Annotated in this window: 56 protein-coding genes and 2 pseudogenes (2 of these 58 cut by a window edge); 31 read left to right on the forward strand and 27 right to left on the reverse strand. The window is 69.7% G+C overall.

Translation table 11 applies throughout. From position 1 onward, the window contains the following. Positions 1-67 carry the end of a TetR/AcrR family transcriptional regulator gene (locus tag OG588_RS25340; protein ID WP_393033504.1) on the forward strand. The gene continues 524 nt to the left of window position 1, outside the view, so only the last 67 of its 591 coding nucleotides appear in the window; the start codon falls outside the window, past its left edge; it ends in the stop codon at positions 65-67. Positions 68-89: 22 nt separating this feature from the next. On the opposite strand, the gene OG588_RS25345 is transcribed toward OG588_RS25340, so the two are convergent. Further along, entirely contained in the window at positions 90-590 is a 501-nt protein-coding gene (locus OG588_RS25345; RefSeq protein ID WP_393033501.1) for an Lrp/AsnC family transcriptional regulator, read from the reverse strand. A gap of 174 nt (positions 591-764) precedes the next feature. Between OG588_RS25345 and pdhA (OG588_RS25350) the strand changes: the two genes are divergently transcribed. The 7 genes from pdhA (OG588_RS25350) to OG588_RS25380 all read left to right on the forward strand — a co-directional run bounded on the left by pdhA (OG588_RS25350) (position 765) and on the right by OG588_RS25380 (position 8,983). Further along, positions 765-1,898 carry a pyruvate dehydrogenase (acetyl-transferring) E1 component subunit alpha gene (gene pdhA / locus OG588_RS25350; protein WP_405949281.1) on the forward strand — a complete coding sequence of 378 codons (1,134 nt, stop codon included), beginning with the start codon at positions 765-767 and terminating at the stop codon, positions 1,896-1,898. After that, complete coding sequence (locus tag OG588_RS25355; protein WP_405949282.1) at positions 1,898-2,902, forward strand: alpha-ketoacid dehydrogenase subunit beta; 1,005 nt, start codon at positions 1,898-1,900, stop codon at positions 2,900-2,902. The genes pdhA (OG588_RS25350) and OG588_RS25355 overlap by 1 nt, the downstream gene beginning before the upstream one ends. Further along, on the forward strand, positions 2,902-4,293 hold the full coding sequence (locus tag OG588_RS25360) for a dihydrolipoamide acetyltransferase family protein (protein WP_405949283.1): 1,392 nt from the start codon (positions 2,902-2,904) through the stop codon (positions 4,291-4,293). The genes OG588_RS25355 and OG588_RS25360 overlap by 1 nt, the downstream gene beginning before the upstream one ends. Positions 4,294-4,470: 177 nt before the next feature. Next, positions 4,471-5,463: an NTP transferase domain-containing protein gene (locus OG588_RS25365; protein WP_405953206.1), complete on the forward strand. Its 993-nt coding sequence runs from the start codon at positions 4,471-4,473 to the stop codon at positions 5,461-5,463. Then, a complete protein-coding gene (locus OG588_RS25370) occupies positions 5,460-6,839 on the forward strand; it encodes a molybdopterin molybdotransferase MoeA (RefSeq protein WP_405949284.1) in 1,380 nt (459 codons plus the stop codon). The genes OG588_RS25365 and OG588_RS25370 overlap by 4 nt, the downstream gene beginning before the upstream one ends. After that, positions 6,836-7,930, forward strand: coding sequence for a potassium channel family protein (locus tag OG588_RS25375; RefSeq protein WP_405949285.1), 1,095 nt, complete (start codon positions 6,836-6,838; stop codon positions 7,928-7,930). The genes OG588_RS25370 and OG588_RS25375 overlap by 4 nt, the downstream gene beginning before the upstream one ends. 72 nt (positions 7,931-8,002) lie before the next feature. Further along, positions 8,003-8,983: an NAD(P)H-quinone oxidoreductase gene (locus OG588_RS25380; protein WP_405949286.1), complete on the forward strand. Its 981-nt coding sequence runs from the start codon at positions 8,003-8,005 to the stop codon at positions 8,981-8,983. Between the two features lie 12 nt (positions 8,984-8,995). Here the strand turns inward: OG588_RS25380 and OG588_RS25385 are convergent, their stop codons facing one another. Then, positions 8,996-9,664 carry a hypothetical protein gene (locus OG588_RS25385; RefSeq protein ID WP_405949287.1) on the reverse strand — a complete coding sequence of 223 codons (669 nt, stop codon included), beginning with the start codon at positions 9,662-9,664 and terminating at the stop codon, positions 8,996-8,998. A 161-nt stretch (positions 9,665-9,825) separates the two neighbouring features. Here OG588_RS25385 and OG588_RS25390 point away from each other — a divergent pair, with 161 nt between their 5' ends. Next, positions 9,826-10,365 (forward strand): bacterial proteasome activator family protein, encoded by a 540-nt coding sequence (locus OG588_RS25390; protein WP_019055210.1) that lies wholly within the window; start codon positions 9,826-9,828, stop codon positions 10,363-10,365. Between the two features lie 101 nt (positions 10,366-10,466). Here OG588_RS25390 and OG588_RS25395 read toward each other — a convergent pair whose 3' ends face one another. Beyond that, on the reverse strand, positions 10,467-12,095 hold the full coding sequence (locus tag OG588_RS25395) for a protein kinase domain-containing protein (RefSeq protein ID WP_405949288.1): 1,629 nt from the start codon (positions 12,093-12,095) through the stop codon (positions 10,467-10,469). A 318-nt stretch (positions 12,096-12,413) separates the two neighbouring features. Between OG588_RS25395 and OG588_RS25400 the strand changes: the two genes are divergently transcribed. Next, positions 12,414-13,985: a protein kinase domain-containing protein gene (locus tag OG588_RS25400; RefSeq protein ID WP_405953207.1), complete on the forward strand. Its 1,572-nt coding sequence runs from the start codon at positions 12,414-12,416 to the stop codon at positions 13,983-13,985. A 109-nt stretch (positions 13,986-14,094) separates the two neighbouring features. Here OG588_RS25400 and OG588_RS25405 read toward each other — a convergent pair whose 3' ends face one another. The 3 genes from OG588_RS25405 to OG588_RS25415 all read right to left on the reverse strand — a co-directional run bounded on the left by OG588_RS25405 (position 14,095) and on the right by OG588_RS25415 (position 16,374). Next, on the reverse strand, positions 14,095-15,099 hold the full coding sequence (locus tag OG588_RS25405) for a phosphotransferase (protein ID WP_405949289.1): 1,005 nt from the start codon (positions 15,097-15,099) through the stop codon (positions 14,095-14,097). Between the two features lie 113 nt (positions 15,100-15,212). After that, on the reverse strand, positions 15,213-15,650 hold the full coding sequence (locus tag OG588_RS25410) for a pyridoxamine 5'-phosphate oxidase family protein (protein WP_405949290.1): 438 nt from the start codon (positions 15,648-15,650) through the stop codon (positions 15,213-15,215). Between the two features lie 49 nt (positions 15,651-15,699). Then, a complete protein-coding gene (locus OG588_RS25415; RefSeq protein WP_405949291.1) occupies positions 15,700-16,374 on the reverse strand; it encodes a response regulator in 675 nt (224 codons plus the stop codon). Positions 16,375-16,695: 321 nt separating this feature from the next. Here OG588_RS25415 and pdhA (OG588_RS25420) point away from each other — a divergent pair, with 321 nt between their 5' ends. Genes pdhA (OG588_RS25420) through OG588_RS25430 form a run of 3 tightly spaced genes read left to right on the forward strand, consistent with a single transcriptional unit; the run spans position 16,696 to position 20,325 of the window. Beyond that, entirely contained in the window at positions 16,696-17,853 is a 1,158-nt protein-coding gene (gene pdhA / locus OG588_RS25420) for a pyruvate dehydrogenase (acetyl-transferring) E1 component subunit alpha (protein WP_405949292.1), read from the forward strand. 1 nt (position 17,854) lies between these two features. Continuing rightward, positions 17,855-18,886 carry an alpha-ketoacid dehydrogenase subunit beta gene (locus OG588_RS25425; RefSeq protein WP_405949293.1) on the forward strand — a complete coding sequence of 344 codons (1,032 nt, stop codon included), beginning with the start codon at positions 17,855-17,857 and terminating at the stop codon, positions 18,884-18,886. An 11-nt stretch (positions 18,887-18,897) separates the two neighbouring features. Next, a complete protein-coding gene (locus tag OG588_RS25430; RefSeq protein ID WP_405949294.1) occupies positions 18,898-20,325 on the forward strand; it encodes a dihydrolipoamide acetyltransferase family protein in 1,428 nt (475 codons plus the stop codon). A gap of 70 nt (positions 20,326-20,395) precedes the next feature. On the opposite strand, the gene OG588_RS25435 is transcribed toward OG588_RS25430, so the two are convergent. From OG588_RS25435 to OG588_RS25450, 4 genes and pseudogenes are all read right to left on the reverse strand, one after another. After that, positions 20,396-20,944 carry a hypothetical protein gene (locus tag OG588_RS25435; protein ID WP_405949295.1) on the reverse strand — a complete coding sequence of 183 codons (549 nt, stop codon included), beginning with the start codon at positions 20,942-20,944 and terminating at the stop codon, positions 20,396-20,398. A gap of 37 nt (positions 20,945-20,981) precedes the next feature. Beyond that, a complete protein-coding gene (locus OG588_RS25440) occupies positions 20,982-21,167 on the reverse strand; it encodes a hypothetical protein (protein WP_405949296.1) in 186 nt (61 codons plus the stop codon). Between the two features lie 222 nt (positions 21,168-21,389). Beyond that, positions 21,390-21,697 (reverse strand): annotated as a pseudogene (locus OG588_RS25445) (RNase A-like domain-containing protein). Beyond that, the gene (locus tag OG588_RS25450; protein WP_405949297.1) at positions 21,694-22,014 is read right to left on the reverse strand and encodes a hypothetical protein; all 321 of its coding nucleotides are present in this window, start codon (positions 22,012-22,014) and stop codon (positions 21,694-21,696) included. The pseudogene OG588_RS25445 and the gene OG588_RS25450 overlap by 4 nt, the downstream one beginning before the upstream one ends. Before the next feature lie 94 nt (positions 22,015-22,108). Between OG588_RS25450 and OG588_RS25455 the strand changes: the two are divergent. After that, a pseudogene (locus OG588_RS25455) lies at positions 22,109-22,850 on the forward strand (transposase family protein). Between the two features lie 216 nt (positions 22,851-23,066). Here OG588_RS25455 and OG588_RS25460 read toward each other — a convergent pair. From OG588_RS25460 to OG588_RS25470, 3 genes are all read right to left on the reverse strand, one after another. Continuing rightward, positions 23,067-23,780, reverse strand: a complete 714-nt coding sequence (locus OG588_RS25460) for a hypothetical protein (RefSeq protein WP_405949298.1) — start codon at positions 23,778-23,780, stop codon at positions 23,067-23,069. 514 nt (positions 23,781-24,294) lie between these two features. Continuing rightward, positions 24,295-24,828, reverse strand: coding sequence for a transposase family protein (locus OG588_RS25465; protein ID WP_405953208.1), 534 nt, complete (start codon positions 24,826-24,828; stop codon positions 24,295-24,297). Between the two features lie 6 nt (positions 24,829-24,834). Further along, positions 24,835-25,200 carry a transposase family protein gene (locus OG588_RS25470; RefSeq protein ID WP_405949299.1) on the reverse strand — a complete coding sequence of 122 codons (366 nt, stop codon included), beginning with the start codon at positions 25,198-25,200 and terminating at the stop codon, positions 24,835-24,837. 91 nt (positions 25,201-25,291) lie between these two features. On the opposite strand from OG588_RS25470, the gene OG588_RS25475 reads away from it, so the two are divergent. Beyond that, positions 25,292-26,401 carry a DUF6183 family protein gene (locus OG588_RS25475; RefSeq protein WP_405949300.1) on the forward strand — a complete coding sequence of 370 codons (1,110 nt, stop codon included), beginning with the start codon at positions 25,292-25,294 and terminating at the stop codon, positions 26,399-26,401. Between the two features lie 21 nt (positions 26,402-26,422). On the opposite strand, the gene OG588_RS25480 is transcribed toward OG588_RS25475, so the two are convergent. After that, complete coding sequence (locus OG588_RS25480; protein ID WP_405949301.1) at positions 26,423-26,860, reverse strand: ATP-binding protein; 438 nt, start codon at positions 26,858-26,860, stop codon at positions 26,423-26,425. Positions 26,861-27,063: 203 nt separating this feature from the next. Between OG588_RS25480 and OG588_RS25485 the strand changes: the two genes are divergently transcribed. Then, positions 27,064-27,945, forward strand: coding sequence for a helix-turn-helix domain-containing protein (locus OG588_RS25485; protein WP_405949302.1), 882 nt, complete (start codon positions 27,064-27,066; stop codon positions 27,943-27,945). Positions 27,946-27,950: 5 nt separating this feature from the next. Next, positions 27,951-28,136 (forward strand): DUF397 domain-containing protein, encoded by a 186-nt coding sequence (locus OG588_RS25490; RefSeq protein ID WP_405949303.1) that lies wholly within the window; start codon positions 27,951-27,953, stop codon positions 28,134-28,136. On the opposite strand, the gene OG588_RS25495 is transcribed toward OG588_RS25490, so the two are convergent. Next, positions 28,133-28,873, reverse strand: a complete 741-nt coding sequence (locus OG588_RS25495) for a hypothetical protein (RefSeq protein WP_405949304.1) — start codon at positions 28,871-28,873, stop codon at positions 28,133-28,135. The genes OG588_RS25490 and OG588_RS25495 overlap by 4 nt on opposite strands. A gap of 128 nt (positions 28,874-29,001) precedes the next feature. Beyond that, positions 29,002-29,913, reverse strand: coding sequence for a D-alanyl-D-alanine carboxypeptidase family protein (locus tag OG588_RS25500; RefSeq protein WP_405949305.1), 912 nt, complete (start codon positions 29,911-29,913; stop codon positions 29,002-29,004). Positions 29,914-30,213: 300 nt separating this feature from the next. Here OG588_RS25500 and OG588_RS25505 point away from each other — a divergent pair, with 300 nt between their 5' ends. Beyond that, positions 30,214-30,909, forward strand: a complete 696-nt coding sequence (locus OG588_RS25505) for a GntR family transcriptional regulator (protein ID WP_405949306.1) — start codon at positions 30,214-30,216, stop codon at positions 30,907-30,909. Between the two features lie 35 nt (positions 30,910-30,944). Further along, the gene (locus OG588_RS25510) at positions 30,945-32,231 is read left to right on the forward strand and encodes an MFS transporter (protein WP_019055228.1); all 1,287 of its coding nucleotides are present in this window, start codon (positions 30,945-30,947) and stop codon (positions 32,229-32,231) included. A gap of 52 nt (positions 32,232-32,283) precedes the next feature. Here the strand turns inward: OG588_RS25510 and OG588_RS25515 are convergent, their stop codons facing one another. Beyond that, a complete protein-coding gene (locus OG588_RS25515) occupies positions 32,284-33,126 on the reverse strand; it encodes an SAM-dependent methyltransferase (protein WP_405949307.1) in 843 nt (280 codons plus the stop codon). A gap of 83 nt (positions 33,127-33,209) precedes the next feature. Next, the gene (locus OG588_RS25520; protein WP_405949308.1) at positions 33,210-34,034 is read right to left on the reverse strand and encodes a maleylpyruvate isomerase family mycothiol-dependent enzyme; all 825 of its coding nucleotides are present in this window, start codon (positions 34,032-34,034) and stop codon (positions 33,210-33,212) included. Between the two features lie 179 nt (positions 34,035-34,213). Here OG588_RS25520 and OG588_RS25525 point away from each other — a divergent pair, with 179 nt between their 5' ends. Next, positions 34,214-35,038 carry a carbon-nitrogen family hydrolase gene (locus tag OG588_RS25525; RefSeq protein ID WP_405949309.1) on the forward strand — a complete coding sequence of 275 codons (825 nt, stop codon included), beginning with the start codon at positions 34,214-34,216 and terminating at the stop codon, positions 35,036-35,038. After that, a complete protein-coding gene (locus OG588_RS25530; protein ID WP_405949310.1) occupies positions 35,035-35,589 on the forward strand; it encodes a hypothetical protein in 555 nt (184 codons plus the stop codon). Before OG588_RS25525 ends, OG588_RS25530 begins: the two co-directional genes overlap by 4 nt. Here OG588_RS25530 and OG588_RS25535 read toward each other — a convergent pair. Next, on the reverse strand, positions 35,586-36,077 hold the full coding sequence (locus OG588_RS25535; RefSeq protein WP_405949311.1) for an LURP-one-related/scramblase family protein: 492 nt from the start codon (positions 36,075-36,077) through the stop codon (positions 35,586-35,588). The two genes, OG588_RS25530 and OG588_RS25535, sit on opposite strands and share 4 nt — an antisense overlap. Continuing rightward, the gene (locus OG588_RS25540; protein ID WP_405949312.1) at positions 36,074-37,084 is read right to left on the reverse strand and encodes a GlxA family transcriptional regulator; all 1,011 of its coding nucleotides are present in this window, start codon (positions 37,082-37,084) and stop codon (positions 36,074-36,076) included. Before OG588_RS25540 ends, OG588_RS25535 begins: the two co-directional genes overlap by 4 nt. 53 nt (positions 37,085-37,137) lie before the next feature. Between OG588_RS25540 and OG588_RS25545 the strand changes: the two genes are divergently transcribed. Together OG588_RS25545 and OG588_RS25550 are read left to right on the forward strand one after the other, a co-directional pair. Further along, entirely contained in the window at positions 37,138-37,551 is a 414-nt protein-coding gene (locus tag OG588_RS25545) for a cupin domain-containing protein (protein ID WP_405949313.1), read from the forward strand. A 29-nt stretch (positions 37,552-37,580) separates the two neighbouring features. Beyond that, complete coding sequence (locus OG588_RS25550) at positions 37,581-39,437, forward strand: thioredoxin-like domain-containing protein (protein WP_405949314.1); 1,857 nt, start codon at positions 37,581-37,583, stop codon at positions 39,435-39,437. Between the two features lie 23 nt (positions 39,438-39,460). Here OG588_RS25550 and OG588_RS25555 read toward each other — a convergent pair whose 3' ends face one another. From OG588_RS25555 to OG588_RS25575, 5 genes are all read right to left on the reverse strand, one after another. After that, positions 39,461-39,625 (reverse strand): hypothetical protein, encoded by a 165-nt coding sequence (locus OG588_RS25555; RefSeq protein WP_019055237.1) that lies wholly within the window; start codon positions 39,623-39,625, stop codon positions 39,461-39,463. Between the two features lie 40 nt (positions 39,626-39,665). Next, positions 39,666-40,724, reverse strand: coding sequence for a glycosyltransferase (locus tag OG588_RS25560; protein ID WP_405949315.1), 1,059 nt, complete (start codon positions 40,722-40,724; stop codon positions 39,666-39,668). Positions 40,725-40,964: 240 nt separating this feature from the next. After that, on the reverse strand, positions 40,965-41,192 hold the full coding sequence (locus OG588_RS25565; protein WP_405949316.1) for a DUF6458 family protein: 228 nt from the start codon (positions 41,190-41,192) through the stop codon (positions 40,965-40,967). A gap of 87 nt (positions 41,193-41,279) precedes the next feature. Then, positions 41,280-42,575, reverse strand: coding sequence for a M18 family aminopeptidase (locus OG588_RS25570; RefSeq protein ID WP_405949317.1), 1,296 nt, complete (start codon positions 42,573-42,575; stop codon positions 41,280-41,282). A 164-nt stretch (positions 42,576-42,739) separates the two neighbouring features. Continuing rightward, a complete protein-coding gene (locus tag OG588_RS25575) occupies positions 42,740-44,581 on the reverse strand; it encodes an acyl-CoA dehydrogenase (protein ID WP_405949318.1) in 1,842 nt (613 codons plus the stop codon). A gap of 152 nt (positions 44,582-44,733) precedes the next feature. Here OG588_RS25575 and OG588_RS25580 point away from each other — a divergent pair, with 152 nt between their 5' ends. From OG588_RS25580 to OG588_RS25595, 4 genes are all read left to right on the forward strand, one after another. After that, entirely contained in the window at positions 44,734-45,207 is a 474-nt protein-coding gene (locus OG588_RS25580; protein WP_019073480.1) for an SseB family protein, read from the forward strand. A 142-nt stretch (positions 45,208-45,349) separates the two neighbouring features. Continuing rightward, entirely contained in the window at positions 45,350-46,321 is a 972-nt protein-coding gene (locus OG588_RS25585) for a pirin family protein (RefSeq protein ID WP_405949319.1), read from the forward strand. A gap of 329 nt (positions 46,322-46,650) precedes the next feature. Further along, on the forward strand, positions 46,651-47,457 hold the full coding sequence (locus OG588_RS25590; protein WP_405949320.1) for an aminoglycoside phosphotransferase: 807 nt from the start codon (positions 46,651-46,653) through the stop codon (positions 47,455-47,457). Between the two features lie 286 nt (positions 47,458-47,743). After that, positions 47,744-48,184: a VOC family protein gene (locus OG588_RS25595; protein ID WP_398845769.1), complete on the forward strand. Its 441-nt coding sequence runs from the start codon at positions 47,744-47,746 to the stop codon at positions 48,182-48,184. Between the two features lie 23 nt (positions 48,185-48,207). On the opposite strand, the gene OG588_RS25600 is transcribed toward OG588_RS25595, so the two are convergent. Continuing rightward, positions 48,208-49,359, reverse strand: a complete 1,152-nt coding sequence (locus tag OG588_RS25600) for an MFS transporter (protein WP_405953209.1) — start codon at positions 49,357-49,359, stop codon at positions 48,208-48,210. 127 nt (positions 49,360-49,486) lie between these two features. Between OG588_RS25600 and OG588_RS25605 the strand changes: the two genes are divergently transcribed. The 3 genes from OG588_RS25605 to OG588_RS25615 all read left to right on the forward strand — a co-directional run bounded on the left by OG588_RS25605 (position 49,487) and on the right by OG588_RS25615 (position 51,948). Next, entirely contained in the window at positions 49,487-50,305 is an 819-nt protein-coding gene (locus tag OG588_RS25605; RefSeq protein WP_405949321.1) for an AraC family transcriptional regulator, read from the forward strand. Positions 50,306-50,387: 82 nt separating this feature from the next. After that, positions 50,388-50,780, forward strand: coding sequence for a peptidase inhibitor family I36 protein (locus OG588_RS25610; protein WP_405949322.1), 393 nt, complete (start codon positions 50,388-50,390; stop codon positions 50,778-50,780). 73 nt (positions 50,781-50,853) lie between these two features. Next, complete coding sequence (locus OG588_RS25615; protein WP_405949323.1) at positions 50,854-51,948, forward strand: AI-2E family transporter; 1,095 nt, start codon at positions 50,854-50,856, stop codon at positions 51,946-51,948. Here the strand turns inward: OG588_RS25615 and OG588_RS25620 are convergent. Next, a complete protein-coding gene (locus OG588_RS25620; protein WP_405949324.1) occupies positions 51,870-54,062 on the reverse strand; it encodes a SpoIIE family protein phosphatase in 2,193 nt (730 codons plus the stop codon). The two genes, OG588_RS25615 and OG588_RS25620, sit on opposite strands and share 79 nt — an antisense overlap. A 165-nt stretch (positions 54,063-54,227) precedes the next feature. Here OG588_RS25620 and aspS point away from each other — a divergent pair, with 165 nt between their 5' ends. Then, positions 54,228-55,905, forward strand: partial view of an aspartate--tRNA ligase gene (gene aspS, locus OG588_RS25625; RefSeq protein WP_327402698.1) — the 5' portion only. Its footprint extends 86 nt past the window's final position; 1,678 of the gene's 1,764 nt are visible here — the first part of the coding sequence; it begins with the start codon at positions 54,228-54,230; its stop codon lies off the right edge, out of view.

Genomic DNA, 55,905 nt, shown 5'->3' on the forward strand with positions numbered 1-55,905 from the left:
GGGCGAGCGCGAAGTGACCGACGCGGTGGCCCAGTTGGTCTTCTCCGGACTGCGCAACCAGGCCTAGGCCGCGGACCCGACCCGGCGGGTCAGCTCTGGGGCTCCAGGTCCTCCTCCTCGAAGACCAGCAGGGTGCGCGTGCTGAGCACCTCGGGGATCGCCTGGAGCCGGTCGAGGACCAGCTCGCGCAGCGACCGGTTGTCCAGGGTGTGCACCAGCAGCAGGACGTCGAAGTCCCCGCCCACCTGCGCGATGTGCGAGGCCCCCGGGAGCAGTCGCAGCTGTTCGCGGACCGTGCGCCAGGAGTTCTGCACGATCTTCAGGGTGATGTACGCGGACGTGCCCTGACCCGCGCGTTCGTGGTCGACCCGGGCGCCGAAGCCGCGGATGACGCCGTCCTCGATGAGCCGGTTGATACGCGCGTAGGCGTTGGCGCGCGAGACGTGCACCCGTTCGGCGACCGACCTTATCGACGCGCGGCCGTCCGCCTGGAGCATCCGCAGGATGTCCTGATCGATGGCGTCGAGCGGGCGCGCGGGCGGCAGGGCGTTGCCCGCCTCCGGGCCTTCGGCCATTTGTTCAGGTGCCATGTCCCCCCGCCTCCCTACCATGGACGTACTGCGTTCATTTCAGGTTGTGGAGAACCGTTTGTCCACAGCCTGGAGGTGCCTGTAGCCAAAATGTGCCGACAACCGAACAATCGGTAGGGAGGCGCGGCACGTCCGACGCGCCTCTCCGAGCCACTCCCCCGAGGAGGTGCCGTCATGACGGTCATGGAGCAGCGGGGCGCGTACCGGCCCACACCGCCGCCCGCCTGGCAGCCGCGCACGGACCCCGCGCCGCTGCTGCCCGACGCCGCGCCGTACCGCGTGCTCGGCACCGAGGCGGCCGCGCAGGCCGACCCCGGGCTGCTGCGCCGGCTGTACGCCGAGCTGGTGCGCGGCCGCCGGTTCAACGCGCAGGCCACCGCCCTCACCAAGCAGGGCCGGCTCGCCGTGTACCCCTCCACCACCGGCCAGGAGGCCTGCGAGGTCGCCGCCGCGCTGGTCCTCCAGGAGCAGGACTGGCTCTTCCCCAGCTACCGCGACACCCTCGCCGCCGTCGCCCGCGGCCTCGACCCCGTGCAGGCCCTCACCCTGCTGCGCGGCGACTGGCACACCGGCTACGACCCGCGCGAGCACCGCATCGCCCCCCTGACCACCCCCCTCGCCACCCAACTCCCGCACGCCGTCGGCCTCGCCCACGCGGCCCGGCTCAAGGGCGACGACGTGGTCGCGCTCGCCCTGGTCGGCGACGGCGGCACCAGCGAGGGCGACTTCCACGAGGCGCTGAACTTCGCCGCCGTCTGGCAGGCCCCGGTCGTCTTCCTCGTCCAGAACAACGGCTTCGCGATCTCCGTCCCGCTCGCCAAGCAGACCGCGGCCCCCTCCCTGGCCCACAAGGCCGTCGGCTACGGCATGCCCGGCCGCCTGGTCGACGGCAACGACGCGGTCGCGGTGCACGAGGTCCTCGCCGACGCCGTACGGCACGCGCGCGAGGGCGGCGGTCCCACGCTCGTCGAGGCCATCACGTACCGCATCGACGCCCACACCAACGCCGACGACGCGACCCGCTACCGGGGCGACGCCGAGGTCGAGGCCTGGCGCGCCCACGACCCCATCGCCCTCCTGGAGCACGAACTCACCGAGCGCGGACTCATCGACGAGGACGGCATCCAGGCAGCGCGCGACGCCGCCGAGACCATGGCCGCCGAGCTGCGCGCGCACATGAACCAGGACCCGGTGCTCGACCCCATGGACCTGTTCGCCGACGTGTATGCCGAGCTCACCCCCCAACTGCGCGAACAGCGCGAGCAGTTGGCGGCGGAGCTCGCGGCCGAGCGGGAGGGGACGCACTGATGACCACCGTCGCCCTCAAACCGGCCACCATGGCGCAGGCCCTCACGCGCGCGCTCCGCGACGCCATGGCCGCCGACCCCACTGTGCACGTCATGGGCGAGGACGTCGGCCCCCTCGGCGGCGTCTTCCGGGTCACCGACGGACTCGCCAAGGAGTTCGGCGAGGACCGCTGCACAGACACCCCCATCGCCGAGGCGGGCATCCTCGGCACGGCCGTCGGCATGGCGATGTACGGCCTGCGCCCGGTCGTGGAGATGCAGTTCGACGCCTTCGCCTACCCGGCGTTCGAGCAACTGATCAGCCACGTCTCCCGCATGCGCAACCGCACCCGCGGCGCCATGCCCCTCCCGATCACCATCCGCGTCCCCTACGGCGGCGGCATCGGCGGCGTCGAGCACCACAGCGACTCCTCCGAGGCCTACTACATGGCGACCCCGGGCCTGCACGTCGTCACCCCCGCGACCGTCGCCGACGCCTACGGCCTGCTGCGCGCCTCCATCGCCTCCGACGACCCCGTCGTCTTCCTGGAACCCAAGCGCCTGTACTGGTCGAAGGACACCTGGAACCCCGACGAGCCGACCCCCGTCGACCCGATCGGCCGCGCGGTCGTCCGCCGCCCCGGCCGCAGCGCCACGCTCATCACCTACGGCCCGTCCCTGCCCGTCTGCCTGGAAGCCGCCGAGGCGGCCCGGGCCGAGGGCTGGGACCTCGAAGTCGTCGACCTGCGCTCCCTGGTCCCGTTCGACGACGAGACGGTCTGCGCGTCCGTACGGCGCACCGGCCGCGCCCTCGTCGTCCACGAGTCGGGCGGCTACGGCGGCCCGGGCGGCGAGATCGCGGCCCGCGTCACCGAGCGCTGCTTCCACCACCTGGAGGCGCCGGTGCTGCGTGTCGCCGGGTTCGACATCCCGTATCCGCCGCCGATGCTGGAGCGGCACCATCTGCCGGGCGTCGACCGGATCCTGGACGCCGTGGGTCGGCTCCAGTGGGAGGCGGACAACTGATGGCTCAGGTACTGGAGTTCAAGCTCCCCGACCTCGGCGAGGGCCTCACCGAGGCGGAGATCGTGCGCTGGCTGGTCGAGGTCGGCGACGTCGTCGCCATCGACCAGCCGGTCGTCGAGGTCGAGACGGCCAAGGCGATGGTCGAGGTGCCGTGTCCCTACGGCGGTGTCGTCACCGCCCGCTTCGGCGAGGAGGGCACGGAACTGCCCGTGGGCTCCCCGCTGTTGACGGTCGCGGTGGGCTCACCCACCGCCGACACCGACACCGACACCGACACCGACACCGACACCGACACCGACACCGGCGCCGAGACCGAGGGTTCCGGGAACGTGCTGGTGGGCTACGGCACGGGGGCGCCTCCGGCGCGGCGGCGGAGAGTACGGCGGATGGCGGCGGATGTCGTGACGTCGGTGGCGGACGCCCCCGCCGCTACTCCTGCCCCTGCCGCTGAGACCCGCGGTCGCGACGACGGTCCCGTACCCGTGATCTCTCCCCTCGTGCGACGACTCGCGCGTGAGAACGGCCTGGAACTGCGGCAGTTGACGGGTTCCGGACGGGACGGGCTGATCCTCCGGGCGGACGTCGAGCAGGCGCTCCGCGCGGCGGCGACCCTGGAGGCGACCACACAGGAAGCGACTCTTCTCCCCCCGGCCACGCTCCCCACGACCACGACCACGGCCACGACCACGACCGACATCGACGGAGTCACCCGCACCCCCCTCCGCGGCATCCGCGGCGCTGTGGCCGACAAGCTCTCGCGCAGTCGCCGGGAGATCCCCGACGCGACCTGTTGGGTGGACGCCGACGCGACGGAGTTGATGCGCACCCGCGCGGCCATGAACGCCGCCGGTGGCCCCAAGATCTCCGTACTGGCGCTCCTCGCCAGGATCTGCACGGCCGCGCTGACCCGGTTCCCCGAGCTCAACTCCAGCGTGGACATGGACGCGAGGGAGGTCATCAGGTTCGACCGGGTCCACCTCGGCTTCGCCGCGCAGACCGAGCGCGGGCTGGTCGTGCCCGTCGTGAGGGACGCGCACGTGCGCGGCACGGAGGCGCTGAGCGCGGAGTTCGCCCGGCTCACCGAGGCTGCCCGGACCGGGGCACTCACGCCCGCCGATCTCACCGGCGGCACCTTCACGCTGAACAACTACGGGGTGTTCGGCGTCGACGGTTCCACGCCGATCATCAACCACCCCGAGGCGGCCATGCTCGGGGTCGGCCGTATCGTCCCCAAACCCTGGGTGCACGAGGGCGAGTTGGCGGTACGGCAGGTCGTCCAGCTCTCGCTCACCTTCGACCACCGGGTGTGCGACGGCGGCACAGCGGGCGGTTTCCTGCGGTATGTGGCGGACTGTGTGGAACAGCCGGCAGTACTGCTGCGCAACCTGTGATCACGGCGGCGCGGGCGAGTTCCCTGTGATCAGGGCGGGACGCATACTCGGGGGGTGACCGCGTACGAGCCCTCCGACGCCCCCGGCGCTGCCACCGGCTCCGCGCGGAGTGCGGGCGGCTCCGCCTCGGGTGCCGCTGTCGCCGTGCTCGGTCCGTCCGGTGCCGACCCCGACGCGCTGCCCGGTGCCGACCCCGACATCCCGCCCGAAACCTCCCCCGACATCCCTCACGACGCCATCGTCCTCGCCGGAGGCGCCGCCCGGCGGCTCGGCGGTGTCGACAAGCCCGGCCTGCGCGTGGGCGGCCGCGCCCTGCTCGACCGGGTGCTCGGCGCCTGTGCCGACGCCGGGACCACGGTCGTCGTGGCCGACCCGAGGCCCACCGCCCGGACGGTGCGCTGGGCGCGTGAGGAACCGCCCGGCGCGGGTCCGGTCGCCGCGCTCGACGCCGGCCTGCGGCACACCACCGCCGAGGTCGTCGTGGTCCTCTCGGCCGACCTCCCGTTTCTCGAAGTGGCCACCGTGCGGCGGCTGTTGACCGTCCTGTGGAGCAGCGGCGCGGAAGGGGTGCTGCTCACCGACGCCGACGGGCGGGACCAGCCGCTGGTGGGCGCGTACCGCGCGTCGGCGCTCCGCCGAGAGCTGACCGCACTCACCACCGAGCACGGCGGCCTCACCGGGCTGCCCCTGCGCCGGCTGACCGGCGCGCTCGAACTCACCCGCGTCCCCGACCGCGTCGCGTCCTTCGACTGCGACACCTGGGACGACCTCGCCACCGCCAGGGCACGCATCAGGGAGCATGGGCACGTGTTGGATGAATGGATTTCCGCAGTCAAGGACGAACTGGGCATCGACCTGGACGTCGACACCGGCATCCTGCTCGACCTCGCCCGCGACGCCGCCCACGGAGTGGCCAGGCCCGCCGCACCGCTGACCACCTTCCTGGTCGGTTACGCGGCGGCGCAGGGCAAGGGCGGCCCGGAGGCGGTCGCCGAGGCGGCCCGCAAGGCCGTGGCCCTCGCGCTGCGCTGGGCCGACGAGGACACCCCGGAAGCCCCGTCCGACGCCAAGGCCGACACAAAGGCCGATGCCCCGTCCGACGCCGCATCCGCTGCCAAGGCCGACGCCGACGCCCCCGCGTCCGCCCCCGGTCCGGACACCGCCGGATGACCGCGCGCGGTATTCACGCCGGCGAGCACGCCCAGGACGCCGAGGATCTCGACGTCGAGGAGGTCCTCGCCCTCGTGAACGAAGGCAGCACCGGCTCCGGCGACCCCGCCCTGCCCTCACCGCAGGGCACACCTCAGACCCCCGGGACCCTTCGCAAGCCCGACACCGACCAGCACAAGGCCACCCCCTGGCCCGAGGCCCGCGCCATCGCCGGCCGCGCCGCCCGCACCGGCACCCGCCGCGCCCCCGTCTCCGTGACCCTCGACTCCGCGCTCGGCCTGGTCCTGGCCGCGCCGCTCGTCGCCCTGAGCGACCTGCCCTCGTTCGACACCTCGGCGATGGACGGCTGGGCGGTCGCGGGCCCCGGCCCCTGGGCCGTACGGGAGGACGGGGTGCTCGCCGGGCACGCGGAGTCGGAGCCGCTCAGCGACGGCGAGGCCGTGCGGATCGCGACCGGTGCCCGGGTCCCCGCCGACGCCACCGCCGTCATCCGCAGCGAACACGGCCGCACCGACGACAAGGGCCGCCTCCATGCGGCCCGGGACGTCGGGCACGGTCAGGACATCCGCCCGCGCGGCCAGGAGTGCCGCAGCGGCGACCAACTGCTGCCCGGCGGCACCCTGGTGACCCCGGCGGTGCTCGGCCTCGCCGCGGCCGCCGGGTACGACACGCTCACCGTCGTACCCCGCCCCCGGGTCGAAGTCCTCATCCTGGGCGACGAGTTGCTGACCGAGGGATTGCCCCGGGACGGGTTCATCCGGGACGCCCTCGGCCCGATGCTGCCGTCCTGGCTGCGCGCGCTCGGCGCCGAGGTCACCGCCGTCCGCCGCCTCCGCGACGACGAGAAAGTCCTGCACAAGGCCATCACGGGCAGCACCGCCGACCTCATCGTCACCACCGGCGGCACCGCCTCCGGCCCGGTCGACCACGTCCATCCCACCCTGCGCCGTATCGGCGCCGAGCTCCTCGTGGACGGCGTCAAGGTCCGCCCCGGCCACCCCATGCTGCTGGCCCGCCTCAAGGACGACCAGCACCTCGTCGGCCTGCCCGGCAACCCACTTGCCGCGATCTCCGGCCTGCTCACCCTCGCCGAACCGCTGCTGCGGACCCTGTCGGAACACCCCGCCCCGGAGCCGTACGCGCTGCCCCTCCAGGACGCGGTGCACGGGCATCCGTACGACACCCGGCTCATCCCCGCCGTGCTGCGCGGCGACTCTGCCGTGCCGCTGCACTACAACGGCCCGGCCATGCTGCGCGGGATCGCGGGCGCCGACGCGCTCGCGGTCGTACCGCCGGGTGGTGCGCGGCAGGGGCAGCAGGCGGAGCTCATCGATCTGCCCTGGGCGGCCGCCGGGATCGGGGTGTGTTTCACGTGAAACAATCGGGCCATGATGCGATCGCCCGCCAGGCGGACGAACATCTCGTGACCCATCGGGTGGAACTCCCGAGGAAAGTGGTCGAGCACCCCTTCCAGCAGGTCGCGAAGCGGCTCTCCATCGCGCTGTTCCTGCTCGTCGCGACCGCGTTGATCGTCTATGCCGATCACGAGGGCTACAACGACAACTCGGACGGCTCGGTCGACTTCCTCGACGCCTTCTACTACGCGACGGTCACCCTCTCGACCACCGGCTACGGCGACATCACCCCGGTCAGCGACGGCGCCCGGCTCACCAACATCCTTGTCGTCACGCCGCTACGCGTGTTCTTCCTGATCGTCCTCGTCGGCACCACCCTTGAGGTCCTCACCGAACGCACCCGGGAGGAATGGCGCTTGAACCGCTGGAGGTCCACCTTGCGGGATCACACCGTCGTCATCGGTTTCGGGACGAAGGGGCGGTCCGCGATCCAGACCGTGTGCGCGACCGGGCTGAAGAAGGAACAGGTCGTCGTGGTCGACCCCAGCGGCAAGGCGATCGAGGCGGCGAGCAGCGAGGGATACGTCGGTGTCGTCGGGGACGCCACCCGCAGCGAGGTCCTGAAGCGTGCCGAGGTGCACAAGGCCCGGCAGATCATCATCGCCACCCAGCGCGACGACACGGCCGTGCTGGTGACCCTCACGGCCCGGCAGCTCAACCGCGGCGCGAAGATCGTCGCCGCGGTCCGCGAGGAGGAGAACGCGCCGCTGCTCAAGCAGTCCGGCGCCGACGCCGTCATCACCAGCGCCAGCGCGGCCGGCCGCCTCCTCGGCCTGTCCGTGCTCAGCCCCGCCGCCGGCATGGTCATGGAGGACCTCATCCAGCAGGGCAGCGGCCTCGACATGACCGAACGCCCGGTCATAAAGGCCGAGGTCGGCAAGTCGCCGCGTGACACGGACGACCTGGTGGTGAGCGTCGTCCGCGGACACCGGGTGCTCGGCTACGACGATCCGGCCATCGGGACGCTTCAACTGACCGACCGGCTCATCACCATCGTGCGGGTCTCGCCGGGTTCGCAGATTGCGCCGGACACCCGGCCGTTGCCGCAGTGACCCACCTTCGCGTGTAGTCGCCGTGACCCGCCTTCGGTGGTCGGTCGTATGACGAGGAGTAGCGTCGGGCTCATGCATGCGATCACGATTTCCGAACCTGGTGGGCCCGAGGCGCTGGTGTGGGGCGAGGTCCCCGATCCGGTCGCCGGTGAGGGCGAGGTACTGGTCGAGGTGGTGGCCAGCGCGGTCAACCGGGCCGACATCATGCAGCGCCAGGGCTTCTACAACCCGCCGCCCGGCGCCTCCCCCTACCTCGGCCTCGAATGCTCCGGCCGGATCACCGAGATCGGCCCCGGGGTCTCCGGCTGGTCGGTCGGCGACGAGGTGTGTGCGCTGCTCGCGGGTGGCGGTTACGCCGAGAAGGTCGCCGTTCCGGCCGGGCAGCTGCTGCCGGTGCCCGCCGGCCTCGACCTGAAGCAGGCCGCGGCGCTGCCCGAGGTGGTCTGCACGGTCTGGTCGAACGTCTTCATGGTCGCCCACCTCCGCCCCACCGAGACGCTCCTCGTGCACGGCGGTTCCAGCGGCATCGGCACCATGGCGATCCAGCTCGCCAAGGCCGTCGGCGCGACGGTCGCCGTCACCGCCGGCAGCAAGGAAAAGCTCGACTACTGCGCCGAGTTGGGCGCCGACATCCTCATCAACTACCGCGAGCAGGACTTCGTCGCCGAGATCGAGCGGGCCACCGGCGGCGCGGGCGCCGACGTCATCCTCGACAACATGGGCGCCAAGTACCTGGACCGCAACGTCCAGGCCCTCGCCGTCAACGGACGGCTCGCGATCATCGGGATGCAGGGCGGCATCAAGGCCGAGCTGAACATCGCGGCCCTTCTCGGCAAGCGGGCCGCGATCAGCGCGACCTCGTTGCGGGCCCGCCCGCTCGGCGAGAAGGCGGCCATCGTCGCCGCCGTACGCGAACACGTGTGGCCGTTGATCGAGGGCGGTCGCATCCGGCCGGTCGTCGACCGGGAACTGCCGATGAGCGAGGCCGGGACCGCGCACCAGGTGCTGGAGGACAGCGGGCACATCGGAAAGGTGCTGCTCGTCGCGCCGTAGACCCGGCAGCTCCTAGCTACGGCGCACCCGGAGGGCGATGAAGGCGAGGCCCAGGCCGAGCCCGATGAGGATCAGGCCGCTGCCCAGCGGCAGGATCCGCAGCACGGGCTCGGTGGGGTCCTCGGCGTGGGTGACGGTGTGGTGCAGGGGCTGGAGGGGCGGGGAGGTCGGCACGGGGTCGGCCTCCTGAGCGGACGGGGAGTCGGCGGGCGTAGGGCTGCCGGGGTTGTCCGACTGGCTCCCGTCGTCGTCACCGTCCGCTGTCGGCCCAGCTGTGTCATCGCCCTCGCCCGCATCTCCGCCTTCGTCCTCGTCGGTGGTCGGCTCCGCGGCGGTACGTCCCGGCCGTTCCCGCCCTTCGCCCGCGAGGTTTCCGGCCCTGGAGGGATCGGGGGAGGCATGGGCGGCGTCGGGACCCGCAGCAGGTCTCAAGGCGGACGCGGAGGCGGAGTCGGCAGCGGAAGCCGTAGCCGAGGCGAATGGGGATGCGGGCCCTGCGACCGCGACCCGACCACCCCCGGCACCACCGGCGCCCGCACCGCTCCCCGCCTCCACCCCGCGCGCCGGAACAGCCTCGTACGCCAGAACAGCCCCGTACGCCGGAGCACCCCCGCACGGATTCACCATCGCGCCCGTGCCCAGCACGAGCAGCAGTCCGGTTGTACGCAGCCATGGAGTCACGTCCGTGACCCCCTCCCGAGCCGAGGCGGCAAGATCGACGCACTCAGCGTCACACCGGGTGGACGCTCCGGCACTCCGGGTTCGGCCAACCGGAAACGGTGGATCACCCTTCGAGGGGGGCACCCAGGTGGTGAGGTGTACGAGTGCGAGAGAATGGCGGCATGGAGATGCCGAGGAACGAAAGGTCACCGGAGAAGCCTCAGATCCTGGTCGTGGGACAGGACGGGATGGCGCTCGGTGGCACCGGGGACGAGGACTCCCGCGAGATCCCGGTGACGGAGATGGTGGAACAGCCGGCCAAGGTCATGCGGATCGGCAGCATGATCAAGCAGCTTCTCGAGGAGGTGCGTGCGGCTCCCCTCGACGAAGCCAGCCGGGCTCGGCTCAAGCAGATCCACCGCAGCTCCGTGAAGGAGCTGGAGGACGGTCTGGCGCCCGAGCTGGTGGAGGAGCTGGAGCGGCTGTCGCTGCCGTTCACGGACGACGTGACGCCGAGCGACGCGGAACTGCGCATCTCGCAGGCCCAGTTGGTGGGCTGGCTGGAGGGGCTCTTCCACGGGATCCAGACCACGCTGTTCGCCCAGCAGATGGCCGCACGGGCACAGCTGGAGCAGATGCGCCGGGCCCTGCCGCCGGGCGTCGGCGACGGCGCCGAGGAGGGGCAGCCGGGCGGCGGCCGCGTGGGCGGCCCCTACCTGTAGGAACCCCGACCCGCACACGAGTCCGTACCGACACGACGACAAAGGGCCCGGCAGCCGATGCTGCCGGGCCCTTCCACATCACCAGGGAGTGCTCTCCGACGTCAGGACGGGTTGCCCGTCGACACGTTCAGCTGGATCTGGGGCATGTTCTTGGGGTCCACGTCCGTGCCGGCCGCCGGGAACTGCTCCATGACCGTGCCCTGTCCGTAGGTGTTCTCGTCCTCGGACCTGACCTTCACCTTCCAGCCCGCGGCCTGCAGGCAGGACTTGACCGAGCTGATGTATTTGAACTGGAAGTCCGGGATCTGGATCTTGGCGGGGTCGTTGTACGACTCCTGGGGCTCCTTGCAGGCGGTCGTCGCGATCGTCTTCGTCTGGTCGCCGTCGCGGTGCCCCTCGACCGCGGTCACCGAGGTGCTCGCGCTCGCGCTGCTGTCGCTGCCCTTCGCGTCGTCATCGCCGCCGTTGTTCATCGACAGGGCGACGATCAGCGCGCCGACCGCGACGACGGCGACGACCGCGGAGCCGATGATCACCGGCTTGTTGTTCTTCCCGCCGCCTCCCCCGGAAGCCGGCGTCGGATGCTGCGGGGTCAGGTTGTACGGCGGCGGGGTCGAGATGCCCTGCTGCCCGAACCCGACCGAGGGCTGCGGCTGGTAGCCCGCCTGCTGCGGATAGCCGTAGGCCGGGGCGGGCGCGGGCGTGCCGCCGTAGGGGTTCGGCTGGTACGGCGTGTGTACGGGGCCGGTGGGGGCCGGGGTCGCCTGGTCGACCGGCGGGAAGACCGCGGAGCCGACGCCCGCGCCGCTCTGCGAGGGCGTGCCCGGCACGATGCTCGGGGCCGCCGCGTGCAGCGAGGCCGCGACCCGCAGGCACTCGTCGCGCATGGTCTCGGCGCTGGGGAAACGCTCGTTCGGGTTCTTCTTCAGCGCGCGGGCGATCAGCGCGTCCACGGCCGGCGGCAGCGAACGGTTGATCGAGGAGGGCGCGACCGGCTCCTCCTGCACATGCGCGTACGCGATGGCCAGCGGCGAGTCCGCGTCGAACGGCAGCCGCCCGGTGACCAGTTGGAACAGCATGATGCCGACCGAGTACAGGTCGGAGCGGGCGTCCACGCCCCGGCCGAGCGCCTGCTCCGGCGAGAGGTACTGCGGGGTGCCGACGACCATGCCGGTCTGTGTCATCGAGGTGACACCGGACTGCATGGCACGCGCGATGCCGAAGTCCATGACCTTGACGACCCCGCGCTTGGTCATCATCACGTTGCCCGGCTTGATGTCCCGGTGGACCAGGCCCATCTCGTGGCTGATGTCGAGGGCGGCCAGCACGTCCGCGGTGATCTTCAGTGCCTTGTCGGTGGGCATCGCGCCGAACTGCCGTACGTCCTCGTCGAGTACGGAGCCGAGCGGGCGGCCCTCGACGTACTCCATGACGATGTACGGCATCGTCGTGCCGTCGAGGGCGTCCTCGCCGGTGTCGAAGACCGAGACGATGTTGGTGTGGGTGAGCTTGGCCACGGCCTGGGCCTCGCGGCGGAAGCGCTCGCGGAAGGCCTGTTCCCGGCCGAGTTCGGTGTGCAGTGTCTTGATCGCGACCTGGCGGTCGAGCACCGAGTCGTACGCCAGGTGCACCGAGGCCATGCCGCCCTCGCCGAGCAGGTCGCGCAGTTGGTAGCGGCCACCTGCGAGCGCGCGCCCCGCATACCGGCCCTGTGCGCCGTCCTGGCTCATGTCCCGTGTCCCCCATCGGCGCCGGCTCAGTGATCGAATGCGTCATTCCCGGCCAAGTCTGCCGGAGGGCACTGACACGTCAAGCGCGGTGCCCGATCCGTGACCGTACGCGAAAGAAGAGTCGTGGAAGCGTTACAGGTGCTGTACCGGCGGTACACAGAATTTGCACGACGGCCCGTGATACCGATTTGATGGCCGGTCCGTCTCCGGACGATTCCGGCACTGATCCCGGAACGGCGGCTTGCGCCGAGCCTGTAGCGTGGCCGACGGAGACCGTAACAACACCGCGCGCACCGCGGGCAGAAACGACGGCGAGGACTGATGGCACAGCAGCACGCTCAGGGCCCGTCCGACCCCGAGGCGGCTGGCGGCGGAATGTCGGACGCACCGGAGCTGTGGGGTAACGGCGGACTGGTCGGCGACGGCCGGTACCGGCTCACCCACAGACTGGGCCGGGGCGGTATGGCCGAGGTTTTCGCGGCCGAGGACGTACGGCTCGGACGCACGGTCGCGGTCAAGCTGCTCCGTTCCGACCTGGCCGAGGACCCGACCTCGAAGGCCCGCTTCACACGCGAGGCCCAGTCGGTGGCCGGCCTCAACCACCACGCGATCGTCGCCGTGTACGACTCCGGCGAGGACTACGTGGGCGGCATGTCGGTGCCGTACATCGTCATGGAGATCGTCGAGGGCCGCACGATCCGCGACCTCCTCCTCAACGCCGAGGCGCCCGGGCCCGAGCAGGCCCTGATCATCGTCTCCGGGGTGCTTGAGGCGCTCGCCTACTCGCACCAGCACGGCATCGTGCACCGCGACATCAAGCCCGCGAACGTGATCATCACGCACAACGGCGCCGTCAAGGTCATGGACTTCGGCATCGCGCGTGCCCTGCACGGGGCGTCCACGACGATGACGCAGACCGGCATGGTCATGGGCACGCCCCAGTACCTCTCCCCGGAGCAGGCGCTCGGCAAGGCCGTCGACCACCGCTCCGACCTGTACGCGACGGGCTGCCTCCTCTACGAACTCCTCGCGCTGCGGCCCCCGTTCACCGGCGAGACACCCCTGTCGGTGGTCTACCAGCACGTCCAGGACATCCCGGTCCCGCCGTCCCACACCTCGAACGGCGTCTGCCCGCCGGAGCTCGACGGCCTCGTCATGCGCTCCCTCGCCAAGGACCCGGACGACCGTTTCCAGACGGCCGAGGAGATGCGCGGACTCGTCCAGTACGGGCTCCAGATGCTCTACGACCAGGGCGGCCACACCGGCACCTGGAACACCGGGCCCGTGACTGTCGCGAACGGGCAGGGCACCCCTCCGGGGGGCTTCGCCGGTACGACCGTGATGCCCCAGGGCGACTCCTCCGGCACCACGCAGATCCCGCAGCCGATCCTGCCGGGCGGTTACGGCAACGGCGACGACGGCGGTTTCGAGGGGCACGGCAACCACGGCAACGGCCGCGGCAAGCTGTGGATCCTCGCCGTGCTCGCGGTGATCGCCATCGCGGCGGGTGTGGCGCTGGCGCTCAACACCACCGGCAACGGCAGCGGCGGTTCGGGCACCACCCAGTCGCCGACCACCTCGCAGTCCGCGACCGACGACACGGCCACCGAGACGCCGAGCGACGACACGACCGCCTCGCCGTCCGACACGGACACGGACGACAGCGGCACGAGCTCCGGTTCGCAGTACACGCCGACGCCGACGCCGTCGTACACCCCGACCGAGACGGCCACCGAGCGGCCTTCGAGCACCCCGTCCGCGACGGCCTCCGAGGAGCCGTCGGACACCCCGACCGAGACGACCTCGGCGGACCCGACGGACACGGGCGGCACCGGTGACGACGGGGGTGACGACGGCGGCACCGTCGCGGGCGCCCTGGGCAGCGGCTGACCCGCCCTGGATCACCGGCACTGAAGCACTCACGCGCGCGTGCACCCCGTAAACAGGGGTCCACGCGCGCGTGCCGTTTATCGGTGTCCCGGTATTCCGGTGCCTGTCTCTAGGGGGAGCCCTCCGCGAACGCCTCGCACACCGCGTCGTACTCCCGCGTCCACCACACGGCGAGCGCCGACGCGGCCGGGAACTGGGGGTCCGCGCGGGTGTCGCCGCGTTCGTAGTGCCAGCGCAGCATCCAGAAGTCGTTGAGCCGCTCCCACCACACCCGGTGCACCGCGGCGGCGAGTTCGGAGGGCGTGGCGCGCGCGGAACGCCGGTACGCGTGGGCGTACGCCCGCACCTTGGGCAGGTCCAAGGCTCCGTCAGGCCGTACGAAGAAGATCGCGGCGGCGCGTACGGCCTCCTCCGCGCGGGGCTGGACGCCGAGCCGGTCCCAGTCGACGATCGCGGCGGGGGCGTCGCCCTTGTAGAGCAGGTTGAACGGGTGGAAGTCCCCGTGCGTCCACCCCACGGAGGCACCGCGCGGCGGGCGTCGGTCCGCGTGCCGTTCCAGCAGCTCCCGGCGTTCCAGCAGCCGGTGGCGGGCCAGTTCGTCGAAGGCGTCGGCGGGCCGGTGCCGGCGGACGTGCCCGAGGAGGTCGTCGATGAGGGCGAAGGTGTCGGCGGGGTCGGCTCCCGGCGCGCACTCCTCCCGGCGCCCCGGCATGACCCGCTCCAGGCTCGCGTGGACGACCCCCAGGAGCGCGCCGAGGCGCCCGCACTGGACGGTGGTCAACTGGCCGCCGTGGCGGTGCCTGCCGTCGATCCAGGGGTGCAGGGCGTAGGCGTGACCGCCGACGACGGCGACCGTACGGCCGTCGCGGGCGGGCAGCGGGGGTGCCACGGGGACGCCGAGGTCGGCCAGCCGCCGGGTCGCGGTGTGCTGGCGGGCGATCGCCGCCGGGTCCGCGGTCTCGGGGTCGAAGTGGTGCTTGAGGAAGTAGCGGCCCTGGGTCGTGCGGAGCCGGTAGCCGCGGTTCAGCAGGCCCTGCTCGACGGGTTCGCAGGTGACGGCGGACCCGGCGGCGTACTGGCGGAGGAGGGCGCCCAGCGGGGGCGCGTGGGGCACGGGGGGTGGTACACGTAAGGGCGGCACGCGGCCGATGCTAGGGCACGGGACGGGCCCGTGAGCTGCTGTTTGTCACAGAAAGTCACCGATCGGTCCGTGGTGGTCGCTTTCGGTCACAGGGTGGGCCCGAAGTGGCGTTCCAGGCCGCCGTCCGTCGTGTGCACGGTGCTCAACTGCGGCTCGATGCGCAGATAGACCGGCTCGTACGGCTCACCGTCCACCGTGCCCGGAGCGGGGCCGAAACGTTCGACCTGGTCGGCCGTCGGATCGTAGCTCTCGCACGCGCCCACGACCTGCACGGACCACAGGCCCTCGCCCGCCCCGGCCGAGCCCAGATTGTCGGCCCCGTAGGCGACGACGCTGCCCACGCACGCGTGGTGGTAGCCGTGGCTCCTGGGCATACGCAGCAGCAGCCGCCCGTCCTGGACGATGTGGCTGGCGAAGGCCAGGAAGGGCAGCGCCCGCAGAGTGGTGGCGACCCGGCCGTGGTCGGTGCGCGCGAGCAGATCGACGGCGAGCTGTTCGTCGCCGGGCTGTGCGTCGAGGGGCATAGGAACACTGTCGGCCGGACCGCATGCCCAGGGGAGGGGTCTTTGGTCCCTAATGACGCTGCTGCTCGACCTGTTTCTGTGCTTGTTTCCGCGCCACATAGGCCGCCGCCTGCGAGCGCCGCTCCATACCGAGTTTGGAAAGCAGACTCGACACGTAGTTCTTGATGGTCTTCTCCGCGAGGTGCAGCCGCTCGCCGATCCCCCGGTTGGTGAGCCCCTCCCCGATCAGATCGAGGATCCTGCGCTCCTGGTCGGTGAGGGAGTCGAACTTCTCGTCCTGCTGCGGGCCGCCGTTGCGCAGCCGCTCCAGCACCCGGGCGGTCGCCACCGGGTCCAGCAGCGACTTGCCGGCCGCCACGTCCCGTACGGCGGACAGCAGTTCGGCGCCCCGGATGGCCTTCAGGACATACCCGGAGGCACCCGCCATGATCGCGTCGAATAGAGCCTCGTCGTCCGAGAAGGAGGTCAGCATCAGACACTTCACGGAGTCGTCCAGGGCGCGGATCTCACGGCACACCTCGACCCCGCTGCCGTCCGGGAGCCGTACGTCCAGAATCGCCACATCGGGGTGCGTGGCCGGAATCCGCGCCAGCGCCTCGGCCGCCGTACCGGCCTCGCCGACCACCTCGATGTCGTCCTCGACCGAGAGCATCTCGTGGACGCCACGCCGGACCACTTCATGGTCGTCGAGGAGAAATACGCTGATTTTTCCGTCTCCGGGCACGCGGTAAGTCTCACATACGGGCTCTTCCCGTGCCCGAGGTGAGCGGGATAACGTGCCGTTGTTCCGGCCCCCTGCAAGGCTGTGACCAGGACTTGTTCCCGACTTTCGCGATTTACTTGGAAATCCAAGCAAAATCGCAGGTCAGGAGGGGTTTCACAGAATTGTGGAGCACTGGGTAACGTGCCTGTTGCAGGGCGCTCGCCGGGGCACCTGTCACGCCTGTTCCCGACGAACCGCACCCACCCTGTGCGTCCGTGGGGCGCAGGTGAGCCGCACTGGCACCCGGCGAACCCGGGGAGCCGGACCGACGGAGGAGCACACGTGACCGTGGAGAGCACTGCCCCGCGCAAGCCGCGACGCAGCGCCGGAAGCAAGGCCAAGGGCGCCGACCCGGACCTCGTCCAGCTGCTGACGCCCGAGGGCAAGCGAGTCAAGAACAGCAAGACCGCCCCGTACGACAAGTACGTCGCCGGCATCACCTCCGAAGAGCTCCGCGGCCTGTACCGCGACATGGTGCTCACGCGCCGCTTCGACGCCGAGGCCACCGCCCTGCAGCGCCAGGGCGAGCTGGGCCTGTGGGCCTCGCTGCTCGGCCAGGAGGCGGCCCAGATCGGCTCCGGGCGGGCCACCCGCGAGGACGATTACGTCTTCCCGACCTACCGCGAGCACGGCGTCGCCTGGTGCCGCGGGGTCGACCCGACCAACCTGCTGGGCATGTTCCGGGGCGTCAACCACGGCGGCTGGGACCCGAACACCAACAACTTCCACCTGTACACGATCGTCATCGGCTCCCAGACGCTGCACGCCACGGGCTACGCGATGGGCGTGACCATGGACGGCGCCGACAGCGCCGTGATCGCGTACTTCGGGGACGGCGCCTCCAGCCAGGGCGACGTCGCCGAGTCGTTCACCTTCTCCGCGGTCTACAACGCCCCGGTCGTGTTCTTCTGCCAGAACAACCAGTGGGCCATCTCCGAGCCCACTGAGAAGCAGACCCGCGTCCCGCTCTACCAGCGCGCACAGGGCTACGGCTTCCCGGGCGTCCGCGTCGACGGCAACGACGTCCTGGCCTGTCTCGCCGTCACCAAGTGGGCGCTGGAGCGGGCCCGCAACGGCGAGGGCCCGACGCTCGTCGAGGCGTACACCTACCGCATGGGCGCGCACACCACCTCCGACGACCCGACCAAGTACCGGGCCGATGAGGAGCGCGAGTCGTGGGAGGCGAAGGACCCGATCCTGCGCCTGCGCCGGTACCTGGAGGCCGCAAACCACGCGAATGAGGGATTTTTCGCGGAACTGGAGACGGAGAGCGAGGCGTTGGGCAGGCGAGTGCGCGAAGCGGTCCGTGCCATGCCGGACCCGGACCGGTTCGCCATCTTCGAGCACGTGTACGCGGACGGGCACGCGCTCGTCGACGAGGAGAGGGCCCAGTTCGCCGCCTACCAGGCGTCGTTCGCGGACGAAGAGGGGGGTAAGTGACATGGCGGCACAGACTGCGACACAGACCGCGACAACCAAGAACCTGCCGCTGGCCAAGGCGATCAACGAATCGCTGCGCGCCGCTCTGGAGTCCGACCCCAAGGTCCTCATCATGGGCGAGGACGTCGGCAAGCTCGGCGGCGTCTTCCGCGTCACGGACGGCCTCCAGAAGGACTTCGGCGAGCGCAGGGTGGTCGACACCCCGCTCGCGGAGTCGGGCATCGTAGGCGCCGCCATCGGCCTCGCCCTCCGCGGCTACCGCCCGGTCGTGGAGATCCAGTTCGACGGCTTCGTCTTCCCGGCCTACGACCAGATCGTCACCCAGCTCGCCAAGATGCACGCCCGCTCCCTCGGCAAGGTCAAGCTCCCGGTCGTCATCCGTATCCCCTACGGCGGCGGCATCGGCGCGGTGGAACACCACTCGGAGTCCCCCGAGGCCCTGTTCGCGCACGTGCCGGGCCTGAAGATCGTCAGCCCGTCGAACTCGTCGGACGCCTACTGGATGATGCAGCAGGCCATCCAGAGCGACGACCCGGTGATCTTCTTCGAGCCGAAACGCCGCTACTGGGACAAGGGCGAGGTCGCTGTGCTCAATAGCGGCTCCGCCGCGGGCGAGTCGATCCCCGCCCCCCTCCACAAGGCCCGCGTGGTCCGCGAGGGCACGGACCTCACCCTCGCCGCCTACGGCCCGATGGTGAAGCTCTGCCAGGAGGTCGCCGACGCGGCCGCCGAGGAGGGCAGGTCGCTGGAGATCCTGGACCTGCGCTCGGTGTCCCCGCTGGACTTCGACGCGATCCAGACCTCGGTGGAGAAGACCCGCCGCCTGGTCGTGGTCCACGAGGCACCGGTGTTCTTCGGCTCCGGCGCCGAGATCGCGGCCCGCATCACGGAGCGCTGCTTCTACCACCTGGAGGCCCCGGTGTTGCGCGTGGGCGGCTATCACGCCCCCTACCCGCCGGCCCGCCTGGAGGAGGAGTACCTGCCGAGCCTGGACCGGGTGCTCGACGCCGTCGACCGCGCTCTGGCGTACTGAGGAGAGGGGTCGTGACGACGATGACTGAAGTGGAAGCGTCCGTACGCGAGTTCAAGATGCCGGACGTGGGCGAGGGTCTCACCGAGGCCGAGATCCTCAAGTGGTACGTCCAGGTCGGCGACACCGTCACCGACGGCCAGGTCGTCTGCGAGGTGGAGACGGCGAAGGCGGCGGTGGAACTGCCCATCCCGTACGACGGGGTGGTGCGTGAGTTGAGGTTCCCCGAGGGGACGACGGTGGACGTGGGCACGTCCATCATCGCGGTGGATGTGTCGGGGGGCGGCGCCGCTCCCGCGGAGACCCCGGCCGAGGCTGTGACTGAGGCTGCCGTCGAGCCCCCGGCGCAGGAGGCGAAGCCGGCGGCTCCGGCCCGTACGCCGGTCCTGGTGGGCTATGGCGTCTCCACGTCCGCCACGAAGCGCCGCCCCCGCAAGGGCGTGGAGATCCCGGCGCAGGAGGTGGTGTCGGCGACGGCGGCGGTCCAGACGGAGCTGAACGGCCACGCGACAGCCGCGGTTGTGGAATCCCGCCCCCTCGCCAAGCCGCCGGTGCGGAAGCTGGCGAAGGACCTGGGGGTCGACCTGGCGACGGTGACGCCGTCGGGCCCGGACGGCGTGATCACGCGCGAGGACGTGCACGCGGCGGTGGCTCCGGCGCGGGCGCAGGCGCAGGTGTCCGAGCGGGTCGCGCCTTCGGCGCCTTCCGTGCCGTCTCTGCCTTCCGCGACGTACGACTCGACCCGGGAGACTCGTGTCCCGGTGAAGGGCGTCCGTAAGGCGACGGCGGCGGCGATGGTCGGTTCGGCGTTCACGGCGCCGCATGTCACGGAGTTCGTGACGGTGGACGTGACGCGGACGATGAAGCTGGTGGAGGAGCTCAAGCAGGACAAGGAGATGCAGGGCCTACGGGTGAACCCGTTGCTCCTGATCGCCAAGGCCCTGCTGGTGGCCATCAAGCGGAACCCGGACATCAACGCGTCCTGGGACGAGGCCGCGCAGGAGATCGTCCTCAAGCACTACGTCAACCTCGGCATCGCGGCGGCGACCCCGCGCGGCCTGATCGTGCCGAACATCAAGGACGCCCACGCGAAGACGTTGCCGCAACTGGCGGAGTCGCTGGGCGAGTTGGTGTCGACGGCCAGGGACGGCAAGACGTCCCCGGCGGCGATGCAGGGCGGCACGGTCACCATCACCAACGTCGGCGTCTTCGGCATCGACACGGGTACGCCGATCCTCAACCCGGGCGAGTCCGCGATCCTCGCGGTCGGCACGATCAAGCTCCAACCCTGGGTCCACAAGGGCAAGGTGAAGCCGCGTCAGGTGACGACACTGGCGTTGTCCTTCGATCACCGGTTGGTGGACGGGGAGTTGGGGTCGAAGGTGCTGGCGGATGTGGCGGCGATTCTGGAGCAGCCGAAGCGGTTGATCACCTGGGGGTGACGGGGTTGGGAGGCTGCGGGTCCCGTTTCTTTCAGGGTCCGCAGCCCTTCCGTCCGTCAGTCAGTGGGCGTCAACGGGCATCGAAGGACCAGAAGACGCCGACCTCTTCGGGGGAGACGACGACAACGCCGAAGTCTCCGTCGTAGGAACTCACCGGCATCCAACCGGTGACTCCGGTGGTGAGGTCGGGTGACGGTGAGGTCTGTGCGGCGCTGATGTTGGTGTAGCAGGAGACGTCGCGGTCTCCATACCGGCCGAGCAGGGTCCGGGCGTCGGCGGTCGCGTCCACCGCGGCGTCCTCGGGGCCGATCCGCTGCCACTCGTACGTCATGATCACCAGAAGGCGGGCGGCGGTCTCGATCGTGACCGGGTGCATTCGCCCGGCGAGCAGCTCCGGGGACAGGGGGAGGAACGGGAAGGGCAGGCCGTTGAGCTCCAGCTCCCCGTTCGTCCTGTCGTAGTCGAGGGTGATCCAGCCGCGCGGGTCGTCGACCGTCCGGTTCATCACGGCCAGCGCGTCGCTCTGCCAGTCGGCCCGCGTCCTCGGGCCGGTCGCCGCGAAGGCGTAGACGTCGTCGAGGAGGCGGAGGACGGCGGCTTCCCATGCGGGCTGGTTCACGGATTCGCCTTCCCTGGCGGTCTGTTCGTCGGCTGGATCAGTCCTCGCCGACCTGGATGAGTATGGCGAAGTGGTGGCCGTCGGTGCCGATGACGAACCCTTCGAAGGTGCAGCCCGCGATGTCGGCGCCGCCGCCCCCGTCAGCGCTGGACCACCACTCGGCGTCCGGCCCCATGAGCGCCACGACGTTGCTCGCCACGGCGTCGGCCCTGGTCCGCTCCATGAAGGCGTGGTCACGCCATACGAGGCAATGCGAGGCGAGACGGCCCATCAGGGTTGCGGCGGTCTCTCCGTCGACGGGCTCCAACGCCTCTTCGACCTGCTCGACGGGAGTGGGCTCGCCGGTGGCCAGTTCCTGTCAGTGTTTGCGATGCAACTGCCGTACGAGAGTGTGCACTTCGGCGGCGAGGATCCCGTTGGGGATCAGCCTCTACGGATCGGGTCGCTACAGGTAGACGGGGAACGTGGCGTGGACGGCGAAGCCGTGTGGTCGGGCTTCGTCCCGCTTCAGGATCACGCGGGCTCCGCGGACGTCCACGAGGTCTCGCCCGGCCAGCATCATCGCCTGGAGCAGGACCCGGCCGACCGGTTCGGGGCGGGACGGCCAGGACGCCTCGATCGCCAGGCGGGGCGGGTGGACTGGGCGAGTCAGCGGTGGATTGATTGCTCGTTGGCGGTGACGGTCTGTTGGGTGGCCCAGTGGGCGGTTTCGCGGTCGGGGCAGGTGGCGGTGCGGGTCGGATGCGCGGTCATGAGCGCTCTCGCTGCATGTGTTCGTTGATGGTGTCGATGACTTCCTGAAGACGGCTGTGGGTGGCCCAGGAAAGTCGCGATTTCAGGGCATCCGGACCTGGAAAAAGGACGAGAGCGCGCTGTGCCTCCGTGGTGTAGGAAGCGGCACGTTCATAGCAGTAAGGGTGTTCGCTCGTCACTGAGGAGCGCACCGCATCTGCGAATTCCAGCTCCCCCTCGTCCATGAGGATTGCGTCGAGTCCGAACAGGCGAGGAAATGTCTGAACCGCGAAGCGATATTCTTTTTTGAACTCGTTGAGTTTCTTCGAGTTGGCCACCGATCAGGTGACGGTCCACGAAGCGCAACGAGCGAGGCCCCCGAGCTGTTGATCGAGATGTCTGACGTCTCAACCACGCTGCTCGGGGGCCTCGTTGGTCATCTGTCCTGCCGCACTCGACCTGCCCATGCGCTCGTGGAGTCGGTGACCCTGCTCGTCGTCACCCGTGAGCGGGACCGGCGCTGCAAGTTGCGCCCGTCCCGGCGCGCGATGGTGGCACTGGTGTACCTGCGCGAACACACCACCCTGGCGAAGATCGCTGCCGGGTTCGGAATCAGCGAGTCCACCGCCCACGCCTATACCAGCGCGGTCGTCCGCCTGCTCGCCGAACGCGCGCCGGGTCTGCCGAAGGTCCTGCGCGAAGCCGATGTGGACCTTGTCCTGCTGGACGGCACGCTCGCCGAGTGTGACCGGGCGGGCGACGGACGGGCCGACTACCCACACAAGCACCGCCGGCACAGGGTGAACGTGCAGGTGGACACCGATCCGGCGGCCGGCTGCTGTGGCTCTCACCCGCACTGCCGGGCCGCACGCACGACCTGACCGCTGCCCGCACCCACCAGATCATCCGCATCTGCGAACGCCAGGGTGTCCCCGTCCTGGCCGACCTCGCCTACCAGGACGGCGGCCTCTGGGTGACCACGGGCATCAAACGCAGGCCCCTGCAGGAACTCACCCTCACCGAGGAAACCCTCAACCGGGCCCTGGCCGCGGCACGGGCACCGGTTGAACGCGGCGTCGCACGCCTGAAATCCTGGCGCATCTTCCGCCGATCCCGATGCAGTCCATACCGCATGATGTCAATCGCCAAAGCTGTCCTCACCGGCGTTCCGTGAGCGTCTTTGTCAATTGCGAGGCTGAACATTTTGTGATCCGCCGGATGAGATTCGATGGCAGGGCTTCTCATTGCGCTACAGTCCCGGCGTCGACCCCGGCTCTCATTGCGGCACGGCGAGCAAAAAGGAAAATGTGCGATGGGCGGGAGGTGAATGCGCACCGAAATCACACCAGGTGACGATCAAGGACCTATCGCGTCAACCAAAACGGGGACGTCAACGCGCTGACTTAGGGGTGCGCCACCCTGTGACGGTGCCGACCACCGCGCCCGTCGCCACGCAAAACATGGCAGTGGCAAACGTCGTCACGCCGACTGTGTCGCCATCCAACCCACCGATGCTCAGCGCGATCCCGAGGACGATCGCGCAGGCGCCACCTGCTGCGCAGCCAAAGAGCAGTCCGCCTCCGAAGCCAAGGATGGCGCCGACAACACTCCTCGGCCTCGCAGGCTGCGCTTTCGGGGGCGAGGCGGCCTGTCGCACAGGCGTAGGTGAGACGGGGGCGGCCGGTCGAACCGGGGGCGGCGTGTAAGACGTGGCTGTCCACGGAACTCTCTCCAGCAACGTGGACACTGCGGCGAACGGCTTACCCGGGCCGACAGAGACGAGATAGCCAGCCGACACGTGGTGCAATGCTTGGGAGTGCTCGTGGACGGAGCGGCCGTTCGTGCCGGAATGGTTGTTCCAGGTCTCGGTGAACGAGAAGAAGCGTCCGTCGGTCGCGAGAACTAACTCGATGGTGCAGCGGAATTCTTCCCAATTGTTGAGACCGTGATATTCATCCTTCGTATGGTCTGCCATCTGCTTGACAAGCCAACCCTCGACCGTTGTGCCGTCGTCGGCCTTGTACGGACGGGGCCTGATGCCCTTTTCCACGAGCGTGCCCACCGTACGACGAGCCAGGTCGAGCAGTTCCTCGTAAGCGTCCATCGGGCCGCCGCTCTCCGAAGCCTCAGCCCTCGTCGCCGCAGCCCTGACAAGGAGTGCGAGGGACCTTCGTGGCGAAACATTTGCCGCACTTCACAGTTTCAGCCATGCCTACCGCCCAACTTCCTGCACGGGAGTCTTAAAATCCTGCCGAGCATAGCGCCGACAAGTGGAAACAAAGAAGAAAAACCTAGAGTTCAGCTTCAAATAGGCCTGCTAACTGTAGGTCCCGCGGCGCGCTGAGCACCAGCGGTGGGTGCTCAGCAACGACGGACTACGGGGCCGAATGTTCGCGATGAGCAGGGCTTTTCGCCAGTCCACTCGAACCGCCTCGAACGGCCTCGAACGACTGCGTGCCTGCCTCCGCAACGAGCCGCCTCGACAACGGGCATGCGCTCCATGAGGCAGGCTGTCCACCGCACTGAGCGTAGAAATCCTCCGCCGCTTCGCGCCCCTGACTAACGAGCTCGTGCGTGGTTGGCGTTGGTGTGTCGAGGATCGCGGTTTGTCTCAAGGTTCACTTTCGCGGATCGGCGGAGAGCGTGGCGGTCTGCTGGTGCGAGATGAGCCCGGCGACGGCTTGGATGATGTCGGTCATGTGCCCGTGGCGGCCGTGGAGCCGGGCGAGGGCCCGCCGGTTCTTGAGGTGCGCGATGCCGTGCCCGACCCGGATGCGGCGTGAGGAGTGGACTTTGCGCTGGCGCTCATGCATCTCCTCATGCCAGTCCGGGGCGTTCTTCTTGAACTTGCGGTGCGGTGGTGTCACTGCACGCCCGCCTGTCTGAGCGCCCAGTCCCTGGTAGCCGGCGTCGGCAGGAATCTCCATGGCCGGTCCGTTGGCCAGGAGCTTGACCAGGCCCAACTGCCGGGCATGAGTGATGTCCGCGCAGCTCGCCGGTTCGGCCGGGCTGCAGAACAGCAGCCGCCCGGCAGTGTCTGTGACGACCATGGACTTCACGGCGTTCTGCTTGTTCTTGCCGGAGATGAACTTCTTCCCGTTCTTGTGTCCGGCAGCCGGGCGGCGGACCCGGATCTCGGTGCCGTCGATGATTCCGGTCTACCCGCTTGCCGTGAGATGGTCGACAACTTTGGCGAGCGTACGCAGTCGGACGTCGGGGGCGACGGTGCAGCCGCGCATCGCCAACAGCGGCCGTATTTCACCGATTGCGCGCGTGATGGTGGAGCCGTCGACTCCGAACCAGCAGGCCGACACATCATGGGTGGCGCCATGGTGAAGGTGGACGAGGGTGGCTGACGGTCGGTCGATGAGGACCAGCTTGTGGTTCGCCCCGGTACCGACGGCGCGGCGACGGGGACGCGATGCGAGACCAGCCTGGTGTCGCTCGTGCCACAACGGGCCGATCTCGGCGACGAGTTCGGCGGTCACTCCGGGCGTCAGCCCCGTGATCCGCCGGCTTCGCATGATTGCTGCACGTGTTTGGTGCCCACCACGCCAACCATGATCAACGATAGGACCTGCACAGACAAGGGAAAATCCCACAGGAGGGCGGCACATGACGAGTGGGCGCGAGGCGGGGACGGGCGGCGAGCGGTACTCGTGGGAGACGATCGGGGCATGGGCCGAGGACGGCGACGCGGAGCGGATCGGGGCGCTCGGTGAAGGTCTCGCCGTACAGCGGCGGGAGGCCCATGACCGGCTCCGCGCCCTCGACCGCGATCTCGGGCTCGTGCTCCGGGTCCTGGCGCTCACGCCCGGGAGACGGTTCCTGGAGCAGTTGTTGGCCCTGTTGGTCCGGGCGCGGGAGGCGTACGTCGGGGAGGAACGCAGTTCGCGTCGGATCGCCTCCCTGATAGCCGAGGCGCAGCCCTTGGACGACGCGTTGTACGTCCTCTGGGAGGGCGGCAGGGAACACGACGAACTGCGCGCCTGCCTCTTCCACGAGTTGCTGCTGCGCGGTGTGAACCCCGAGAGGCTGATGCCACGCCACACACCCCGCCCCGAGCCCTCATGGCACGACCTCGCGTGGCTGCCCGACCGGCTCGCGGACATGGAGTACGGCGCGGTCCCCAGCGGGGGCTGCGGAAGCGCCGACATTCCCTACGACGGCCTGGTGTCGCCGGTGTGGGTCGACGCGGCCGTCCGTCGCGCGGCCACGGGGCGTCAGCTGCACGAGTGGGCGTCGGCCGAACTGCTCCGGCTGATCGGTGAGCCGCCGCGAGTCGGAGGCTGGTGCAACTACGAGGCCCGTGTGTTCGTTTCGGACCGGTCGATCTCCCGCGCGGACGTGCCGGGAGTCGTGACGACACTGCCGATGGACTGTGTGCGGGGGCTTGCCGAGCACGACCGGTTCGAGGTGGAGGCGTACTCGCTCGACAAGGTCTGGGAAACGCTGTACGCGACCGCTGCGAACGGTGGGGTGTACCACTCCGGTGCGGGCGGCGCCCACGGGCGGCTGGCCGCGTGGCGATCCATCGCCGGGCTGTGCGGCGCGGGTGCCACCACGACGGCGGCGGCGGTCGAGCACCGGGCCCGTGCGTGTGTGTGGTTCCGGTTCGAGGCGGACTCCGAGTGGTTCTTCAACGAGATCTACGACTACGGCATCGCGGCCCTCACTCCTGACGGCCGTCACCTGGCAGTCCTCGCCGCGACGGACACCGACTGACGGGGGTGAGGTGTGGGGTGTCTACGGGAGGTTCAGCTCCGCCCAGACGGTCTTGCCCACGGTGAGCTGCTCCACGGCCCAACGGGCGGCCAGCGTACGGACGATGAGGAGGCCGCGGCCGAACTGGTCGTCGGGGGTGGAGGTTTGGGGGTACGGGAGCCGCTCGCCCCTCGGGTCGGTGACCGCGACGCGCAGGGCGTTGCCGGTGAGGGACGTCTCCACGCGGAACAGGCGGTCCCGGAGGCACCCGTGCAGTAAGGCGTTCGTGCACAACTCGCTTGCCAGTAGCGCCGCGTCGCCGGCGGAGTGGGGGTGCCCCCAGGTGGCGGTGAGGTGGGCGACGTGTCTGCGGGCGCGGGGGATGTTGATCGGGTACGGGGTGTAGGTGACGGCGTCGTAGTGGTCGTAGCGGCGGTGGTCGTGGGGGTTGGGGAGTCCGGGAGGACAGGAGTCGGTCACCGGGGCGCACCTCCTTGTGCGGTGTGGGGTCAGCGTGGCGCCTTCCGCCAACTGGTGTCGTTGAGTGGGCGGTTGAGTACTGAAGGTAGCGTCCCTGAGGGTGAGCCAGCAACAAGGTTGGACAGAAAGGTTGCTGTCCTCGGAGTTGTGGTTGATTACCTCGGGTCCCAGACTGGGGCGACTGACCGGGGAGGGAACGGGACATGGCAGGCAGGGACCCCAACCGAGGGAAGACGATCACCACCGTTCTGGGGCGTCGACTCGGCGGAGAGCTTCTGCGGATGCGGGAGGCGCGCGACCTGCGGCAGACGCATGCCGCCGAGGCGTTGACGGCGTCTGTCACCAAGGTCGCGAAGATCGAGCGCGGGCAAGTGCCGTTGCGTGACCCCGACGTGAGGGCGCTGTGCCATTTGTACGGTGAGAAGGACGAGGCGGTGATCGGGAAGCTGCTCGCTCTCGCGAAAGCGGACCGGGACCGGCGCAAGGTTCAGGGCTGGTGGAACCAGTACCCGCAGCTGAAGGAACAGATGGAGTATGTGGCTCTGGAAGACATCGCCACAGAACTCCGGATGTGGCAATTGACCTTCATTCCGGGCCTGTTGCAGACACCGGACTACGTTCGCGCCCTCGCGGTGGGCAACGGAACCTGGGAGAACCCCGACGAGATCGGGCCCTTCGTCGAAGCGAGGATCGCTCGTCAGGCGCGACTGACGGGCGAGCACCCCCTGCAACTCTGGGCAGTGCTGCACGAGGGGGTGTTGCGGCAGTTGGTCGGTGGACGGGACATCATGCGGGCCCAGTTGGACCATCTCCTCGGAGTGGCCCAGTCGCCCAACGTACGGGTCCAGGTGGTGCCGTACACCGCAGGCGCTCATCCCGGTATGACCAGTGCCTTCACCGTGGTCTCCTTCGCGGAACCAGGCGCCCTGGATCTTGTACAGGCGGATACTCTCTCGACGAAGGTCTGGCTGGAGAGCGAGGCTGACGCCGCGCGTCACAACGAAGTCTTCAGCCGCATCACGCGGTTGGCGCTGACGCAGCAAGGCTCCCTCAGTCTCATCGACAGTGTCCGTAAGGAGATGTAGGTCCCTTGTCCGAGTTCGAGTTCACCAAGTCCACGTACAGCAGCGGCGACGCGCACGGCGAGTGCGTCGAAGTCGCCCGCAACATCCCCACCACCATCGCCGTCCGCGACTCCAAGGAACCGAACGGCCCCCTGCTCCGGCTCACCCCCACCACCTGGTCCGCGTTCACAGCACACGTGGGTGCCGTCTAGCCCCGCCCCCGCTCCCACATCGGCGAGTGCGCTTCCCTCAGGTGCTCCGTGAACGCGTTGACGACGACCGGGAAGAAGTCGGTGAACCCTTCGCCCGCCGACCCCCCTCCCATCCCGCCCCCACCGAAGAACGCGTCCAACTGCTCCTCCGTGTGGAACACCGCGCGTGCCTCCGCGCACTCGGCGATCAGGCCCGGCAGCTGCCAGGGGCACCACGGGTGGGTGTCCGAGATGACCAGGTGGAGGCCCTCCTCCAACGTGGCGTCCTGCATGTCGTCGTCGACGGCGAGTCCGTCCTGGCCGAAGTAGTTCCGTAGGAACTGGTTCAACCGGGGGAAACGCAGGGCGAGTTCACGGGCGGTCAGGGGTGTTCCGAAGAGCGTTTCCCGGTCGAACGGTGCCTTCCAGCGCTCCACATACGCGGCCACCTCCCGGTAGACCTCGGGTGTGCGGGCCGCCGACTCGGCCCTCGGGAAGTTCGTGAGGGAAGGGTGTTCGCCGGCCGGGTCGTGTGCGAACAGGTCGGCTGCCAGGCGGAGTTGCGCCGCGATCTCGTACAGGTTCCGGCCGCTGTCCTCCCCTGCGTTCCACAGTCCCCGGATCACCGGGAACAGGTCCCGCCGCCACGCCTCGGCGTCGTCAGGGACGGGATTGCCGTAGTCCCTGTACTGGCTGAGCAGAGTTCGGGCGCCCTCCAGAGCGAAGTACTGCGCCAGCTCCCGGTCGTTCGCCGACATCGCCGACTCAACTCCTCACGTGGGGGTCGTAGCAGAAAGTCGTACGACAAGCCGCCGTACGACAAAGGGACCCGCCGCTGGCATGCGGCAGGTCCCTCGGAGTCAGTGCACAGACGTATGACTGATCGTCAGCCGAGCTTCGCGAAGCCGTAGTTGAGGAGCTTCGTCGCGTCCGTCGAGCGCTGGGCGACCGACGACGACGCGAGGACCGTGCCGATGACCGTCTTGCCGTTGCGGGTGGCGGCGAAGACGAGGCAGTACTTGGCCTCGGGGCCGGAGCCGGTCTTCACGCCGATCGCGCCGCTGTAGCTGCTGAGCAGGGTGTTCGTGTTGGTCCAGGCAGCCATCGTGCGGGTGCTGCCGGTCTTCGTGATCGTCTTCGCCTTGTACGACTTGGTCTTGACGACCGTCTTGAACGTGGCGTTCTTCATGACGTTGCTGGCGAGCTTCGTCAGGTCGCGCGGCGTCGAGTAGTTGTTGCCGTTGCCGATGCCGTCGAACGAGTCGAACTTCGTGTTCGTCAGCTTCAGCGTCTTGGCCTGCGCGTTCATCTTCGCGATGAACGACTTCACGCGCGCGGCCCGCGTCGAGCCGGAGCCGTACTTGTCGGCCAGCGCGTACGCCGCGTCGCAGCCCGACGGCAGCATCAGGCCGTAGAGGAGCTGGCGGACGGTGACCTTGTCGCCGACGATCAGGTGGGCCTGCGAGGCGTTCTTGGCGACCACGTAGTCGCTGTACGCCTTCTGGATGGTGACCTTCGCGTCGAGGTTGAGGTTCGACTGGGAGAGCACGACCTTGGCGGTCATGATCTTCGTGGTCGAGCCGGTGGACAGCTTGGTGTCCATCTTCTTGTTGAACAGCGTCGCGCCGTTGGCGTTGTTCATCACGAACCCGCCCTTGGCCACGATCGTGGGCGCCGTGACGGCCTGCGCGGGTGCCGCGGTCAGGGCGCCGGTCGCGAGCACGGCGCCTGCGGTCACGGTGACCGCGGCGGCTCTGCGGAAACGGCTGCCCTTGATGCCGGTAATGGCAGTAATCAACTGAGGTACCCCGAATACGTTGAATGCCCCTGAGGAGCGGCCCAGTTGGAGGGGGGAAAGAAAGGGCCGCACGTGTGTGACACGTAAGTAGCACAGAAGGTTGTGCGGTTGCTGCGCCGGGTTCCCCGAATGTGTGAAACGCCCCCGAGAACCGGCCGCGGAAACTACGGAAACTCACGCCGTACACGCATCCGCGTAGACGCATCCCCGGCTCCCCTTGGTTCCCCGCAATCCCCCTCGGTTCCGTCCGCATCCTGGACGCCCATCCTCATGCGTACGTGTTGTATCTATGCTGTCCTCATGCCGTCCCCGTCCCCCGCTCCGGCCCTCGCCACCACCGATTCCGCTCCTCCCGCCGTCAAGCAACCCCCCGCCGCCGACCGCGTCTACACCCACGTCAAACAGGGTGTCCTGGACCGGCGTTACGAAGGCGGAACCCTGCTCACCGAGGGCGAGTTGGCCGAGGCCGTCGGAGTGTCACGGACACCCGTGCGGGAGGCGCTGCTGCGGCTGGAGGTCGAGGGGCTGATCAGGCTCTACCCGAAGAAGGGCGCCCTGGTCCTGCCTGTCTCCTCGCAGGAGATCGCGGACGTGGTGGAGACCCGGATGCTGGTCGAGCAGCACGCGGTCCGCAAGGTCGTACCGGCGTCGCCGACCCTCATCGCCCGGCTCGAAGAACTCCTCGACCGGCAGAAGGAACAGGCCGCCGCGGGCGACCTGGCCGGCGCCGCCGTCACCGACCGCTGCTTCCACGCCGAGATCGTCCGCAGCGGCGGCAACGAGATCCTCTCCCGCCTCTACGACCAACTCCGCGACCGGCAGCTGCGGATGGGCGTCGCCATCATGCACTCGCACCCCGACCGCATCGCCAAGACGCTGACCGAGCACGCGGCGATCCTCGACGCCCTGCGCACCGGCGACGCCGAGGCGGCCGCCGGGATCGTCCACCAGCACGTCGACTGGTTCTCCCACCTGGCCCGGGGCGAGGTCCGATGAGTAGCAGCAGTAGCAGTTCGAGTTCCGCTTCTGCGATGTCCCTGCCCGGTGATCCGCCCGGGGGCCGCCGCGCCCTCGCCGTGTGGGGCATCGGCGTCTCCGTGTACTTCGTCGCCGTCATCTTCCGTACGTCCCTCGGTGTCGCCGGCCTCGACGCGGCCGAGCGGTTCCACGTCAACGCCTCGGCCCTGTCGACGTTCTCGATCCTCCAACTGCTCGTCTACGCGGGCATGCAGATACCCGTCGGCCTCCTCGTCGACAGCCTCGGCACCAAGAAGGTGCTGACCATCGGGGTGGTTCTCTTCACCGCCGGGCAACTCGGCTTCGCCTTCTCGCCCTCCTACGGCACCGCCCTCGCCTCCCGCGCGCTGCTCGGCTGCGGTGACGCGATGACCTTCATCAGCGTGCTGCGGCTCGGCACCCGCTGGTTCCCAGCGCGGCGCGGGCCGATGGTCGCCCAGCTCGCGGGCCTCGCGGGAATGGCCGGAAATCTCGTCTCCACCCTGGTGATCGCGCGCCTGCTGCACGGCATCGGCTGGACGGCCGCCTTCGCGGGCAGCGCGCTCGCAGGGGTCGTGGTCCTCGTCCTGCTGCTGCTCTTCCTGAAGGACCACCCGGAGGGCCACGAACCGGCCCCCTTCCCGCACCGCGGCGCGGCCTACGTCCGCCGTCAGATCGCCGCGTCCTGGCGCGAACCGGGCACCCGCCTCGGCCTCTGGGTGCACTTCACCACCCAGTTCCCGGCGATGGTGTTCCTGCTCCTGTGGGGCCTGCCGTTCCTGGTCCAGGCCCAGGGCCTGTCCCGCGCCACCGCCGGCGAACTCCTCACCCTCGTCGTCCTGTCCAACATGCTGGTCGGCCTGATCTACGGCCAGATCGTCGCCCGGCACCACACCGCGCGGCTGCCGCTGGCGCTCGGCACGGTCGGCGTCACGGCGTTCACCTGGGCGGTCGTCCTTGTCTACCCCGGCGAGCACGCGCCGATGTGGCTGCTGATCGTGCTGTGTACCGTGCTCGGCTCCTGCGGGCCCGCCTCGATGCTCGGCTTCGACTTCGCCCGCCCGGCCAATCCGCCGGAGCGTCAGGGCACCGCCTCCGGAATCACCAACATGGGTGGTTTCGTGGCCTCGATGACGACCCTGTTCGCGGTCGGCGTGCTCCTCGACGCGACCGACGACAACTACTCCATCGCCTTCTCGGTGATCTTCGTGCTCCAGGCGATCGGCATCAGCCAGATCCTCCGGCTGCGCAGCCGGGCGGCCCGCCGCGAGCGCGAACGGCTCGTGGCGAGCCGGGTGGAGACGGTGCACGTGCCCGCGTGACCTCGTGCCCGCGTGAACCCGCCCCTTCTCACACCGCTCTCACGCGACTTTCTTACGCCGGTACGAAGGGGGCGATGGGTACGAGCGTGAGATATGCGAGCCCCAACACGCCCCGGTAGCTCATCCATTGGGCCCGGTGCCGGTCGAGGCGCTCGCGTGTCTCGGCGGCCGGCGGATGGTCACCGTGCCCGGCGAGCCACACCTCCGCGTCCGCCTGGTACGCCGACTCGAACTCCTCCCACTCGTCCGCGTTCGCCGTCTCGGTCCACTCGGGCCGGAACCCGGCCGCCACGGCGAGGTCGAGGAGCGTCCCCAGGTCGTAGTGCTCGTCGGCACGCGCCTCGGGCCACATCCCGGACAACTCGGCCGTCGTGGGCGGACGTTGCCAGAACCCCTCGCCCAACAGCACGCGTCCCCCGTCGGCGACGAGCCGCCGCAACTCCCGCAGGGCTTCAGCGGTGTGCCGGGGAGGCTCCTCGGTACTGAGGACATGGCTCGAGCCCACACACAGCACGAGATCGGCGGGCCCACGCACCGTCCCCACGGCCGACTCCTCGACGAACTCGACCCGCTCCGCGAGCCCCCGCGCCTCGGCATCGAGCCGCCCACGCGCCAGATCCCGCGCGTTCACATCGACCCCGACACCCCGCGCCTCCGGTACGGCGGTCAGGACCCGGAGCATCAACTCGCCCCAGCCGCAGCCGAGGTCGAGCACCGTGCGCGGCCCCGCACCGGCCAGTCGCCGTACGATCCCGTCGGCGCGCGCCTCGGAGAGCGGGCTGTGGAAGGCGAGCCGGGTGAGCCGGGGAGGCCCGTCGTCAGGCTCGGTCTTCTCGGTCTTCTCGGTCTGCTGGGGCTTCTGGGTCTTCTCGGTTTCGGACGTCAGGTCAGACATGCGGCGGAGGCTAGCGACAGACGGTCGGCCGGCGACAACGAATTTCCGCGCCGCCCCTGCTACTTGATGACCTGGTGACCGCTTTACTTCGTGACCGTGAAGTTCCGCAGTATCGACGCCGACAGCTCCGGGTCGCCGTCCGCCTTGACCTTGTCCGATACCGAGTCGACGGTGACCCGCCCGCAGGCCAGCCGGACGTACGTCTCCCAGTCGAGGATCAGGGTCGCGGCGGGGCCCAGCGCGGGGGCCGTCTCCAGGGTGCCGCGGCCCTGGATGTCGACGCGGATCGTACGGAGGAACTCGATCGGACCGTGCACGTCGAAGACGACCGCCGAACTGCGCGGGGCGCCCGAGTCGTCGGCGACCACCTTCGGGAGCGCGTCGAGCAGCACGTCACGGGCGATGTGCGCGCCGGGTGAGTCGAGGTTGCCGGGGCGGCCGAGGGCGGCGCGCAGGTCCTGCTCGTGCACCCAGATGTTGAACGCGTGGGTGCGCATGGACTCTTCGAGCGTGACCTCGGTGCTGACGTGGCCGCGCACCTTCCGGTCGGGTTCCCGCGTCTCGTTGCGCAGCTGCCGGTTGCGGCGGATGATCGTGTACTCCAGCTCCGACGTCATCTCCGGCGCGGTGTGGTGGCGGCGTACGTCGACCTGCATCTCCATGTACCGCTGGTGCTCGTTGGTGACGTGGTAGAGGTCGCGCGGGAGGGTGTGGATGGGGCGGGGGTCGCCGAGCATCTCGTTGTCCAGCCCGATGACATGGGAGACCACGTCACGCACCGACCAGCCGGGGCACGGCGTTCGCCGGTTCCACTCTCCCTCCGCGAGCGGGGTCACCAGCTCGGATATCGCTTCGATGGAGTGGGTCCAGGCGTCGGCGTAGGGCTGGAGAGTGGGATGCAGACTCACGGAACGGGACCCCTCGGCGGTCGGTACAGGTCGGGTGGCGGGCGGCGTTGCCAGCGGGAGGTGGCTGTCGGCGGGTGTCTTGAAACGCTAAGTTACGCTGCTGTGAGGCACCCCGGCAGTGCTTTCGTGTGACGATCGTAGGCCCGTGTGAACGGCTCGAATGCCAGGACGGTGGTAGTGTGCGCGCCTCTCTCCTCCAAATCGCCGTAGACGAGGGCGAATCGGTCGATTCTCGCCGGGGGCGGGTGGCGTCCCTCGTCCGCGAGCAGGCCGGTGCCGACCTCGTCGTCCTGCCGGAGCTGTGGACCACGGGTGCGTTCGCCTACGAGCGGTTCGCCGAGGAGGCGGAGCCGTTGGAAGGCCCGACCTACGAGGCGATGGCCAAGGCGGCGAGCGACGCGGGCGTGTGGCTGCACGCGGGCTCGATCCCCGAGCGGACTGTGTCTGACGGCGGCTCCGCCGCGGGGGACGGCCCCCTCTACAACACGTCCCTCGTCTTCTCCCCCTCCGGTGAATTGGCCGCCGCCTACCGCAAGATCCACCGCTTCGGCTTCGACAAGGGCGAGGCCGTGCTGATGGGCGCGGGCGGCGAACTGGTGACGGTCCGTCTCCCCGAGACGACCCTCGGTCTCGCCACCTGCTACGACCTCCGTTTCCCCGAACTCTTCCGCGGCCTCGTCGACGCCGGCGCCGAGACCCTCGTCCTCCCCGCGGGCTGGCCCGAGCGCCGCCGCTCCCACTGGACCCTGCTGGCTCAGGCCCGCGCGGTCGAGAACCAGTCCTTCGTCCTCGCATGTGGAACGGCCGGTACGCACGCCGGAGTTCCCCAGGCCGGTCACTCGATCGTGGTCGATCCCTGGGGCGAGGTCCTCGCGGAGGCGGGCGCGGGCGAGGAGATCCTCACGGTGGAGTTCGACCCCGGGAAGGTCGCCGTGACCCGGGAACAGTTCCCGGCGCTGAAGGACCGGGTGCTGGGGCTGGAGCGTCCGCGGCGCGCGAGTTGAGCGGCAGAACCGGGCGGACCTCGGCCGTACTGAAGCGCGCGTTCTGGGCCGTTGACCGTGCCTTCGACGGAGCGGACCCGCCGCCCCGGCCGCTGGTGTTCGCCGCCCGGAACGCGACGGGCTGCGCGACGGTCGCGGCCCTCCTGGTCGCGGTCCCCGTCGGCCTGGCCCTCTCGGTCTTCACCGATCCGGCCTGGGCCCGTCTCCTGCCGACCGTCCTCGTCGGCACGTGCGCGTGGCTGCTCTTCCGGGCGTTCCTGCGCTTCGAGCGCCGCCGCCAGGCCCACTACACCCGCACCGGCTACGACATCGCACCGCGCGACCCCGGGGTGCCCGCCGGCCCCCGGGCCGTACTCACCAGCCTGCTCATCACGTGGGGGCCCATGACGGTGTTCGTCTGGCTCATGGGCAGGCTGGACGACGCCCCTCCCAGCTGGACGGACAGCGCGGTTTTCGGCGCGCTGGCCGTCATCTGCATGCACTTCGCCGACCACCTGAGGGAACGCCGCCGGGCCCGCGCCCGCGAGGCCGCCGACCCCGAAGGGCGTTAGTCCTCCCGCTCCTTCTCCGCCAGGTGGATCACGCACACCGCCACCGCGATCAGCAGTGCCGTGTCCGCGTCCTCCCGGACGATGTCGACGCCGTACGTCTCCCGGATGTGCAGCCAGCGCCGGGAGATCTGCGCGAGCAGCTCGCCGTCGTAGTCGACGCCGAACTCACGGTCCAGGATCTTGCCGCTGACGTCGAGTTCGGTGCCGTCGACCAGGGACACCTTGTAGTGGTTGCGCAGCAGGGAGAAGCGCTTCCGCCTGATGGTCGCCAGGGGCTCACCGTCCCGTTCGATGACCATCGTGTCGCGCAGGGCGAGCATCTTCTTGTGGATGTCGATGAGCACGCGCCCGTGCGTGTCCTTCAGCTCGAACGTGTCCCTGATGCGCATGGCCTTGCCGTCGACCAGGAACACCTTGTTGCCGTTCTGGTCCTCGATCCAGTAATCCTCACCGAAGCCGAGGATCCGATCGCGTACGAGGAATCTCATGACATTACGGCTTCCCCGGCAGCCGGTCCGAAACGCCGCCGATAGGCCGACGGGCTCAATCCGGTCTCCTTCCGCAGCCGTACTCGGAGGTTCGCGCCGGTCCCGAGACCGCACCTCGCCGCGACCACGTCGAGCCGTTCCTCCCCGCGCTCGATCAACCGGCACGCCAGCGCCACCCGCTCCCCGGTCAGCCAGGCCAGCGGCGTCGTCCCGAGCTGCGAACGGAAGCGCCGGTGCAGGGTCGCGGGGGAGACGGCCGCGCGGGCGGCCAGTTCGGCCACCGTCAACGGCTCCCCCAGCCGCTCCTGTCCCCACGCGAGCAGCGGCGCGAGCGACTCGTCGGGCACATCGGGCAACGGCCGCTCCACGAACTGCCTTTGCCCGCCGTCCCGATGGGCCGCGAAGACCAGCCTCCTGGACACCGCGTTGGCGATCTCGGCGCCATGGTCCCGCCGTACGACATGCAGCCCGAGGTCGAGCGCGGCGGCGCTGCCGGAGGCGGTGAGGATGTCCCCGTCGTCCACGAAGAGAACGTCCGGTTCGAGCCGTACGCGCGGGTGCAGGGCGCGGAAACGGTCGGCCCACATCCAGTGCGTGGTCGCCCGGCGCCCGTCCAGCAGCCCGGCCTCGGCGAGCGCGAAGCTTCCGGTGCACAGGCTCATGACCCGGGCCCCGCGCGCGTGGGTGCGCCGGATGGCGTCGAGAACGGCGGCCCCGCGCGGTACGACGTTGTCGGGCCGACCCGGCACGACCAGGGTGTCCGCCGTATCCACCCCATCCAAACCGTGCGCCCCGGTGAGGGTGAAGAACCCGTGGTTCATCCGCACCTCACGCGCGGGCGTGCACACCAGCACCTCGTACAGCGGCCCGGACAGCCCGAGTTCGGGTCTCGGCAGCCCGAACAGCTCGGTGGCGACGCCGACCTCGAAGGGATTGGTGCCCTCGTCGACGATCACGGCGACACGGTGCGGACGTGTGGAGAGCTGCTGAGAGGATCCTTGCGGCATGTGCGATTCCTAGCACTCGTACGGCCGCCTGACCACCCCCGACGATGACGGGCATGACCACCACGGAACCCATCTCCCTCCCCGCCGCCCTCGCCTCCTTCACCGACCGCTGGAGCCCCCGCATCGTCACCACCGTCAACGACTACGACGTCCGCGTCGCGAAGGTCGAGGGCGAGTACCTCTGGCACACCCACGACCACACCGACGAGTTCTTCCTGGTCCTGGAGGGCGAACTGCACATCGCCCTACGGGAGTCGGCGGGCTCGGGTTCGGGTTCGGGGGAGCGCACGGTCGTCCTCCCCAAGGGCTCCGTCTTCACCGTCCCGCGCGGCACGGAACACAAGCCGTACGCCCCGGTCCCCTCGGAGATCCTGCTCCTCGAACCCACCGGCACGCTCACGGTCGGCGACCAGCACGAGGCCGTACCCGACCATGTGGACGCTACGACGGGACACGCGCTGTCGTGACTGTCAGTGGCCGGTGGCACTCTTGATCCATGACCGACGCATCCTCGCCCCGCACCTCCCGACGCGCCCGCGTCCGCGCCCCCCAGCTGACCGGCAAGGGCGGCTGGCTGAACACGGGCGACAAGCAGTACGCCCTGGCCGACCTGCGGGGACGCATCGTCATCCTGGATTTCTGGACCTTCTGCTGCATCAACTGCCTGCACGTCCTGGACGAGCTGCGGGAGTTGGAGCGGAAGCACCGGGACACGGTCGTGATCATCGGCGTGCACTCGCCGAAGTTCGTGCACGAGGCCGAGCACCAGGCGGTCGTGGACGCGGTCGAGCGGTACGGCGTGGAGCATCCGGTGCTGGACGACCCGGAGTTGGCGACCTGGAAGCAGTACGCCGTGCGCGCGTGGCCGACGCTCGTCGTCATCGACCCGGAGGGGTACGTCGTCGCGCAGCACGCGGGCGAGGGGCACGCGCACGCCATCGAGCGGCTGGTGGAGGAGCTGGAGACCGAGCATGCCGCGAAGGGGACGCTCCGGCGCGGGGACGGTCCGTATGTCGCCCCGGAACCGGAGCCGACGGTCCTGCGCTTCCCGGGCAAGGCGCTGGCCCTGCCCTCCGGCACCTTCCTGGTCAGCGACACCACCCGGCACCAACTGGTCGAGCTGGCGGCGGACGGGGAGAACGTCGTACGGCGGATCGGTTCCGGGGCGCGCGGGCTCGGTGACGGTCCTGCCGACTCCGCGAGCTTCAACGAACCGCAGGGCCTCGCCCTCCTCGACGACGGCTCCGTAGTCGTCGCCGACACCGTGAACCACGCGCTACGGCGGCTCGACCTCGCCACCGGCGCCGTCACCACCCTCGCGGGCACCGGCCGTCAGTGGATGCAGGGCGAACCCACCTCGGGCCCCGCCCGCGAGGTCAGCCTCTCGTCCCCCTGGGACGTGGCCTGGTGGAACGGCAAGCTCTGGATCGCCATGGCCGGCGTGCATCAACTCTGGGCCTACGACCCGAACGACAACACCGTCGCCGTCACCGCCGGCACCACCAACGAAGGGCTCGTCGACGGACCCGGCGCCGAGGCCTGGTTCGCGCAGCCCTCTGGGCTCGCCGCGACCGCCGACCGGCTGTGGGTGGCCGACTCCGAGACGTCCGCCCTGCGCTGGGTGGACCTCGACGGGGCCGTGCACACCGCCGTCGGCACCGGACTCTTCGACTTCGGGCACCGTGACGGAGCGGCCGAACAGGCGCTGCTCCAGCACCCGTTGGGCGTCACCGCGCTCCCGGACGGCTCGGTCGCGATCAGCGACACGTACAACCACGCCCTGCGCCGTTACGACCCCGCGACCGGTCAAGTCACCACGCTGGCAACGGACTTGAGGGAGCCGAGCGACGCCGTGCTGGTCGGTGACGAGATCCTGGTCGTCGAGTCGGCCCGGCACCGGCTGACCCGGCTGCGCCTGCCGGAGGAGGCCGTGCGCGTCGAGTCCGTCGCCCATCGCACCCAGCGCGCGGCCACCGAAGTCGCCCCCGGCGAGCTGAAGTTGGACGTCATCTTCCAGGCCCCGGCCGGGCAGAAGCTCGACACGCGGTACGGCCCCTCGACCCGCCTCCTCGTCTCCTCCACCCCGCCCGAGCTGCTCGTCGGCGGTGAGGGCGCGGGCACGGACCTGAACCGCACCCTGACCCTCAACTCGGCCGTGGCGGAAGGCGTGTTGCACGTGTCGGCGATGGCCGCCTCCTGTGATGACGACCCCGCCAACGAGTACCCCGCCTGCCATGTCCACCAGCAGGACTGGGGTGTTCCGGTCCGCCTCACCGAGGGCGGGGCGGACCGTCTCCCCCTCGTCCTGGCCGGCATGGACGACCAGCACGACCAGCACAACCAGGACGCCTGAAACGGGGGACCACAGGCAACGACCTATCGCCGACGCGCTCGCGGTGCCAGCTTGTAGAGCGCCATCCCCGCCGCGACCAGCGTGGTCGCCGCCACCATCATCGCCATGCTGTTCAGCCACAGGCCGGTCGCGGCCAGCGTGGCACCTCCGGCGCCGGTCGTGCCGGCGCCGACAACTCTTCCGTACATAAACGTTTCTCCTAAAGCGTCGCGGTGTGCGGGGGGTGGGCTAGGTCGCCACCCACTTCTCCTCGCTGCGACGGGCCAGGCCCCACAGGGAGGTGAAGTAGACGGCGTGCTGGAAGAGGTCGTAGAGCATCTCCGGGACCATCAGCGCGGCCACCAGGACCGCGACGGGTCCGGCGCGGCGTACGGAGACGATCTTCTCGACCACGAAGATCAGGCCGATCGCGGTCCAGAACGGGGAGAGGCCGGGGAAGCCGTAGACCCCCGTGTAGGTGGCCATGAAGGTCAGGTAGACGAGGAAGGACAGCGCGCCGAAGCCCATCAGGAACTGCTGGAGGAAGTAGCGGGCGGTGACCTTGGTCCAGCCGTAGTCGCGGAGGTTCTCCAGGGCGCCGCGCTGCCAGCGCAGGCGTTGGTGCCAGAGCTTGGGGAGGCTGGTCATGACCTCGGTGGTGACCGCGCAGCCCGCCGGGGACATGGCGCGGTAGCCGAGGGTCTTGACCGCCTTGGTCATCTCGTCGTCCTCGGTGAGGGAGGCGAGGCTGTAGTAGCCGTCGCCGCCGCCGATGAGACCGTCGTGGCGGGCCTGGCGCACCTCGCGCAGGACGCGGGCGCGGAACATCGTGCCGGTGCCGGTGAGGACCTGGGCCTTGCCGCCGGTGCGGTCCAGCTCCCAGGCGTAGCGCTGGAACTCCATGCGCTGGAGCAGGCCGAGGAGTCCGCCGCCCTGCTCGCCGTAGAAGACTCCGCCGACGGCGCCGACCTTGCGGTTGAAGGTGGCCGTCGCGGTCTCGCTGAACCAGGGGTTGAGGACGGTGTCCGCGTCCTGGACGAGGAGGAGGTCGCGTTCGTCGAGGTGGGGCAGGACCCAGTCGATGGCCTGGTTGAGGGCGCCGGCCTTTTTGTGCAGGTTGCCCTGCGTGGCGAAGACTTCCGCTCCGTGCGATGCGGCCACGGCGGCGGTGTCGTCGGTGCAGTTGTCGGTGACGACGACGATCAGGTCGGGCTTGCGGGTCTGTCGCCACAGGCCCTCGATCGCGGCACCGATGCGGTCCGCTTCGTTGTGGGCCGGGATCAGGACCACCAGCCGTGGTTCGAGCACGGCAGCGGCCTCCCCCGTGAAGATCGTGAGACGGGCCCGGGGCTGCCTCTCCCCGGGCCCTCAACTGCACAGAGTCTTCACGAGGTTCACACAATCGCACAATGTGCACCGCGTCACGGATTGCTCACGGTTGGCTGTGTATGTCCTGTGCGGGCGATTCGGCCCGAGTGTGGACTACGCCCACGTATCCACCGTCGAAAGATCCCAACAGGCTTGGATCTGGCCCCAGTTCGCCCGTGATCAGGCGCCGTAGCCGCGCGTCTCGTCGTCCTCGACGACGGTCGTCTGACCCGGTATCACCACGCGTCGGCGCCGGGCCATGCTGCTGAACGTCACGACCCCGATCAGCCCGACGACCATGAGAATGACGCCGACCAGGTCGAGATTGACCCCCTGCATGTGCCAGTCGGTCGCGAACGTGAGGATCGCGCCGACGGCAATGAGGATGATGCATCCGCCCAGGCCCATGAGTGTCGCCTCCCTGTCCGGTCCGGTCGGCCCGGTCCGCCTCCGGGTACCCGGGAAGGCAACACCCATGCGCCGGGCGGGAGTTGGCTAACCCTCCAGGAACGCGGCCAGCGCGTTGGCCAGCAGGTACGGGTCGCGGTCGCCGCAGAGTTCGCGGGCACTGTGCATCGAGAGGATGGCCACGCCGATGTCGACGGTCTTGATGCCGTGCCGGGCCGCGGTGATCGGGCCGATCGTCGTGCCGCAGGGCATGGAGTTGTTGGAGACGAAGGTCTGGAAGGGGATCCCGGCCTTCTCGCAGGCGGCGGCGAACACCGCGCGGCCCGAACCGTCCGTGGCGTAGCGGTTGTTGACGTTGACCTTGAGGATCGGTCCGCCGTTGACCCGCGGGTGGTGCGTCGGGTCGTGCCGCTCCGCGTAGTTCGGGTGCACCGCGTGGCCCGTGTCGGAGGAGAGGCAGACGGTCCCGGCGAAGGCGCGGGCCCGGTCCTCGTACGAGCCGCCGCGCGCGAACACCGAGCGCTCCAGGACCCCGCCGAGCAGCGGCCCGTCCGCGCCCGTGTCGGACTGCGAGCCGTTCTCCTCGTGGTCGAAACCGGCGAGCACGGGGATGTACGGCAGGTTCTCGCGGGCGGCGGCCAGGGCGAGGGCCGCGAGGCCGGCGTGCACCGACAGCAGGTTGTCCATGCGCGGAGCGGCGACGAACTCCTGGTCACGGCCCAGGTAGGAGGGCGCCTCCACGGAGTGGGTCATCAGGTCCCAGCCGGTGACCTCGCCCGGCGCGAGCCCCGACTCCTCCTCCAGGAAGGCGATCAGGTCGCCGTCGCGGACGTCGTCGCCGAGGCCCCAGATCGGCTGGAGGTGCCGCTGCTTGTCCAGCTTGAGGCCGTCCGCCGACACGGAACGGTCCAGGTGGATGGCGAGTTGGGGCACCCTCAGCAGCGGCCGGTCCACGTTCACCAGCCGCGTCGAACCGTCCCGCAGAGTCAGCCGCCCGGCGAGACCGAGATCGCGGTCCAGCCAGGAGTTGAGCAGCGGCCCGCCGTAGATCTCGACGGCGACCTGGCGAAAGCCGTGGCCGCCGGTGTCGGGGCGCGGCTTGACCCGCAGGTTCGGGGAGTCGGTGTGCGCGCCGACGATACGGAAGGGCGTGTGGGGGTCCGCCCCTTCGGGGACGAACCAGGCCACGATCGCGCCACCGCGCAGCACGTACTTGCCGCCACTCGTCCCGTCCCAGGCGTCCGTCTCGGCGACCTGCCTGAAGCCCGCCTTCTCCAGCCGCTCGGCGGTGTTCGCCACGGCGTGGTACGGCGTGGGACTCGCCGCCAGGAAGGACAACAGGTCGTCGGTGTGGCCGCGGTCGAAGCGGGGGGGTTCGCTCATGGGGTTCACCTTAACGACGTACGAGGGCCCGCTCCCGACGTCGGGAACGGGCCCTCACAAGGGCGATGTGGGGTTTCGCGAAGCTGTACCGGTGTTGTCCCGGAACGTGTTCCGCGGCTGCCCCGCAGGCGTCCGCGGTCGGCCGGAAGGCGTTCCGCGGTCGCCTAGAAGGCTGCCTCGTCCAGCTCCATCAGGTCCAGTTCTACGCCCTCGGCGACCTTGCGGGCCAGGGTCAGTCCGGGCAGAACGTTGGCCGCGAAGAACTTCGCCGCCGCGATCTTGCCGGTGTAGAACGGCACATCTTTAGAAGACACAGCCTTCGCGGAGGCCGTCTCCAGCTTCTCGGCGGCGATCGCCGCGCCCTTGAGAAGCAGGTAGCCGACGACCACGTCACCGGAGGCGAGCAGCAGGCGGGTGGTGTTGAGGCCCACCTTGTAGATGTTCTTGACGTCCTGCTCGGTCGCCGCGAGGTCGGTCAGCATCAGACCGACGATGGCCTCCAGCTCGACGGCCGCCTTGGCGAGGTGCTCGCGCGCACCGGCCAGGTCCTCGCCGCCCGTGCCCAGCGCGAGGAACTTCTTGATGTCCTCGGCGAGGGAGTTGAGGGCCGCGCCCTGGTTGCGGACGATCTTCCGGAAGAAGAAGTCCTGGCCCTGGATCGCGGTGGTGCCCTCGTACAGGGTGTCGATCTTGGCGTCCCGGATGTACTGCTCGATCGGGTACTCCTGGAGGAACCCGGAGCCGCCGAAGGTCTGGAGCGACTGCGCGAGCTGCTCGTAGCCCTTCTCGGAGCCGTAGCCCTTGACGATCGGCAGCAGCAGGTCGTTGAGGGCCTCCAGGGCGGCGGTGTCCTCGCCGGAGGCCTCCTTGACCTGGATCTCGTCCTGGATCGAGGCGGTGTACAGGACCAGGGCGCGCATGCCCTCGGCGTAGGCCTTCTGCGTCATGAGTGAGCGGCGCACGTCGGGGTGGTGCGTGATGGTGACCTTGGGCGCGGTCTTGTCCATGAAGTTCGCCAGGTCGGGGCCCTGGACGCGCTCCTTGGCGTACTCAAGGGCGTTGAGGTACCCGGTCGACAGCGTGGAGATGGCCTTCGTACCGACCATCATGCGAGCGAATTCGATGATCCGGAACATCTGCCGGATGCCGTCGTGCTTGTCACCGATCAGCCAGCCCTTGGCCGGGTGCCGGTCGCCGAAGGTCATCTCGCAGGTGTTGGACGCCTTGAGGCCCATCTTGTGCTCGACGTTCGTGGCGTAGGCGCCGTTGCGCTCGCCCAGCTCGCCGGTCTCGAAGTCGAACTCGTACTTCGGGACGAGGAACAGGGACAGGCCCTTGGTGCCCGGTCCGGCGCCCTCGGGGCGGGCGAGGACGTAGTGGAGGATGTTCTCCGACATGTCGTGCTCACCGGACGTGATGAAGCGCTTCACGCCCTCGATGTGCCAGGAGCCGTCGTCCTGCTGGACTGCCTTGGTGCGGCCGGCGCCGACGTCCGAGCCCGCGTCGGGCTCGGTGAGGACCATGGTGGAGCCCCACTGCTTGTCGACGGCGATCTTCGCGATGTGCTTCTGGACGTCGTTGCCCTCCTCGAAGAGGATGCCCGCGAACGCGGGACCCGAGGAGTACATCCAGACGGCCGGGTTCGCGCCGAGCACCAGCTCCGCGTAGGCCCAGATGAGGGAGCGGGGCGCGGTGGAGCCGCCGATCTCCTCGGGCAGGCCCAGACGCCAGTACTCGGAGTCCATGAACGCCTTGTACGACTTCTTGAAGGAGGCCGGCACGGGCGCGGTGTTGGTCTCGGGGTCGAAGACGGGAGGGTTGCGGTCGGCGTCCGCGAAGGACTCGGCCAGCTCGTTCTCCGAGAGGCGCGTCAGCTCCGCCAGGACGCTCTTCGCGGTGTCCGTGTCCATCTCCGCGAACGGACCCGTTCCGTACAGCTTGTCGCGCCCGAGGACCTCGAAGAGGTTGAACTCGATGTCGCGGAGATTCGACTTGTAGTGCCCCATGGCGACGACTCCGTAGAAAGATCCGTAGAGAGATAGGTACGACGAGACTGGTACGACGAGACGTGTACTAAGCAGTAGCTACGATGATGCTACCCGTCGGTAATAAGACGCAACCCCAAGCCGTCCATCTGTGACTCGTTACTCTTGCGGGCATGTACGGCTACGACCAGAACGTGGGCGCTCAGCAGGGGTACGTCCCGCCCCAGCAGCAGATGGCCGGTGGCGTGGGCGGCTACGGCCAGCAGCCACCGCTCTACCCCGAGCCGTCCCCGCCCTCGCTCGCGGACGCGGTGCGCGCGTTCACCACCGGGCAGATGGCGGCCGAGGACTTCCAGCAGGTCTTCGCGACCTCCAAGGTGTACTGCCCGCGCGGCGACAACCCGGGCTTCCTCGCGCTCCACAACACCCAGCAGCCGGTGATCCCGATGTTCACCTCGCTCAAGGAGCTGCGCCGCTACGCCGGCAAGGAGTCCAAGTACTTCGTGATCACCGGCGCCGAGGTCATCGACCTGCTGCCCACGGGTTACGGCTTCGTCGTCGACATGGAGGGCGAGCACCGGATGGTGTTCGACGCGAAGGCGGTCGAGCAGATGGTGGAGTTCGCGATGCGGAGGATGTACGGCTGATCGCGACCCGGCTGATCGCGACCCCCTGTCGGTCGCTTCGTCCCGGTATGAGCCCGGAGGGAATGCCCTCCGGGCTTCTTCTGTTGTGGGGTAGCAGAAAGTTCAACGCTCAACTAAACTCGACGCACAAGGAGGTCCCGACATGCCTGCAGTGACCGTAGAGAACCCGCTGACCCTGCCCCGCGTGGCCGCGCCGGCCGACGCCGTGGCACGTCCCGTGCTCGCCGTCTCGACCGCGCCGAGCGGTTTCGAGGGTGAGGGCTTCCCGGTGCGCCGCGCGTTCGCCGGGATCAACTACCGCCACCTCGACCCGTTCATCATGATGGACCAGATGGGCGAGGTGGAGTACGCGCCGGGCGAGCCCAAGGGCACGCCCTGGCACCCGCACCGCGGCTTCGAGACCGTCACGTACATCATCGACGGTGTCTTCGACCACCAGGACTCCAACGGCGGTGGCGGCACCATCACCAACGGCGACACCCAGTGGATGACGGCGGGCGCGGGCCTGCTGCACATCGAGGCGCCGCCGGAGTCGCTGGTCGTGTCCGGCGGGCTCTTCCACGGCCTGCAGCTGTGGGTGAACCTCCCGGCCAAGGACAAGATGATGCCCCCGCGCTACCAGGACATCCGCGGCGGCCAGGTCCAGCTGCTGACCACCCCCGACGGCGGCGCGCTCCTGCGGGTCATCGCCGGTGAGCTGGACGGTCACCAGGGTCCCGGCATCACGCACACGCCGATCACGATGATCCACGCGACGGTGGCGCCGGGTGCGGAGGTCACGCTGCCCTGGCGTGAGGACTTCAACGGCGTCGCGTACGTCCTGGCGGGCAAGGGTTCCGTCGGTGCGGAGCGGCGCGCGATCCACATGGGCCAGACCGCGGTCTTCGGCGCGGGTTCGTCCCTGACGGTCCGCGCGGACGACCAGCAGGACGGGAACACCCCGGACCTGGAGGTCGCCATCCTCGGCGGCCAGCCGATCCGCGAGCCGATGGCGCACTACGGCCCGTTCGTCATGAACACCCGCGAGGAGCTGCAGCAGGCGTTCGAGGACTTCCAGAAGGGGCGGCTGGGGACGATTCCGGCCGTGCACGGGATGGGTGAGGGCGGCCTGTAAGGCACAGCCGCGAAGGTTTCCTTCTGCTCGTAGTCACGACAGAACCCCAAGTTTCCTGACCGCCAGGAAACTTGGGGTTCTGTCGTGACTGGCTACATGCGGGTGCTGCGGGCGAAAGCCACAAGACCAGCGAAACCTTCGGGCGAGAGTATGAGCGCCGGACCATGGGGGACCTTGTTGTCCCGCAACCGCAGAGGCCGAGTCGACCACCTGCCCAGAGAGTGGGGTCTCGACGTAGAGAACAGTTGGTTTGCGGCGAGGACTACCCGTATCAAGCATGAGCGAGTAGCGCGACCCGCTCGGACCGTCTCATGAGAGCGTGGTGAGCCGTGGCCACAACCCGAATCACCCTCGAAGACCTGCCACTTGCCGCACTCGCCGCGGTCGAGAGGCAGACCGGGCCGGTACTCAAAACCGAGACCGTGAGCCAGGGGTTCAACAGCGAACTCGCGACGCGTGTGTTCACGGACTCCGGGTCATGCTTCGTCAAGGGGCTCCGCTCCGACCACAAGCGCGTATGGACTCAACGCCGTGAAGCCGAGGTGAGCCCCTTCCTGCGTGGAATCGCCCCTGCCCTGCTGTGGCAGGTCGAGGAAGCCGGTTGGATGCTCCTGGGGTTCGAGAACCTGAAAGGCCACCACGCCGACTACTCGCCCGGTTCGCCGGACTTGCCGAAGGTCGCCGACTTGCTTCGCCGACTTGGGGAAGTCCCCTGCCCCGAAGTCGAGTTGCGGCAGGCGGAGCAACGTCTGGCGGCGTACGCGGCCAAACCGTCGGACCTCGAGTACTTCGCGGGTCGCTCGCTGCTGCATACGGACCTGAACGACCACAACGTCATCGTCGACGACTCCGTGTATCTCGTCGATTGGGCATGGGCGACGCGCGGAGCGGCCTGGCTGGACGCCGGGTACTGGGTCGTGTGGCTCATGGCTGCCGGGCGCCACGACCCGGAGTCGGCCGAGCGCTGGGCGCGTGGGATCCCCGCTTGGTCCGTCGCTCCCGGGGACGGAATCACGGCCTTCGCTCAGGCCACCGCGAACGTGTGGGAAGAGATCGCCGGTGACGACCCGGACGGCTGGACCGCACGCATGCTCGATGCCGCCCGCCGTTGGGCCACGTTCCGGAAGCGCGCCTGACGCCACGACTGCCCTGCCCGTCTGTCGTTCCCTGTGACGGACGGGCAGGGTTCGTCCCTGACCATCACCGGAGCGGAAGTAACCGAAGCCCCGTCCTTGTGTGGACGGGGCTTCGGCCGTGTTGGCTTGGCGTTGGGATCCAGATTTTCGGAGTTCGGTGGTCGGCGGATGTCGAGAACGTGCCACCTGCTCCGTCCCAGGGACATCAGCGGCCACCACCGGCCGCACGCGGAAGCCGCACGGAAGCCACACCGGGAAGCCGTACGGGGAAGAAGGAGAGATCACCATGGCGATTCAGCGGATGGACAACGTGGGCATCGTCGTCGACGACCTGGACGCCGCCGTCGCGTTCTTCGTGGAACTGGGTATGGAACTGGAGGGCAGGGCGCAGGTCGAGGGCCTCGTCGCCGACCGGTGCACCGGACTCGACGGCGTCCGGTGCGACATCGCGATGGTCCGGACCCCGGACGGCCACAGCCGCCTGGAACTGGCGAAGTACCGCAGCCCCGAGGCGACCAGCGTCGGTCCGCGCGACCGGCCGCACAACATCCTGGGCACGCACCGCGTCATGTTCGCTGTCGACGACATCGAGGACACGGTCGCCCGCCTGCGCCCGCACGGCGCCGAACTCCTCGGCGGGATCGCCCGGTTCGAGGACAGCTATCTGCTCTGCTACGTCCGCGGCCCGGAGGGCATCATCGTCGGCCTGGCCGAGCAACTGGGGTGAGGCTCACGCGTCTGATCGGAACGTCAAGTGGCGAGGGACGTGTCCTCCGCGGGCGCAGCTTCCTCCTGCACCGGTTCCCGCAGGAACGCCGAGAGCAGCATCGCCAGCACCGGCACCGTGGCCAGTACCCCGAGCGCGCCCCGGGGACCGTAGTGCGTCGCGATGAGGCCCAGCAGCGGCATGAACAGGCCGCCCGCGCTCATCGCGAGGCCGAGGGTGACGCCGGCGGCGGTGCCGGGGCGGCTGGGCAGGTAGTCCTGGCCGAGCTTGATGAGGACGGCGAACGGGATGTTCGAGATCAGGCCGACCAGCAGCGCGAGGGGCAGCGCGGCGTATTTGTCGTCGCAGATCAGCATGAGCCACAGGGCGGGCAGCATCGCCGCGTTGCCGATCTGGACGGTGCGCACCATGCCGATGCGGTCCGCCAGCCGCCCGCCGAGCAGCGTGCCGGCCACACCGCCGCCGAGTTCGAGGGTCAGGGCGAGCCCGCCGAGGCCGCTGCTCGCTTCCAGGTGGCGGATCCAGTACAGCGCGATGAAGGTGTTCAGTCCGGTGGAGATGGTGGACCGGACGATCTCGACGGCGGTCAGGGCCGCGAACCGGCCCGGCCGGTCCTTGCCCTGGCGCCGGACCGCTTTGACCGTCGTGGCGGATGTGCGGTTGTGGTGGCGGAACAGGACGAAGCCCATGAGGACGGCGGGCGGAATGAAGAGTGCGGTCGCGCTCATCCCGAGGGTGTCCAGGGCCGGGGTGACCAGCGCCGGGGCGATGAAGAAACCGACGCTGCCGCCCGCGGCGAAGTAGCTCATCGCGGTGGCGCTGCCCCCGGCCGCACGGCGCGCGTCGCGGCCCGCGGGCGGGTGGAACATCGCGACACCGACGCCCGCCATCAGCAGGAGGGCGAAGACGAGTGGGTAGGAGGGCGTCAGTCCGGACAGGCCTGCCCCGAGACCCGCCAGGCTGACCCCGAGCGGCGACATCCAGCGCAGCCGGAACCGGTCGGCGAGCAGTCCGATCGGCACCTGCGGCAACGCGCCGCCGAGCGTCGCGGCCAGGGCCAGCCCCGAAGCCTGCACGTAGCTGAAGTCGCGCTGCAGCACGAAGTAGGGGACCGCGGCGGGTACGAGGCCCTGGTAGAAGTCGTCGACGGCATGGGCGCCGGCCCAGATCCGCATCCGACGCCAGTGTCCGGGCGGACCACCCGCCGCACGGGGCGTGTCTGTTTCCTGTTCCTGGATGGTTGTCACGCACTCCACGATGGGCGGGAACACCCCAGGCGCGCTTCCTGTATTCTGCCTATCCATGTCGGAAATCCGCCACGAGCCCATCGCGCCGACCGTCACCAGGTTCCTCGGCGGCGGCGAGACCATCGAACGGCACCGGCACGACGACCACCAGCTGATCTACGTCAGCTCGGGCGTGCTCGCGATCACCACGGAACACGGCTCCTGGATCGCCTCGAACGACCGCGCCGTGTGGATCCCGGCGCACACCTGGCACGAACACCGCTTCTACGGCCGGAGCAGCTTCCACACGGTCGGCTTCCCCGCCCACGGCAGGGCGCCGCTGCTCGACGCCGAACGCCCCACGGTCGTCGCCGTGGACCCGCTGGTGCGCGAACTGCTCATCGCGCTCACCGGCACCCCCCGCACCGGCACCACCCTCACGCAGACCGAGACCCGGCACATCGAGGCGGTGCTGCGCGACCGGCTGCGCCGCGTGACAGCCGAGCCCGTCGCCCTGCCCGCCGCCCGCGACCGACGACTGGCCGACGCCTGCCGCCTCGTAGAAGAGGACCTGCACCAGCCGTGCACCCTCGCCCAGCTCGCCGCCCGTGTGCACACCAGCGAGCGCACGCTCTCCCGCCTCTACCGCGACGAGTTCGGCCTGACCTTCCCGCAGTGGCGCACCCGGGTCCGGATCTTCACCGCGATGGCCATGCTCGCCGAGGGCGCCACCGTCACCGACACCGCCCACGCCTGCGGCTGGGCGACGACCAGCGCCTTCGTCCAGACCTTCGCCCAGACGGCGGGCATCACCCCCGGCACCTACCGCGCGGGCATGGACGGACCGCGGCGGGAGGGACAGCGGGAGACGGCAGCGGGTCCTTCGTCCGGGTGACCTGGTCCCGGCCGGGGCATGAAGGCCCCGCGCACGGAAAGGGACCGGCTGAAAGTGGACACCGACCGCAAGGAAGTCACCCGTGCGTATCCGCATGAGTCTGGCCGTCGCCATGGCAGCCACCTGTCTCGCCCTGACCGGCGCGGCCAGCCCCTCCCAGGCCCGTACCCCCTCCACCACACAGGCCGCGAGCGCCGCGGCGCAGCGCGCGGACGAGAACTGCGGGGCGGGGGAGATCTGCTTCTGGCACGACCGGAACTACTCGGGCACCCCCTGGCGGTGGAGCCCCGCCTCCGGGTACCGCGACATGCCGTCGAACCTGCACGACCACGTGTACTCCTTCAAGGCCAACGCCAACGCCTGTTTCATCGACTGGAGCCCGCAGGAGAAGCGGCCGGTCGTCTCCGGCGACTACGCCCAGGCCTACGACACCAACTTCGGCAAGAGGATCGACGCGGTGGGCCCCACCTGCTGACGTACTGACCTTCCGTCACTCGGGCGGGCCGTCCCCACAGGACGGCCCGCCCGATGCGTGATCGGCTGGGACCGTGCAGCTACTCCCCGTTCCGGTACGGCGGCTCGCCGCCTGGTGTGTCGTCCTGCTGCTCGTGTCAGGGGTCGGCTACGTCGGGATCCGGCTCTGCTCCGAGTTGCGGACCGCCGTGACGCCCGTGCTGCTCGCGTTGCTCGGCACCGCGCTGCTCGGGCCGTTGTACCGGCGGCTGGTGAAGGCGCACGTGAACCGGTCGGTGGCCGCCGGGATCACCTGTGTCGCGGTCGTCGCCGTGGTCGGCGGGGCGGTGTACATCGTGGTGGCCGCGCTGATCGACACCGGGGACCAGATCGTGTCCTCGCTCAAGGACGCGGCGAACTCCGTCTCCGACCACTTCGGGGCCGCCGGCACCTCGCTGGACGACCTCGCCTCCAACGCCAAGGAACTGCTCACCAAGTTCGGCGGGACGGCCGCGTCCAACGTCATCAGCGGGGTCAGTGTCGTCGGCGAGGCCATCGCGATGGCCGTACTGGCGCTGCTGCTCGTCTTCTTCTTCCTCCGGGATTCCGACCGGGCCGCGGGGCTCCTGCGCTCGCTCGCCCCGCAGGGCAACGCCGATCTCGTCGAGGCCATGGCCCGCCGTGCCTTCGAGGGCGTCGAGGGATTCATGCGGGGGACGACCGTCATCGCCCTCATCGACGCCCTCTGTATCGGCATCGGGCTGCTCGTACTGGACGTGCCGGGGGCGTTCGGGCTGGCCGCGCTCGTCTTCGTCGGCGCCTACATCCCCTACCTCGGCGCCTTCCTCTCCGGCGCCGTCGCCGTGCTGGTCGCGCTCGCCGACCGGGGTGTCGTCATCGGGCTGTGGGCCCTCGGGGTGGTGCTCGCTGTGCAGGTGCTGGAAGGGCATGTGCTCCAGCCGATGATCCAGAGCCGGACCGTGCAGATGCACCCGGCGGTGGTGATGATCGCGATCACCGCGGGGGCGTCCGTGGCCGGGATCCTCGGCATGCTGCTCGCGGTGCCGCTGACCGCGGCCGCCTTCGGGGTCGTACACGAACTGCGGGAGCGTTACGCGTCCCAGGACCCGAACTCCGTGACGCCGCCCGGGCCGTCACCGGCCGTGTCCCCGGCGCCGTCGGACTCGTAGAGCTCGAACCAGATGCTCTTGCCCTCGCCCCTCGGGTCCACGCCCCAGGTCTCGGCGAGGAGTTCGATGAGGAGCAACCCCCGCCCGGAGGACGCCAGTTCACCGGGGTGCCGCTTGTGCGGGAGGTCGTCGCCGGCGTCCGTGACCTCGACCCGCATCCGCCGCTCACCCGCGTCGCCGGTCACCTCGGCGGTCAGCAGGGCGTCGGCGTCGGTGTGGACGAGGACGTTGGTGAGCATCTCGGAGACGAGCAGCACCGCGGAGTCGACCTGGTCGGCGCCGGTCCAGTCGTGGAGGAGTTCGCGCAGCTGCTGCCGGGCCACCGCGATCCGCTCGGGTTCGGCCTGCGCGACCGTGAGCACCGTACGGCGGATCTTCGGCGGGTCGACGACCGTGTCGCCGCAGCCGCAGGCCTCGCCCTCGCGGGACAGCAGGAGTACGGCTATGTCGTCCTCGCGGCGGTCGGCGAGCGGGCCGGTGGTGTGGTGGGAGGAGGGACCGTGGACCGCCTGGACGAGCGCGTCGGCGAGTTCCTCCAGGTCGCCCTTGTGCGCCTCCAGGATCGTCCGGATGCGCTGCCAGCCCGTCTCCAGGTCGTGGCCGCCGGTCTCGATCAGCCCGTCGGTGCACATCAGCATGGTCTCGCCGGGCTCCAGGGCGAGCGTGGTCGTCGGATAGTCGGCGTCCGGGTCGATGCCGAGCGGCAGTCCGCCCGCCGTGGGCCGCATCAGCACCGTCCCGTCCGCCATGCGTATCGCCGGGTCGGGATGGCCGGCCCGGGCGATCTCCAGGACCCCGGTCGCCGGGTCGGCCTCGACGTACAGGCAGGTCGCGAAGCGCGGGTCGGCCTTCTCCGCGTCGCCGTTGGTGATGCCGTGCAGGAAACGGGAGGCGCGGGAGAGGACGGCGTCCGGCCGGTGGCCCTCGGAGGCGTAGGCGCGCAGGGCGATGCGGAGCTGGCCCATCAGCCCGGCGGCGCGCACGTCATGGCCCTGTACGTCACCGATGACGAGGGCGATCCGGCCTCCCCCAGAGGGGGTGCCCCCAGGCAACGGGATCATGTCGTACCAGTCGCCGCCGACCTGGAGCCCGCCGCCGGTCGGGATGTAGCGGGCGGCGACGCTCATGCCCGGGATCTCCGGGCCCAGCGTGGGCAGCATCGAGCGCTGGAGCCCGTCGGTAAGCTCGCGCTCGGACTCGGCGACACCGGCGCGGGAGAGGGCCTGGGCGAGCATGCGGGCGACCGTGGTGAGGACGGACCGCTCGTCGGGTGTGAAGGCGACCGGGTAGGTGAAGGCGGCCATCCAGGCGCCCATGGTCCGGCCCGCGACCGTCAGCGGCAGGAACGCCCAGGACTGCCGGTGGAAGTGCTGGGCCAGCGGCCAGGTGACCGGGTAGCGCTCCTTGTACTGCTCAGGTGTGGACAGATAGACGGCACGGCCCGTCCGTACGACCTCGGCGGCCGGGTAGTCCGTCACCATCGACATGTGCGAGAACGGGTCCTCGTCGCCCGGCTGGTGCCCGTGGTGGCCGACGATCGTCAGACGGTCGCCGGATACGCCGAACACGGCGAGGCCGTCCGGTGAGAAGCCCGGCATCGACAGGCCCGCCGCGACCCGCAGCACCTCCGCCGTGGACCGCGCCTCCGCGAGCGCCCGGCCCGCGTCCAGCAGGAACGCCTCGCGGGAGCGCCGCCAGTCACCGGTGACCGCCGTTCGCCCGGCCGGTGTGCCCGGCGTGGGCTCGGCGACCTCCTGGAGGGTGCCGATCAGCTCGAACGACCGCTTCTCGGCGTCGTAGGACGGCTTGGAGCGGCTGCGGACGACGCGGATCACCCGGCCGCGCTCGTCCATGATCCGGATGCGGACCTCGGCGAGGGTGCCCTCGGCGACGGCCAGCCCGACGACCCCCGTGATCTCGTTCCAGTCTACGGGGTGGAGCCGGGCCCGGGTCTGGGCCTCCGTGATGGTGGTCTGTTCGGGGGGCAGCCCGAGCAGCCGTGCGGCCTCGGCGTCCACCGTGACCAGTCCCGAGGCGGTGTCCCAATGCCACAGACCGGTCGCGAGGGCGGCGAGTACCTCCCCCACGGCGGGCAGGGGCTCACCAGTGCGCATTGCCCCACTCTAAGAAGGGGAGATCGAAACCTGCCACCGAGGGAGCCCTGCGGTAATGGTGGGGAGGCGATCTATGGGTGGCCGGTACCCTTGGGACGTCCGGGCTCCGGCCCTGGACGTTTCACGTGAAACACTCCCCGATCCGCGAAGGCTGGATGAACGACGATGCATCGGTACAGGTCCCACACCTGCGGCGAGCTCCGCGCCTCTGACGTCGGCACCGACGTCCGGCTGAGCGGCTGGCTGCACAATCGCCGAGACCTGGGCGGCATCCTCTTCATCGATCTGCGCGATCACTACGGCATCACGCAGCTCGTCGCCCGCCCCGGCACGCCCGCGTACGAGGCCCTCGACAAGGTGACCAAGGAGTCGACGGTCCGCGTCGACGGCAAGGTCGTCTCCCGTGGCACGGACAACGTGAACCCGGATCTGCCGACCGGTGAGGTCGAGGTCGAGGTCGGTGAGGTCGAGCTGCTCGGCGCCGCCGCCCCGCTCCCCTTCACGATCAACACCGAGGACGGGGTCAACGAGGAGCGGCGCCTGGAGTACCGCTTCCTGGACCTGCGCCGCGAGCGCATGCACCGCAACATCATGCTGCGGTCCTCGGTGATCGCCTCGATCCGCTCGAAGATGGTCGCCCTCGGCTTCAACGAGATGGCCACCCCGATCCTCTCCGCGACCTCCCCCGAGGGCGCGCGCGACTTCGTGGTGCCGTCCCGGCTGAACCCGGGCAAGTTCTACGCCCTGCCGCAGGCGCCGCAGCAGTTCAAGCAGCTGCTGATGATCTCCGGCTTCGACCGCTACTTCCAGATCGCGCCCTGCTTCCGCGACGAGGACGCCCGCGCGGACCGCTCGCCGGGCGAGTTCTACCAGCTCGACGTCGAGATGAGCTTCGTGGAGCAGGAAGACGTCTTCCAGCCGATCGAGAAGCTGATGACGGAGCTGTTCGAGGAGTTCGGCGGCGGCCAGCCGGTCACCTCCCCGTTCCCGCGCATCCCGTTCCGCGAGTCGATGGTGAAGTACGGCTCCGACAAGCCGGACCTGCGCGCGAAGCTCGAACTCACCGACATCACGGACGTGTTCGAGGGCTCGGAGTTCAAGGCGTTCGCCGGCCAGCACGTGCGCGCGCTGCCGGTGCCGGACGTGGCGGCGCAGTCCCGTAAGTTCTTCGACCAGCTCGGCGACTTCGCGGTCACCCTCGGCGCGAAGGGCCTGGCCTGGGTCCGCGTGACCGAGGACGGCTCGCTGACGGGCCCGATCGCGAAGTTCCTCACTGAGGAGAACATCGCCGAGCTGACCAAGCGCCTGTCGCTGGCGCCCGGTCACGCGGTGTTCTTCGGCGCGGGCGAGTTCGAAGAGGTCTCGAAGATCATGGGCGCGGTGCGGGTCGAGGCCGCCAAGCGCGCGGGTCACTTCGAGGAGGGTGTCTTCCGCTTCTGCTGGATCGTCGACTTCCCGATGTACGAGAAGGACGAGGAGACCGGGAAGATCGACTTCTCGCACAACCCGTTCTCGATGCCGCAGGGCGGTCTGGAGGCCCTGGAGACCCAGGACCCGCTGGACATCCTGGGCTGGCAGTACGACATCGTCTGCAACGGCGTGGAGCTGTCCTCCGGCGCGATCCGGAACCACGAGCCCGACATCATGCTCAAGGCCTTCGAGATCGCGGGCTACGACCGTGACACCGTCGAGGAGCAGTTCGCGGGCATGCTGCGCGCGTTCCGCTTCGGCGCCCCGCCGCACGGGGGGATCGCCCCCGGCGTCGACCGCATCGTCATGCTGCTCGCGGAGGAGCCGAACATCCGCGAGACGATCGCGTTCCCGCTCAACGGCAACGCGCAGG

Origin of the sequence: Streptomyces prunicolor (assembly GCF_045162825.1) — a bacterium.
GTDB classification, from domain to species: domain Bacteria; phylum Actinomycetota; class Actinomycetes; order Streptomycetales; family Streptomycetaceae; genus Streptomyces; species Streptomyces prunicolor.

What these genes read in the sequence shown, in the direction of transcription:
- OG588_RS25395 (WP_405949288.1), bottom strand. Translation starts at nt 12,095, where the DNA reads ATGAGCCAGGACGGCGCACAGGGCCGGTATGCGGGGCGCGCGCTCGCA.
- OG588_RS25515 (WP_405949307.1), bottom strand. Translation starts at nt 33,126, where the DNA reads ATGTCTGACCTGACGTCCGAAACCGAGAAGACCCAGAAGCCCCAGCAG.
- OG588_RS25600 (WP_405953209.1), bottom strand. Translation starts at nt 49,359, where the DNA reads ATGCGGATCTGGGCCGGCGCCCATGCCGTCGACGACTTCTACCAGGGC.
- OG588_RS25345 (WP_393033501.1), bottom strand. Translation starts at nt 590, where the DNA reads ATGGCACCTGAACAAATGGCCGAAGGCCCGGAGGCGGGCAACGCCCTG.
- OG588_RS25620 (WP_405949324.1), bottom strand. Translation starts at nt 54,062, where the DNA reads ATGCGCACTGGTGAGCCCCTGCCCGCCGTGGGGGAGGTACTCGCCGCC.
- OG588_RS25485 (WP_405949302.1), top strand. Translation starts at nt 27,064, where the DNA reads ATGGCAGGCAGGGACCCCAACCGAGGGAAGACGATCACCACCGTTCTG.
- OG588_RS25575 (WP_405949318.1), bottom strand. Translation starts at nt 44,581, where the DNA reads ATGGGGCACTACAAGTCGAATCTCCGCGACATCGAGTTCAACCTCTTC.
- OG588_RS25390 (WP_019055210.1), top strand. Translation starts at nt 9,826, where the DNA reads ATGGAGATGCCGAGGAACGAAAGGTCACCGGAGAAGCCTCAGATCCTG.
- OG588_RS25510 (WP_019055228.1), top strand. Translation starts at nt 30,945, where the DNA reads ATGTCCCTGCCCGGTGATCCGCCCGGGGGCCGCCGCGCCCTCGCCGTG.
- OG588_RS25495 (WP_405949304.1), bottom strand. Translation starts at nt 28,873, where the DNA reads ATGTCGGCGAACGACCGGGAGCTGGCGCAGTACTTCGCTCTGGAGGGC.
- OG588_RS25580 (WP_019073480.1), top strand. Translation starts at nt 44,734, where the DNA reads ATGTACGGCTACGACCAGAACGTGGGCGCTCAGCAGGGGTACGTCCCG.
- OG588_RS25370 (WP_405949284.1), top strand. Translation starts at nt 5,460, where the DNA reads ATGACCGCGCGCGGTATTCACGCCGGCGAGCACGCCCAGGACGCCGAG.
- OG588_RS25505 (WP_405949306.1), top strand. Translation starts at nt 30,214, where the DNA reads ATGCCGTCCCCGTCCCCCGCTCCGGCCCTCGCCACCACCGATTCCGCT.
- OG588_RS25475 (WP_405949300.1), top strand. Translation starts at nt 25,292, where the DNA reads ATGACGAGTGGGCGCGAGGCGGGGACGGGCGGCGAGCGGTACTCGTGG.
- OG588_RS25605 (WP_405949321.1), top strand. Translation starts at nt 49,487, where the DNA reads ATGTCGGAAATCCGCCACGAGCCCATCGCGCCGACCGTCACCAGGTTC.
- OG588_RS25410 (WP_405949290.1), bottom strand. Translation starts at nt 15,650, where the DNA reads ATGCCCCTCGACGCACAGCCCGGCGACGAACAGCTCGCCGTCGATCTG.
- OG588_RS25360 (WP_405949283.1), top strand. Translation starts at nt 2,902, where the DNA reads ATGGCTCAGGTACTGGAGTTCAAGCTCCCCGACCTCGGCGAGGGCCTC.
- OG588_RS25460 (WP_405949298.1), bottom strand. Translation starts at nt 23,780, where the DNA reads ATGGACGCTTACGAGGAACTGCTCGACCTGGCTCGTCGTACGGTGGGC.
- OG588_RS25380 (WP_405949286.1), top strand. Translation starts at nt 8,003, where the DNA reads ATGCATGCGATCACGATTTCCGAACCTGGTGGGCCCGAGGCGCTGGTG.
- OG588_RS25570 (WP_405949317.1), bottom strand. Translation starts at nt 42,575, where the DNA reads ATGAGCGAACCCCCCCGCTTCGACCGCGGCCACACCGACGACCTGTTG.
- OG588_RS25425 (WP_405949293.1), top strand. Translation starts at nt 17,855, where the DNA reads ATGGCGGCACAGACTGCGACACAGACCGCGACAACCAAGAACCTGCCG.
- OG588_RS25355 (WP_405949282.1), top strand. Translation starts at nt 1,898, where the DNA reads ATGACCACCGTCGCCCTCAAACCGGCCACCATGGCGCAGGCCCTCACG.
- pdhA (WP_405949281.1), top strand. Translation starts at nt 765, where the DNA reads ATGACGGTCATGGAGCAGCGGGGCGCGTACCGGCCCACACCGCCGCCC.
- OG588_RS25470 (WP_405949299.1), bottom strand. Translation starts at nt 25,200, where the DNA reads ATGCGAAGCCGGCGGATCACGGGGCTGACGCCCGGAGTGACCGCCGAA.
- OG588_RS25550 (WP_405949314.1), top strand. Translation starts at nt 37,581, where the DNA reads ATGACCGACGCATCCTCGCCCCGCACCTCCCGACGCGCCCGCGTCCGC.
- OG588_RS25545 (WP_405949313.1), top strand. Translation starts at nt 37,138, where the DNA reads ATGACCACCACGGAACCCATCTCCCTCCCCGCCGCCCTCGCCTCCTTC.
- OG588_RS25595 (WP_398845769.1), top strand. Translation starts at nt 47,744, where the DNA reads ATGGCGATTCAGCGGATGGACAACGTGGGCATCGTCGTCGACGACCTG.
- OG588_RS25585 (WP_405949319.1), top strand. Translation starts at nt 45,350, where the DNA reads ATGCCTGCAGTGACCGTAGAGAACCCGCTGACCCTGCCCCGCGTGGCC.
- OG588_RS25565 (WP_405949316.1), bottom strand. Translation starts at nt 41,192, where the DNA reads ATGGGCCTGGGCGGATGCATCATCCTCATTGCCGTCGGCGCGATCCTC.
- OG588_RS25535 (WP_405949311.1), bottom strand. Translation starts at nt 36,077, where the DNA reads ATGAGATTCCTCGTACGCGATCGGATCCTCGGCTTCGGTGAGGATTAC.
- OG588_RS25440 (WP_405949296.1), bottom strand. Translation starts at nt 21,167, where the DNA reads ATGGAGCGGACCAGGGCCGACGCCGTGGCGAGCAACGTCGTGGCGCTC.
- OG588_RS25555 (WP_019055237.1), bottom strand. Translation starts at nt 39,625, where the DNA reads ATGTACGGAAGAGTTGTCGGCGCCGGCACGACCGGCGCCGGAGGTGCC.
- OG588_RS25540 (WP_405949312.1), bottom strand. Translation starts at nt 37,084, where the DNA reads ATGCCGCAAGGATCCTCTCAGCAGCTCTCCACACGTCCGCACCGTGTC.